We start from the raw sequence: 57,671 nt of genomic DNA on the forward strand, positions 1-57,671 counted from the left end.
TATAAAAGTAAATACCCATGAAAGAGCTTTTCCATACTCCATTGGGTCTCCAACAGAGTTTAGTAACGTTTGCAAACTGATAAGAAATAGAATAATGGCTGAGACATATAAAAATTTTCTGAAGTAATGAATGGAAAGTTGAGGAGGGTGGGAATCCCTGACCCTTTTTAAAAAAAGCTGTAGTAAAACATACCTTGATACAATGATATACTCATTCCACCCTAGTGAGATAATACTTATTCCTCCTTGTAAAATGAGTGTTGTAACAAGCGGGTATGGTGAAATAAAGATGCTCAAATCCCAATTTCCACTTGGCCATATATTAAGCGCCACGACGGAAATGGAGATGAGGATCCCAGATATTGTAGAAATTATCATAACATTATAGCCTCAACGAACAGAGGGTTCAGGTCATTGAATAAAGGTTCTTCTATAGTTTTACAAGTGCTTGTTGCACCCTAAACATGGCAGTCCTAATTAAAAACAAATCAACGGTTAGGGCGACGTATATGCTGCTCAAACTGTACGTTACGACTTCACCTATAGATTCACGGTTTTCCTGAAAAAAATATACAAGAGGCAACACCTGAACAAAACACGAAAATATTGCAGATCCATACAGCATGGATCTGTAATGATTCACCTCATGGGCGTTGCGTAATGCCTCACTTGCATCAAATCCCACAAACTGCTTACACAACCCAACAGTTATTTTATAATAATAATGCAACCCTCCAGAATTTAAGCATAAACCAAAGTGAAGAGCGAACATTACAAACAATACAATAGGAAAAAAATATGGCTCCATGGATAAAATACCATCTGGCCACATACAAAAAGCGACAACAGGAACAATAATAATCGTGCCCATTAATGATGATGCCTTCATTTGTTTCGTATCCTGAGGATCAATGGATTTATCAGTAGTGTCTCTAAAGAACTTAGCATCGAAGAAATACTATTACCAACCTGCTAAGACAGTGCTGCCTACTTCTGTGATAGGGCTGTATTTTCTGGAAAGAAGGTCTCAGTCAATGAGAACACCAGATCACGGCACGGACGGCTACCCAGTTATCACTGGCAAATGTCTGAACTTGGCGAATCCACTATAGACTGTTTTCAATGGCTTTTTTTGCTCCATTAATTAGCAGCAAGTTCGGACCCGGTCCGAACTTGGCAGAGACAGAGAGCAGATAGAGGGAGATAGATCGAGCTCTTCCCTCAGACGATCCGAACTTACCTCTACCTTCGCAACCCACCACTGGATACCTTAACGACAGAGTTGGGCAGCAAGAAGGAGATCAAAGCATGAGAATGTCACTACCAGAGACCGCAAGACCATCGTAGTACGCATTTCCTACCGCCCCCGTCATTGGGCGGGCATGAAGCGCATCGTCACCTCTGATTAGGTAGATATCACCCACGCCCCCACCCACCACACCGATGAGGTGCTGGTCAAAGCCCTGGTCCGTGCCCATCGCTGGCTGAATATGCTGGAGAACGGTGAGGTAAACGCCATCAAGGCCTTGGCGGCTCAGGAGGAGCTGGATGACTCCTACGTCAACCGCTTGCTCCGGCTGACACTGTTGAGCCCCAAACTGGTAGAGAAAATTCTCCATGGCCAGCAACCGGAGGAGATGACGCTAGGCGCACTGACCAAAGCTTTTCCTGTATCTTGGCAAGAACAGAGATGATCACTTTTACAACTAACCAAACCAACCCCCAACACAAAACAACCAAAAAGAAACTATAAATCGCTTTTATTATTTTTAAAAACATTTAAATCTAGATATTGAACCTTTATATTATTATACTTATATATTGAAAAATACTCAAAGCAGCATGCAAACAGGGTCAGCATGCTGCTTGTACGATCGTCCACCCGCGCGGCAACGCGGATGACTTCACCAGATTAAGCCTGAGCGTAATCAGGAATGCCCTAAAGGGCAAGGGAAAAGTCGTGGCGATCTCTTGAACTCTTGACCCTATGATCCAAGAGGAAAACGGCAATGAGCTATCACAAAAAGCGGGATGATTTTATCGTCTACCCTAAAGAGGACTTTCCCAATGTTCCCGATGCCGCCACTATGATGTATGGCACAGATGAAGAGGTTGATCGTGCATGGCATGAACTGAATCCTGGAGTGGCCAAACGCAGAAGACCGCAGCAGAGCTTGCTTGCAGGACAACCATTTACACCGCATGCTGCGCCTGTACCAAGAAGAAATACTCAAAAGAGCACTGTAGACCAGCGCCAACAGGCTGGAAGAGCTGTGCCAGGACCTCTACAAAAATCGCAACACACGTCAGAACAGACACCCTACCAAAGGAAGGCCGCTCCACCACCTCGAAAGATGGTGCCCAATAGCTATGTGGATCTGGCAAGACAGATGCGAGACGGTACTTTTGCAGGCCAAGATGCCGCACCGCAATCCATTTCTACAGCTAACCATAGGGATACACGGGCAAGTCGGCTAACAATGCCGATCAAACAAACACAAACTAAAAAGCCATCGTCTGCACGGGAGTTGCTAGCATCTGCAAATGCATATCAAAAAAAACAACGACGTATGGCTCCTTTATTAACAAATGAGAGGGACCGTATCAATGCAATCCTAGACAACCAGCCGGCAATTTTACCGATTCGGGATAACCCCGCCGCTTCTGACACAACACCATGGTACAGTTCACACGGCACTGGAAAAAGAGCCGTACGCCTTTATGGACATATAATTGAAGATGAAGCGTTAAGACAGGGCGTTGATCCAAACCTTGTAAAGGCTATCGTGTACAGTGAAAATTCGCGGGGGCACTACTTTGGTGCATCTCTTTTCGCTCAATCTATAGGGGCTGCTGACACACACCTTCCCATGAATATCAACCCTGCTACCTGGGAAAGGCTTGGCATAACAAAGGAAACTGCTGATGACCCTCAGAGCAATATTCGCACAGGAGTTACGTTAATTAAGAGAATCATAGATCGCTTGAGAGATCCAAAGCCTGAGTATGTCGGCTCAATCTGGAATTATACGGGTCGCGAACAGGTCAATGACTTTGGCGCTAGCGTCGGCAAAGCTTACCGTGACCAAATCTGGGATCGATAGGGAGACCTCAGAGTTTTACAACAGGTGAAAACAGATATGCCAGAGCCTTGGCTAACTCCTTATTATGGATAGCGGTCACCCAAGGCTCTGGTATATTCTCAAGTTGAGTAGGAGCACAAAATTGACTTACAAAAAAACAAGAAGTCCATTTACCATTAAATCAATGATAGCGAAAGCTTTTTTAGCTCTGTTTCTTAGCAGTATTATGTTATTTAGCATAATGATCGACAGCAACGGCACACATCCTGGGGGGATTTGCGATTACGCAGAACATGACCATGGTTTTTTTTCTTTAAACCCAAATGAAGGTGGGAAGACTAAATACTCATGCAACCCAAATGTTCTTCTTTTTTTTATTTATCTTGTTTTGCCATGTTTTCCTATATTTATAACATTATTAACATTGCAAATAATGGCAAGAAAAATCATAACCTCCATTGTGCAACGCAAAAGCCAAAATTAAAATAGTTAACTTAGTACAATTCAGTGACACCCTCAAAGAGATAGAGTATTGATCAACTCGCTGACTTTGCTATGAATTATTGAGAACCACCAGAATAGCCTCTTTATGATTAATGGAACCATGACCGTGGCTCTAAGTATCGTTTCTGCTTCAAGCCCATCGTGCAATCCAAAATTTCGTGGCAAAGGTCCGAACTTTACAAATCCGTTAGAGCCTGTTTTATTGAGCTTTTCCTAAGCCAATGTCACGCTTCAAGTTCGGACCCGGTCCGAACTTGGCAGAGACAGAGAGCAGATAGGGGGAAATAGACCGAGTTTTCCCCACGGACGATCCGAACTTACCTCTACCTTCGCAACCCACCATACAACCCGCTATACCTTGGAATAATTGGCAAAATCAGGGTACAAAAAAACCTGGAGGGTTCGATTCCCGAAACGAACCGTCTCTGGAGACTGGGCATGCAATAACATGATGTTTTCAAAGGAACTCGAACACCCTTATTTCACACTATTCTTGCGTATTATTTAGGATATTTGGGGACTCACACCGGCATATGGTGGCTTGGGAAGCTTACAAGAGGTCCGAACTTAAAGGAAGGAGTCCAGGGCTGGAGACTGGAAGTCCGAACTTGAGAGAGAAGATACCTGAAATCTGCTGGGGGAAATACCGCAAAATTGTCTGATCTGATTTCCGGCCATTTTGAGCGGGGTGCCAATTTATAGGAACTGGGTATATCATTGCACCATCATCTTTTTTTAAAAAAACCCGTTTCGGTCGTTTTGGTGCAAATGAACCCACTTTCTCTCCTTCTTTGGGGGTTGCTCGCGCAGTTTTTCAGCCCTCGTCATAATGCGCAGATCCGGCTGCTCAAAGCCCAGGTCAGAATACTCCAAGAGCGACTTCCCAGCCAGCGCGTCATCGCTTCGCCAGAGGAAAAATCCGAACTCTTGCGACTGGGGGCTGACTTTGATCACCAGATCAATGACCTGATCATGATCGTCAAACCCAATACCTATCGACGCTGGCTCAACCAATCTTCTTCAGGAAAGCCCTTTAAGCAAGTTGGCAGGCCACGACTGACTCAGGAGTTGAGAGACACCGTGATCCGCATGGCCAAGGAGAATCTCCAATGGGGGTATCGACGAATCGTAGGTGAACTCAAGAAGCTCGGCCTCTATGCTGGAGCCAACTCGGTCAAACGCATCCTCAACGAAGCAGACATCCATCCAGAACCAGAGAAGAGCAAACCGACGCCACCTCTCCCCTGGGACACCTTCATCAAGGCCCATCTTGAAACCACTCTGGCATGCGACTTTTTCACGAAGGACGTGCATACGTTGTTCGGCAAGAAAACTGCCTACGTGCTGGTCTTCATCCATCTGGGCAGTCGACGGGTTTTCACCAGCTCAGTCACATACGCACCTGATAGCGCCTGGGTCACACAGCAGGCCCGAAATACTCTCTTATGGTGCGATGAACAGGGCATCAAGCCTGCCTATTTGATTCGAGATGGCGATACCAAGTTCTCCGGTCCTTTCCTGGAAGTTTGGCGTAGCGATTTCGTTCGAGTGATCCAAATCCCGCATTGCGCACCACAGGCCAATGCCTTTGCAGAGTCCTTCATTGGCACGCTAAAACGCGAGTGCCTCAACTTCTTCATCTGCTTCAGTCGGTCTCAGCTCAACTACATTCTGCATTCTTGGGTCGACCATTATAATCACGAAAGACCACACCGTGGAGTTGGCCGTGACAATACCGTTCTGGACATCAATTTTAAGGCTGCCCGCGATGGTCCCATTAAATGCAAAGAAAGGCTTGGTGGGATCATCAAATCCTACTACCGGGAGGCAGCATAAAACCCATTACTACCGCTCGCCAAAAGTGTATCATATGCTTGTATTGTAGGCTAAAAGTGGTGTGCATATATTTTGGTAACCCTCAAGCGGTCACTTTGTGTTCGACCCATTCGGCTAAGGGGTCAAAGCGACGGTTCAGGGTACACATGAGAGCAGCTGCCTCGCCTTCCTGACGCCCTTCATGTCGTATTTAGCTTCCCACTCTTTTGTCCACTCCTGCACGATCTAGGCAAGCATGACATCCACCTACTGCAAATCATTGAGCTCCGGGATCACCCGCCAAATAAACCCATGCAATGGGCTTGAGACATTCTTCTTGCCCATCTATTTCACTACGACGCACGACAGACTTTACAAATGATTCCCTTTCAGAGGCTTAATGCTAAATCGTCTAGGATGTTCAACAATACTTTTTTCCGGATCGGCTTGGTGAGGTGGCGATCGCACCCCGCCATTTCAATCCGGTCCGATTCTTCAGCCAACGCGTGGGCTGTTAGCGCATAGATGGGGATGTGATGACCATCTCCCCTCTGACTCTCCCGTTCCCGAATGGCGCTTGTCGCCTGATACCCATCAATAACAGGCATCTGAATATCCATCAGGATCAGGTCAAATGTGCCATGTTCATATAACTCAATAGCCTGCTTGCCATCCTCAGCCACCGTTAATTGGTGTGATGTTGATTTTAAAAAAGCTTTGATCAGCTTTCGGTTATCTTCCGAGTCATCGGCCAGAAGAATAGATAGGGCCTTGGCGCTGTTGCCCCCTTCATGTCGCAAAGCAGACCTAGGCGACGGTTTAAGCTGGGACGCGTCAACCTCGGAAAGCGGCAGGGAGAAGGAGAATACGCTGCCCTCATCGGCGCTGCTCTCCAGGGTGATCTCTCCACCCATGCGGTCCACAAGCAGTCGGCAAATCGCAAGCCCCAGCCCGGAGCCGCCATACCGCCTGGTGATGGACGCATCCCCCTGCACAAATGGCTCAAACAGCTTCTCCTGAACTGACACTTCAATGCCCGGGCCAGAATCGGCAACCTGAAACTGCAGATGTCCCTGGAGGTCCAACGCCAACCCCAGGCGCACAAAGCCCCTCTGGGTAAATTTCACCCCATTGCCCAACAGGTTCAAAAGAATCTGGCGAATACGGTTTGGGTCACCGCGATACCATTCAGCCACAGACCTCTGTGTGGTTAGCGACAGCCCCAACCCCTTCTTTTCAGCTGAATGCCGCACTAGCTCAACACATTCTTGGGCCAGTTGAGTCGGGCTAAAACAGGTAGATTCCAAGCTGAGCTTGCCCGATTCAATCTTAGTTAAATCTAGGATATCGCCAACCAGCGCGAGCAAGCTCTCTCCTGCATGCATCAGCGTGGTCATATGCTCTCGTTGCTCGACATCCATGTTGGATTCCGCCAACAGTTCTCCCATACCGAGAATCGCATTTAATGGGGTTCGAATCTCGTGACTCATGGTTGCGAGAAATTCACTTTTAGCGCGGCTAGCTTGTTCGGCATCATATTGCAGCTGTTTAAGATGTGTGATGTCTGTCAATAAACAGTGAGTTTGCAGGAATTCGCCATTGGAGTCGTGACCGATCCGACCCTCAAAAGAGACTTGAACCTTCGCTCCCGATTTGTGCAGCATGTCAAACTCGACCCCATTAACGGCCCCCCGCTCTTTGAATTTACTGAATCGCTGCTTAAACAGGGATCGGAAAGGGGGGGCTAAAAAGTCGCCAAACCATTGATTGATTACCTCATGGTCCGCATATCCCAAAGTTTGTAGCCAAGCCTTGTTGACCGCAAGAATAATTCCACAAGAGTCGAGGGACTGGTAAGCAAAGGGGGCATTTTCAAAGAGCTTGCGGAATCTTATCTCGCTCTCACGCAGGCTCCGCTCCGCCTCAACCCGAGCGGTAATATCCCGATCCGAGCCGCGGTAACCCAGCAAGACCCCGGATTCGTCAAAGAAAGGCTGCCCATTGGACTCCATAATGATAGTATGACCATCCTTGTGCTGGTTTATATTGACAAGTCCAGTAAAGGGTTCCCTCATCGCAACGAATGCCTTGAATTCCGTTCTAACTTTATCAGCTTCATCAGACGGCATGAGATCAAAGCCGTCCATTCCGCCCACCAGCTCTTCCGGGGAATACCCCAGCAGGGCCTCTACCTGGGGACTGGCGTACGTGAAGCGTGCCTGGGCATCCATTTCCCAAATCCAATCTGTGCTGGATTCAACAATGGTGCGGATCTTATCTTCTAACTGTTTTCGCTTGATAATTTCGTAATTGAGCTCATCCCTTGAAGCCATGGTCTCTGCTAAACTTTCCGCCATATCGTTAAAAGAGCGAGCCAAATCATCAAATTCATTTACCCCATGCGCATCGATACGATACGCCAGCTCCCCTCTAGATAGGGTTTCTGTTCCCCGCTTCAACTTCAGAATGGATCCAAGCATTTGGTTATGCAAAAAACGGCGGACCCCAAGTAGTAACGCCGATGTCAGAGTAGCAAAAGAAATAAAAGCTAAAATAACTAAATAATTTAATTCTTTTATGGTTATTGTATGAACACTCTGCTTAAGTCTTATTGCGCTTGATGTCAGCACCTGAGATTTAATCAGTATATTATTGATCAATACGCTGTGAATGTTTATATCGGATTGTGACCCGTCACTACCAGCCTTAACCGAATACTGCTCAAAATAGAGCACATAGGATTGTTTCAGCTCAAGCAAGCGCTGCTCTAGATCTGCCAGGAGCGGGCGCGCCTCTTCGGGGAGTTGGCTGTGAGCGCGCTGCAGCAGTTCCTCCATCCTCAGAATCAATGCTTCCCCTTGACCCTTGATTCTCGGCTTGGAGAGGGCGTTAGAAATATCCATATTCAGCGTATTCAATTCAAACGCATTGACGGTCAGATCTGTAATCAAATCTTCAAGGGTCACTGTGGACAAAATCTGGCGGTACCCAAACAAACCAGTCAGCGCAATTGCGATCAACAAGGCCACATGAAAAACCGTAAACAACTGAATATGTCTTTCTATTTTCATCAGTGGCCCCCAAAAACCGTAACGCGATCAGGGGCAACGCTGACAAGCGGTTGGTGGGCGATATACTCCAGAAAATTGGGGATAGGTTGAGCCTTTTCTACCTTAAGCCCATTGCCGATCCAATGTGCCTGCTGCTCCAGAATGGAAATCAGGGATTGATCTAGCTTTAACGTAAAATCATAGGTGGCAGACAGTGAATGTAACAATTCCGGAGTGGATTTCATGTACCGCGCCGCGATCACATTCGCTTGATCACGGTGCTCTTTCACATATTCTGCTGCACGAAGCATAGCTTTCATCATGGCTTCCACCTGATCAGGGTTGCGCTGTAGATGCCTAGCATGCACCGATAAAATGAAGTGCGGTGCATAGAGCCCCTTCAGATCCGTAGAAAAAGCCCCCTCATTCAGCTCTTTGATCAAAGCGTATTTAACGGGATTCCATACCGAGGCCGCATCAATCTCTCCCGCGACAAGCGCCGATTTCATCTCCGTGGGTTTTAGATGAACTCGCGTGACAGATGAGCTGGACAGGCCGTGCATAAGGAGACATAGATCAAGATAGTACGCACCATTTGATCCTTGGGTGACCCCTATGCGCTTACCAACAAGATCCGCGCTGCGTGTGATCCCTCTATCCCGTCTCGCCACGATTCCGACATGGTGGTTTGCAGTAATCATCGATGCCAGGATGCGAAATTCGGCCCCTTTAAGAATATGACGTATGAGAGGGGTTTCAGATGAGGATGCGTAATCCACTTCCCCTGCTTGGAGGGCCTGCATGGCGGAAAGACCGTGGGGGTGGTGCTCTAGCCGAACCGTGAGCCCTTCGGCGGCAAAATAGCCTCTTTCCTGGGCAATAAAAATGGTGTAGCTAGCGAATGAGAGTGGGGAAACCGCAATTGTGACAAGTTTGGCGTCTGTCTGATCAATTGTTGAAGTCGGAAGCAACCAACCCCCTAAGCCAATGAAGGCGACCAATAAAGCCCAAACCCCGATTTTATTGAGCTTGATGACCATGATGCGCCTCTAATTTATTTAATCGAGATTCAGGCCGCGCACAACTTAACTTTACAATTTGTGCATATATTCTCGTTTCCTCCTATATTATATACTACCAAACTAGGGTGTGCCTCCCAAAAACTGAGGTGGGTACACTTTCTTATGAGGCACCCCTGTCAACCAAATTCCGGAAGGCTGTTTTCCATATTTCCATAGCCCACAGGAACCCCACAAATCACGCTGCTCGGCAAGAAAACCGCTTACGTCCTGGTCTTCATCCATCTGGGTAGTCGGCGCGTGTTCACCAGTTCTGCCACTTATGCACCGGATAGTGCTTGGGTAACTCAGCAGGCCCGAAATACTCTCTCATGGTGCGATGAACAGAGCATCAAGCCTGCCTATTTGATTCGAGATGCCGACACCAAGTTCTCTGGCCCCTTTTTAGAGGTGTGGAAAAGCGAAGGCATTCGAGTCATTCAAATCCCGCATAAGGCCCCTCAGGCCAATGCCTTTGCAGAGTCCTTTATCGGTACACTGAAACGTGAATGTCTTAATTTTTTCACCTGCTTCAGTCGGCCACATCTCAATTACATTCTGCATTCTTGGGTCGACCATTATAATCACGAAAGACCACACCGTGGAGTTGGCCGTAACAATACCGTTCTGGACATCAACTTTAAGGCTGCCCGCGATGGCCCTATCAAATGCAAAGAGAGTCTTGGTGGTGTCATCAAATCTTACTATCGAGAGGCGGCATAAAGCCCATCATTACCGCTCACTAAAAAGTGTATCATATGCTTGTATTGTAAGCTGAAAGCAGTGTGCACACATTTTGTCCCCCTCAAACGGAATCTACCGGAATCAGAAATTCTGAGAATTTTGACGAGAAACTTTGATCCTCCATCGAGCAGCAAAAGGGAGGAGAAATTGTTCTACTGAGAATAAGCATAAGCAGGATGTTATCACCCGCCTCAAAGGTGTATCTTTATTAACTTACACATGCTCCAAGCACTACCTTGACCAGGATTCAATAAAATGAGTGAAGCCGAAGGCTCCCAACCGGAATCAACGATCAACAATGCGCTGATCAAGCATCTTGCCCATGAGTTGCGCACCCCATTGAATGGAATTCTCGGCCATTTACAGCTTGCTCAATCCCACACAAAACTACCGGCTGATCTTAAGTCACATTTAGAAGGCATTGGAAAAAGCTGTCAAAATTTGGATTGGTTACTAACCAGCATTCTGGATTATAGCCAAATATCCCAACACGATTGGCAACTGGAGCAAGCCCCTCTTCCTATCGCCCGCTTGAAACAGCGTCTGCAACATCAATTGGAGCAGCGCTTTGGGAGTGTGCAGGAGAGGTTAACCCTCTCTTTCGATTCCACACTTCCAGAATACATTCATTGCGATGCGAACCGCTTGCAGCATCTGCTCTATATCATGTGCAAAACACTTCTTAAACATCCAGAGATACAACACGTAACGCTGACCTGCCGTAATGCATCTCCCACCCCACAGACACTACAATGGATGCTAGATTCACACCCAACGTTGAACACCTATGACATCACTTTCTCAGAAATGGAAAAGAGATACTGCAACCATCTTTTAAAGCAGATGGGACGCCATGAAGGGATCGATACCTGGCCCTCAACACCATGGGAGTGGAGCATGACGCTTCCTACCCCCTCTACCGATCCTGAGTCATCCGTAAAACCCATTGAAGATGTTTTGATTATTGAGCAGGCAGATGGAAAGGATGCTGTGGAATTGGCTTGCGCTTTTCAAGCTCTGGAGATACCTAGTCATATAGATAGAAGGCCGCCTGAGTCGTCAAAAGTGAAGCAACAGCTTTTATGCCTGCCTTCCAACAACACCCACCTGTATGAAGCCGTAACAGACAAAATCTTTTTAACCTATGGGCCTGCAAAGCCAGAAGTTAGCTTCAGAGACACCTATTTAGGCCACCTGTTTACACCGATCCGATTAGGCACCCTCCGTCAGCTCTTAGCTTCTAAAACGATACCTATCGAAATAGAAAAACTTGCGCCCCCTGCCCCCTCTACCAAACTAGATCTACAAACCATCCAATTGTCAGAGCAAGACTTCCGTATGCTCACAGAATGGGTTCAACTAGGCATGATGAACAAACTGATTCAATGGGCAGAAAAACATATGCAAACCCATCCTCAGCACATCGCTTTTTATCACGCTCTACAACAGTTGGCTATGGGTGTAGACCGACCAGGATTAGAGACGCTTTTGCAAGCGCTACCCTCTACTGACACTTCGGACTAAACCATCCATACGCTGGGTATGATCTAACAATTCCTGGGCCAAATCCCGCATTTTTCTACGTTGGTGTCTTGCCTCTGTACGAAGAGCCTCCTCCGCCTCTTTTAAAGAGATCCGGTGCCGCTCCATCAATAGGCCAATGGCCACGTTGACCACACTTCCCGTATCCAGCGCCTTTTCAAGACGCTGATTTTTCTCTTCTAGTGCATATTTTAGAGCGCTTACTTGCAGATGCACCATAACCCGCGCAAGCAGTTCCTCCTCCTGCACTGGTTTTGAGAGATAATCCATGGCACCACTGACGAAGGCCTTTAATTTATCCTCCACATCACTCAGGGCGGTCAGAAACAGAACAGGAATATGCGCCGTTTCAGCAGACTCTCTGAGTTGATGCATGGTCTCATAGCCATCCATGCCAGGCATCATCACATCTAAGATGATGAGATCCGGCCCCCCTTTGATGGCGAGCTCCACCCCCTCTTTACCATTTTTGGCCATCATAATATCCAGCCCATGCTTTTCCAAAAAAGCGGAGATCACGGAAAGATTATTGGGTTCATCATCAATAATCAGAATGCGCTGCCCTGCCGGGTCAAATTTCATGGAGCCACCTTAAACCGTTGTTCATTTCTTGAATCTGCCTCCCTCAGAGAGTAGCCTTAACCACAGAAAAAACAGAACTAAAAATGTATCTGTCATTTTATGTTTCATTCAAGTTCATTCTTTGCTAATATTCTTTCTGTGCTCGACCCTTCCCAAGCGTCATTCAAGGCACATTTCTTTGCATAAAGCCCTTACCAAAGCGTCTTTATGCCTCTTAAACATGAAGCCATGTTACAGCATGGATATCATGTCATCCGTCGGTTTTCAAACCGCACTCGGCCTTACACATCGCCAAAAAAACAGATCTTGCCTGCTCTATGCGCACATGCATTGTAGCGTTTGGCTTGGTATTAACGGACTGGCGAATCAAATCTTATGAAATGGTGTGTTTCCACGTTCATGGCAAAACAGATGAGCATCCGCTGGATGTTACTCATCCTATTGCTGTGCCCATGGCCCCATTCATCTTCCGCCTATGCTGATAGCCAAGCGCGTCTGGCTTACGCCATCAAAGGCGCCCTGCTGACAAAGATTCCCAAGTTCGTCAAATGGCCCACAGAGGTCATGGATAACGATCAACTAACCATCTGTACGGTCGGCAAAAATCCGTTCAAGGCCTCATTAAAGCTGTTGCGAAAGAAAAAGGCTTTTGGCAAACCCATACGTTTTCAATCGGTCAATGCGCGGAACCTGGAACGGTGCCAGCTGCTCTTTTTCAGCCGTGAAGGGTTAGAAAAATATCAATCTATTCTGCAAAAGAGCCAACGCAAGGCAATTCTAACCGTCAGTGATCATGATGGATTTCTTGAAATGGGTGGGATTTTACACATGGCACTGAAAGGTAAAAAAATCAAACTGGCCATTAATCGCTCCGCTGTGGATCGGTCTGGGTTAAAACTTCGCGCCCAACTCTACCAACTGGCCCGTGTGGTCACCGATTCATTGGGAGAATAATCATGAAAATCAAAACATTCTCTCAGCTTAGCTTGTCGCAAAAGCTTCACCATCTGGTGCTCAAGACCACCACACTGGCATTGATTTTTTCCTCGGTAATCTTTGTTGCGGCCTCCATCTATACCCATAAAGAGCAGCTTCAGGAGCGTACCTCAGTTTTAATGCGGGTTATTGCCACCAACTCCAGTGCTGCACTTACGTTTGATGATACGGACACAGCCAGAATGGTGCTGAGCGCACTTCAAGCAGAAGCGCGTATTCTTGCTGCAGAACTTTACAATAAATCCGGACAACTTATTGCCAACTACACCCAGGATGGATATCAAATAGATTCCAACTCTGAAATGGCTGCACATATTACAGATACTCAACACAGCCATGCAGGTCAGACACTCTTTGAAACCCACTTCTCACTCAAACAGATGAATATGCATGGCCCCATCTTCTTTGATGGTGAGCTCATCGGCTTTCTCTCCCTAACAGCCAACTTAATTCCACTCTATTACTTTTTGCTCTCTTTTCTCGCTGTTACCTTAGCAGTCATGCTGGCAACCATTGCCCTAGCAGTTCTTCTTTCGCGAAACCACCAACAACAGCTGATTGCGCCCATTCTCTCTCTGTCCAAAGGAATTGAGATTGTTTCCGACACCAAGGATTTTTCCATTCGGGTTGAGCAGCAGAGCCAAGATGAAATCGGTGATCTGGTGGAAGGTTTTAACTTTATGATGGGCCAGATAAATCTGAGGGATGTGGAGCTAAGAACGCATCGCAAGGAGCTGGAGAATACCGTTGCAGATCGTACACGGGAACTGACGCAACTCAACTTGGAGTTGAAGGATGTAGCCCATGAAGCACTGTTAAGTAAACAGATTGCCGAAGAGGCCAACCAGGCTAAAAGCGACTTCTTGGCCAAAATGAGCCATGAGATTCGCACCCCGATCAATGGCATATTGGGCATGACTGAGTTGATGCTTACCCAGAAAGCATCCCTATCGGATACCCATACCCACTATGCGGATACCATTTTACGCTCTGGCCGTCTGCTGCTAACCATCATCAACGATATTCTTGATTTTTCAAAAATTGAAGCGGGCAAGCTTACTGTAGAACGTCGCCCATTTGACCTGGGACGTTTGCTGATCGAAATGTCTGACCTTTTTAAAGAGCGCCTACAAAGCAGTGACTTGCACTTTGAACTCAACATAGATCAGGGGCTCCCAAAGCATTTTAATGGTGACCCCAACCGCCTTAACCAGATTCTTATCAACTTGGTGGGCAACGCCATAAAATTTACCGAACAGGGCAGTATCATTGTTCGTGTGGCCACAGTAAGACCCCACAAAAGCCACCCATTGATCCGTTTTGAAGTCCAGGATACGGGCATCGGTATTCCGGTGAAGGTCAAAGAGACCATCTTCTCGGCCTTCAACCAAGCAGATGACTCCATAACACGGCGCTTTGGCGGTACCGGGCTGGGGTTAACCATATGTAGCGGCTTGGTAGAACGCATGCAGGGCCATATCGGTGTGGAGAGTGAAGAGGGCCAAGGTTCCAGATTCTGGTTTACCCTACCGCTGGAAATGGCAACCGAATCCCAAGCTCAAGAGATCACCACAGCGACCAGGGATGAAGAGACCTCCAGCTACCCTCAATACCCTGCGCGCATCCTTCTGGTCGAGGACAATCTGGTCAACCAGGAGGTTGCCTCCGGCTCCCTGGCTCTGTTTGGTTGTGAAGTGACCAAAGCCAACCATGGTCAGGAAGCGGTTGATTGCATCCACCAACAGCGTTTTGATCTGGTCTTTATGGATTGCGGCATGCCGGTTATGGATGGCTTTGAAGCCACGCGCCAAATCCGTCGCTATGAACAGCAAGAGAGCTTGGCTCCGACCCCGATCATCGCCTTAACGGCCCATGCCATTAGCGGCACCCGTGAAGCGTGTCAGGATGCGGGCATGGATGACTATCTGACCAAGCCATTTAATCTCCAGGAGATTGGTGAGGCGCTACGCAATTGGCTCCCCACCAATATGATCGCTACACACAAGGCCAATGTTGAACCCATCCAAACAGTTACAGCAGAGATAGAGAACCCCAACTGCTTATTGGATGCCGAGGTCATCGGTCGTCTACTGATGATTGGTAAGCAGAGCAAGCAAGATATCCTTGGCAAGATGGTCCAACACTACCTAAGCCAACTGCCCACGCAGATGGCGACCATCCAGGAACATGCCCAGGGCAGCGCTTTGGAACAGGTATGGGTCACAGCCCACAGCCTGAAATCTGCCAGTGCCAATTTGGGACTGACCTATCTGGCTGACCTCTTTAAGCAGTTGGAACATCAAGCCAAACAAGAAGAGCCCGTGGATGCTTTGATTGCAGAGATCCATAGCGAGCTACCAAAATGCAAAGATGCGTTGAGCCAGTTACTGGAAAACAGCGTCCATTGAATATGTGCCGTCAGACGTCACCTGCGGCACCTTGAAGGAGAAGAGCCATGAACAAAGCCATGCAGAGCTATACGCCGCGTCTATTGATCGTAGACGATGCCTTTGCCGAACGGCTGCCCATGCGTGCTGTTTTGGAGCAGGAGGGGTTCGACATTGACGAAGCAGAGAGTGGTCATGAAGCTTTGGAGATGCTCAATAAAGGTCGCTATGACGGCATCATTCTGGATGTCGTCATGCCCACCATGAATGGCTTTGAGACCTGCCGTGAGATACGCAAGCTCGCTTCTGGACGCCTAATTCCAGTGCTTATGGTGACTGGTTTGGATGACCACGCCTCCATCACCGAAGCTTATAATGCCGGTGCCACCGATTTTTTAACCAAACCTGTCAACTGGGATCTGGTGGGGCACCGGGTCCGCTACCTGCTGCGTTCCAGTCGTCTTGCCCAAGATCTGGATTTGAGTCAGCAGGAGTTGGTGGAAAAGCAGGAGCTGTTGGATGCCTTTATCAACAACTCCCCCGCCGCCATTAGCATCAAAGGACTGGATCGAAAGTATAAAATGGCCAATCCGGAATTTATCCGGCATTGCGTCTACAAAGATAAAAATATCTTTGGATCCACCGACCATGACCTGTTTCATAAAGGCTTTTCAAATCAAGTCATGGAACATGATGATCTCGTACTTAAAGAAAAATCGCCCAAAAGATTTGAAGAGCACTGTATGGAAGATGGCTGTAACAGAGTGCACTTTTCTGTACGTTTCCCCATCATGAATGCCCAAGGGGAGGCCACAGGGGTCGGCTGCATCTCCACCGATATAACCGAGTCCAAAAAGACCCAGGAGAGCCTGCTTCTAGCCCGTCGGGTCATTGAGAGTACCAACGAATCCATTATGATTACCGACCCAAACGGTGTGATTCTGGATGTTAACAGTGCCTTCGAAGAGATGACAGAGTTTGGCCGTGAAGAGGCCATCGGCAATAAACCCTCCCTCTTAAAATCTGGCCGACATGCTGTCGATTTCTATAAAGAGATGTGGGAGACACTGCTGCTGACTGGGCAATGGGAAGGTGAAGTGTGGGACCGGCGCAAAAGTGGTGATGTTTTCCCCAAACGGCTTGCCATCTCTGCGGTGAAAAATTCCGACGGCATGACCCAATACTATGTTGGCATATCCACCGACATCACCACACAAAAAGCCACAGAAGAGAAACTGCAGCAGTTGGCTTTCTTTGACCCATTGACCAATTTGCCCAACCGCACACTTTTTCGCGATCGTCTGACCCATGAGATCGACCAAGCTGCGCGTCGTAAAGATCAGTTTGCCGTTCTGTTTATTGATCTGGACCGGTTCAAGCACGTCAATGACTCTTTGGGCCATGATGTGGGAGATGAACTGTTAATCCAGGTTTCCAAACGTATCGAAGCCTGCCTGCGGCGTAGCGATACCGTTGCCCGGCTAGGGGGGGATGAATTTACTGTTATCCTCTCCACAGAGAGTAACCCCCATATCTATGCCCAGATCGCAGAAAAAATTATCTCAGAGCTGCGTCAACCGTTCCATATCCGTGACCGGCAACTCTACATCGGTGCCAGTATTGGTATTGTCAGCTATCCCGCTGAAGGACTGACCTATGAACAGCTGACCAAGAATGCCGATACCGCTATGTATCGCGCCAAAGCAGCGGGGGGCAGCAGCTACCGTTTCTTCTCCTCAGAGATGGATGAGGAAAACATGTCCCGGCTCTCCTTGGAAGAGGAGTTGCACATGGCCATGGAGCGGGATGAGTTGGCGCTACACTACCAACCCAAAGTAGACCTCGTATCCAATAGCGTTGTTGGGGTGGAGGCTCTGATCCGCTGGTACCACCCCTCCAAAGGCACAGTATCGCCGGTCCAGTTTATTCCCCTAGCCGAAGAGAATGGGTTGATCATCCCCATTGGCCAATGGGTGTTGGAAACCGCCTGCCAGCAAGCTAGAACTTGGCTGGATCAAGGCATTGATTCGGTACGGGTTGCCGTCAACCTTTCGGGCCGCCAGTTTCAAAATCCAAATCTACTGGATGAAATCCAAGTCACCTTGGATCGGTTTAACCTACCCAGAGGCAGCATTGAACTGGAGATCACCGAAAGTGTGGCCATGGATGATGTGGAGAAGACAGTGGCCATCGTGGAACGTATGCGGGCCATGGGCTTGCACATCTCTGTGGATGACTTTGGAACCGGTTACTCCTCTTTGAGCTACCTGAAAAAGCTACCCCTGGATTGCCTGAAGGTGGATCAATCCTTTGTACGGGATCTGATGAGTGACTCTGACGATGCTGCCATTGTGGACTCCATCATCTCTCTGGCGCGCTCCATGAACCTGAGTGTGGTGGCCGAAGGTGTGGAGACCTTGGATCAACTCTCCTTCCTCAAAGAGAAGGATTGCGATGAAGTGCAGGGCTATTTCTTCTCCAAGCCCCTGCCTGCAGAGGCGATGACACAGCTGATTCTAAACCCTGCCCTCACCCTACAGGCCGCAGGGTAAGCGCTATGTTTGGAGAACAGAGAGATCCTATGGCCACCCATATTAAAGCCTTGCAAACACCCTCGATTTGGGGGCGCTTGTTCCGGTTGGCTGCTGTTGTGGTTCTATTGATTTTCTGGTCAACACCCAGCTGTGCCCCGCTCTATGCCCAGACAAAAACAGAATCTTCAGCCACTCAGATCTCATTGCAATTGAACTGGAAACATCAATTTGAATTTGCAGGCTTCTACGCCGCCATCGCCAAGGGCTTTTATGCCAAGCATGGCTTGGCGGTCACCCTTAAAGATTTTGATCCCAATATCGACCTGATTCAGACCGCCTTGAGCGGGCAAGCCGACCTGGTGCTGGGCAACAGCGAAGTGATCCGTGCCCGCTTGCAAGGCAAGCCCCTTACCGTGATGGCGAACTATTTTAAACGCCAGCCCCTGGTTCTTCTGACCCAACCCGATATTCAAAGTCTGGCGCAACTTAAAGGTAAGCGCCTGATGATCCTGGACAAGGATCTTAAGACCCCCATGATTCGTCGTGCCCTTGCCCAGGCTGGTTTGGTTCCTGGGGAGAATCTTTCCATCCATCCCCATACCTTTGATACCAAGCCCTTTGTGGATGGTAACGTGCAGGCCATGTCGGCCTTTATTTCCAACGAGCCCTATTATCTTAAAAAGCAGAAGATTCCTTTTAATATTTTAAGGTTGGACAATCATTCACAGGGCCTTGGTGACCTCTATCTATTCACTTCCGAAGCTTTTGCAACACAGCACCCTGAACAGATCAAAGCATTTCAGCAGGCCAGTATCGAGGGGTGGAACTATGCCCTGAACAATCCAGAAGAGATAATCAACTTAATCTTGCAGCTCTATTCACAACGCAAAAGCCGCGAAGCCCTACGTTATGAGGCCCAGCAAACCAAACAGCTCATGCTGCCCAATGCCTTTCCCCTGGGGGTCATTCTAAACGAACGCATTCAGCATGCAGCGAAGCTACTGAAGGCCCATGATCCCGACTTGGATCTCAATCAGTTGGATTCTTTTATTTTTAACAAAAAAGAACGGCTTAACAGACTGAATTTAAGCCAAAAAGAGCAAGCGTGGATCAACAAAAACAGGCAGAGCATCCGTATGGGTGTCGCCCATAACTGGACCCCCTACTCTTTTATGGATGGTCAACAACGTCTGCACGGTTTTGATAGCGGCTATATTCAACTGCTCAATGAGACACTTCGCTCCACAGGCTTACAGGTGGAACTGGTTGCTGGCCCGTGGCAAGAGATCTTAAAGAGAGCGAAAAACCGTGAACTGGATGGTGTCATGAACTCTGCCCCGCGAGAGGAGCGCAGAGCATTTTTTCAGTTTACCCAACCCTACTTTCAGGTTTTACAAGGCGCTGTGGTCAGAGCCGATAGCCCTCTAAAACTACAAAAAATATCCGATCTCAAAGCGCTACGTATTGGTGCCATCGAGAATATTCTTGCCACCAAAAAGCATCTTGACGCGGTGGGGGATCTAAATGTGATCTACGCCAAGGATGCCACCACCGTCACCAACATGTTGTTGGAAAACAAAGTGGATGTCATCTACGGCTCCATTCAGGCCTTCTTCCATGTGTTAAAAGATAGCGCGTCACTGGTTCGGGTTGGTTTTCTACCCCATTCCAGCCGCTCTCCTTCTGTTATTTCCGTGCGCAAGGATTGGCCAGAACTGGTCACCATTCTCGACAAAGCCATCGCCAAGGTTCCTGTTGAAAAATATAACGCCACCTATCGTCATTGGTTTCAGCTGCTTCCCCCCTCCAAAAGTGCCCGCACCTTATTAAGCGATGAGGAGCAGCAGTGGATTGAAAAGAATCCCATCGTGCGGGTGGCGTTTGATTCCGATTGGCCCCCGGTTGAAACCCTAGATGACAAGGGGCAGCATGTGGGGCTCTCTCGTGATCTTCTGGACGCCATAGGGGCCAAGCTAGGGATCAAATTTCAGAGTATCCAGCAAAACAACTGGGCCCAGAGCGTTCAAAAGGTCCGACAAGGGACCTTGGATATGTTTTCCGCCATCGCGCCAACGCCCCAGCGCCAAGCATGGTTGGATTTCACCCCGGTCTATCTCTCACTACCTATTGTGATTGTAACCCGGCGGGATACCCCTTTCATCCATGGGCTGGAGCCCCTTAATGGACAAAAGGTTTCGGTGGTGGATGACTATGCATCGGACGACTTTTTATCCGCCCACCATACCAAGATCCAGCGCATGGAGGCGAAAAACCTCACCCAAGCCCTGAATATGGTACGCCGCGGTGAGGTCAAGGCCTTTGTAGGCAGCCTGGGTGCGGCCCGGGCGGTGATGACCCGTGAACAGATGGACGATCTGGTGGTCTCCGGACCAACCCCTTATGAGTATCAAATCTCATTGGGAACCCCTAAAACCAACCCCATGCTGCACAGCATATTAAGCAAAGGTTTGGCCTCCCTGGATGATGCCACGCTGCACACCATGAAAAACCGTTGGCTTAGTCTGGTGGTAGAAAAACGGGTGGATTATCAGCTGATTCTTTTGATCGTTTGTATCGCACTGCTAGTATTAATGGTCATTATATACTGGAACAGGCGGCTGACCTCTCTAAACCATCGTCTCCAGGCATCTACTGAGGCGATGCAACGCGCCAAACAGATAGCTGAAGAGGCCAATCAGGCCAAGACCGATTTCATTGCCAATATGAGCCATGAACTACGTACCCCCTTGAATGCCATTTTAGGGTTTTCGGAAATCCTGCAACGCATGCCGCAGGCCCCAGCCACCACCGCCGAGCCGGTTCAGATCATCTACCGCAGCAGCCAACATCTGCTCAACCTAATCAATGGGGTTCTGGAGATGGCCAAGGTTGAGCATGGACGCCTGGTCAAAGAGGAGGTGGATTTTGACTTTGTGCTATTTATGGAGGACATCACCGCACTGATACGTGGCCAATGCACCCTCAAGGAGCTGAACTTTGAGGAGCAGTATGATGTGAATCTACCCCGCTATCTGCATACCGATGCGCCAAAATTGCGCCAAGTCTTGATCAATGTTCTGGCCAATGCCGTGAAATATACCGACCATGGCACGGTTCGCTTAAACGTTCAGACTCACCCCACGCAGAGTGATCATATCCATGGATTTCAATTTGATATCCATGATAGTGGTATTGGTATGGAGCAAGATGAAGCCTCAACAATCTTCGAGCCTTATCAGAGAGTCGGAGATACCACCCGCACCAAGGGAACCGGCTTGGGGCTGGCCATCAGTCGTCAAATCATGAATCTTCTGGATGGCCAGATCACAGCAGAAAGCAGTCCGGGCCAAGGCAGTCACTTCTCCATTTCATTACAGATGGCCACCGCCCTTGAGCCTCTCTCATTATCCCAGAAGCCCCACCGAACCATTGTGGGGATCACCCAAGCAGATCGTGACCAACGGATCCTCATTGCTGAAGATGATCGTTTGAACCAGAAGCTCTTGCTGCATCACTTGGAAAGCATCGGCTTTACGGTACGCGTTGTCTCCAACGGTGCTGCCGCGGTAGAGATGGTCACTCAGTGGCAGCCCCACTTTATCTGGATGGATTGGCATATGCCGGTGATGAACGGTCTGCAGGCAACCCGTGCCATTCGTGCCATGGAGTTGCCTCATGATCCTATTATCGTCTGTCTCACCGCCAGTGCGTTTAAAGAGGAGCGCACAGCGATTCTGGAGGCGGGCTGCGACCACTTTCTCATCAAGCCCTATCGTGCCCACCAGATCTACGACATGCTACGCAACACCCTGAATGTCACCTATCTCTACGAAACCGCTGAGATTGAGCAGGTGATGGAAGGACCGATGAGTATTCTGATGGTGGAGGATAGCTGGATCAGTCAACAGCTGGCCCTGGATCTTCTACAACAGCTCTCCATGAAGCCCATCATGGTTACAACAGCCCAAGCAGCACGTGAGTGGACAGAAAAACAGCCTTTTGACTTGATTCTTATGGATTTGGATCTACCGGATGGGGATGGCATCGAGGTGAGCCAACAGATCTTAAAGCGGGATGAGAATGCACAGATCTTGGCAGTGAGCAGCCGTGATCAAGCACACGGTGAGCCCCCCTGTCTGCAAGCGGGCATGTTCGGCTATATACAGAAGCCTCTGACACGGGAAAAACTACGCCCCTATATACAGAATCACCTTCCCCACATCATCAAGGCCAGCCAACATAATAAGGAAAGCGCTGCGGTATATGCCCTACCAGAAGTGGTCGAAGGTTTGGATTCATCGTATGGCCTGGCCCAGATGGAAGGAAATCGAGAACTCTATGCCAAATTGCTGCATCGCTTTGTTGGAGAACATCTGCAGAGTCCCATGGTCGATAAGGTATCTAAAACCGTTGCAGAGCAAAAACGCTATGTGCACACCCTGAAAGGGGCGGCCAGCTCCATTGGTGCCTTAGAGATTGCTGCGCTGGCGGGTACCTTAGAGATAAAGATTTTGGAAGACCAGCCCCAGGAGACCTTGGGGCCACTGTTTCAATCTTTAGCACAACAGATCAAGCTCCTAAGCCAAGAACTCTCCCCCTGGTATGAAGAGATTGCACAACAGCTCACCCAGCTGGATCAACAGGTCGGTGGGGGCGATGAACCGGCCCTAAACGATATCCTCACTGCTATGCAGAACTACTTGAAAGAGGCCGATCTAAGTGTGAACAGCTATTTCCAGCACCACAAGCCGCAACTGGAAAAAGATGTGGATCCAACCCTGATTAAGACATTGCAAACCCAGCTACACAGCTTTGATTTTCAGGATGCCAGCCTCACCCTGGAAACCATCATGCAACAGCCGTCAACCTCTTCAAATTGAGCAGAGACATGGAAAACGTAAAAGAGAAAATATTAATTGTGGATGACGACCCCTTCAACGTTCAACTGTTGCAGGAGCTGTTGCACAACACCTATGAGCTTAGCGTGGCAAAAACTGGTGAACAGGCGGTGCAACTCTGCCGTCAGGAGAATCAACCCAATCTAATCCTCCTGGATATTGAGTTACCAGATATGGATGGCTACGCCACCTGCCAAGCCCTGAAGGGCCAAGAATCAACCGCTCACATCCCTGTTATATTCATCACCGTAAAAGGTTTGGAAACCGATGAGACCAAGGGCTTTGAGGTGGGGGCGGTGGACTACATTACTAAGCCCTTCAGCCCAACAGTGATCAAGGCGCGCATCCATACCCATCTTTCGGTACAGCGTAGCCTGCAACAGGCCCAGGAACTGCTCTCCCTGCGCAATGAGGTTAAACACCTTACCCAAGGGCTACTAAAAGATACTCTACAACAGCCCGACGCCTTTGCCGCCATCATCACCCAACACCCAGCCATGTTTGCCCTATTCCGTTATATGGAAGCCCTGGCAAAAACCAATGAACCGATTCTGATTCAGGGGGAGACTGGGACCGGTAAAGAGTTGATTGCCGACGCCCTTCACCAGCTCAATGGCCGAACCGGCAAACAGGTATCGGTCAATGTGGCGGGACTGGATGATTTCACCTTTTCCGACACCCTATTTGGGCATCGACGGGGTGCCTTTACCGGGGCCGACAGTAATCGGGATGGCTTTATCGCCCAGGCCGAAGGGGGAACCCTGTTTCTGGATGAAATTGGCGATCTCTCCAACACCTCACAGATCAAACTGTTAAGAGTCATCCAGGAGCGGCGTTACTACCCCTTGGGCATGGATGAGTCCAAACCCATGGATGTATTTTTTATCTGTGCCACCCATCAAAACCTGGAAGAGAAAGTGAAAGAGGGCAGCTTTCGGCAAGATCTCTATTTTCGCCTCAACAGCCACCGCATCGCCCTGCCCGCGCTAAAAGATCGACTCGATGATCTCCCCTATTTGGTGGAGTATTTTATTCAAGAGTCTGCCCAGATTCTGGGTAAGGAGCCCCCCAACGCCTCCAAACGTATGATGCTGGAACTGGATTGTAAAACCTACCCAGGCAATGTACGTGAACTGCGCGGTATTATTTTTGATGCCATGGTTCAACACCAATCTAATCAAGAGTTGGAACTGCCCGGCACTCAGGATGCGGCCCCTATGAACCTGACGCTTGAGACGCCAAACAGTGCCCCTAAAGATATAGAGAGCTGCCTGGATCAGATGGATGGTTTCCCCACCTTGGATCAGATGGAGCGCAAACTTGTGACCTTGGCCCTGGCCAAAGCAAACGGCAACCAGAAGCTGGCAGCCTCCTTGTTGGGGCTCTCCCGACAAGCTCTCAACCGCCGTTTGAACCGCCGATTAACAGATTTGAATGCCTCCCCTGATTTAAAGCCCTCAGAATAAGGATACTCACTTTACAAACAATATCTTACATTGTGTGCGACATTTTTTGACAGCACCCTGTTTTCTGCATAGCAAAAAAATCTCTATTAATACATAGAGATTCACCTATTTCCTGCATTACGCTTATCCATTTTGCTCATTTTGTCGCTCCATATTGATTCTTTACGACACCGTCTATTCTTTACTTTACTTACACTTACAACAATGACGCCCCCTATAAACCCTATGGCATGCTTATTGGTCTATAACCAGTGCATGTAAGATTTTTTCTTAAAATGTCGCACCCTGTTGTGGGTGCCATGTCGATGGGACAGAAAAGTGAGCCACACCATGGAAAAGCAACGCATCTTAATCGTTGATGACTCCCCCATGAATCTGGAAGCACTCTCGGCCATTCTGGTCCCAGACTACACGGTTCAGGTGGCCAAAAGTGGCAACCGCGCTTGGGAAATTCTTGATGAGAGCCCCCTGCCCGACCTGATCATACTGGATGTATTGATGCAGGGTATGGATGGTTATGAGCTATGCAGACTCATCAAGGCAGATGAACGTTTTCAACAGATCCCTGTCATCTTTATCACCGTTAAGCGGGATCAGGAAGATGAGTTGCAAGGACTCTCTTTGGGGGCTATCGACTACATAAGCAAGCCCTTCAGGCCCTCTATCGTGCGTGCACGTATTGAAAACCATCTAGCCCTGGTAAAAACCCGGCAGGATCTGGAGGCAAAATCCCACGCCTTGGAAGAGGCTATCAGCGCACGGGATGCCCTGGAAAATGTCTGGCGCCATGATCTGAAAAACTCACTGGGTATTATCATACATGCCCCTGAAGAGATTCGGGATATGGGGAAAATGACACCAAGCCAGGAAAAGATGCTCACCCTTATGGAGGTTTCCGGTTATCGGATCTTAGAAATGGTCAACCGCTCCTTGGACATCGCCAAAATGGAACAGGGTAGTTACACCCCAAAAATGGCATGGCTGGATATTCAGACGGTCTTGGCACAGGTCAATACCGAACAGAAATATCTCATGGAGCACAAACGAGCCTCCATCTCCAGCCAACTGCAGGCCCCCTCTCATGGTGGCAATGCTTCCTATCGCGTGTGGGCCGATGAGTTGTTGCTGCACACCCTCTTTTCCAACTTGGTGCGCAATGCGCTGGAAGCCACACCCCATGGTTATAACGTCACCCTATCCATTCAAGAACTGGACGGATTCACTCAGATCAAGCTGCATAACCATGGTGCCGTACCCGAAGATATGCGGGCACGTTTTTTCCAAAAATATGCCACCGCGGGAAAAATGAAGGGAACAGGTCTGGGAACCTACTCCGCTTGGCTCTCCATGCAGACCATGGGGGGCTCGATCTCATTGGAACCCCATAAAGGGGACTTTACCTGTATCACCATGAACTTCCCCACCCCAGCCTTTGCCGACGCATCCGAAACCGAGCCAGAGGAAGAGATTATCCCAGAGGATACCTGCGCTCACATGCCCATGGAGAGTCTCAAACAGCGTGATCCCTTTTTGGCCGAACTTGATCTGCTTGCCTTTCCAGCCCAACCAAAGCCCTACACTACCACCGCAGGATGAATGCGATGAACGTCAAAAGAAAAAATCCTTTTTTGATCATGCTGTTCTTCTTCATGACATGTAGCATACATCCCGTGTCAGCTGATCTGACCAAAGCCCCTCAGGAAGATGCTGAACTAGAAGAGATGCTGGATCTCTCCTTAGAAGAGATGCTGGAGGTAGAGGTCACCTCCGCTTCTTTGAAAACTCAGCGGTTAATGGATGTGCCATCAGCTGTTCACGTTATCTCGTCAGAAGATATTTTACGATCGGGTGCCACCAGCATTCCCGAGATGCTGCGTATGGTTCCTGGGCTTCACGTTGGCCAAATTGATGCCAACAAGTGGGCGGTCTCATCCCGTGGTTTTGCGGGACGTTTTTCCCGTCAGCTGCTGGTATTGATCAATGGCCGTAGCATCTATAACAACAGCTTTGCCGGTGTCTATTGGGATGCTCAAGACCTTATTGCAGAGGATATTGAACGCATTGAGATTATTCGCGGTCCTGGCTCAACCATTTGGGGTTCCAATGCCATGAATGGGGTGATCAACATCATCACCAAATCTGCGGCGCATACCAAAGGGGGACTGGCCAAAGTTGGCATGGGCAGCGAACGTCCAAAGAATGGCGCCTTCCGCTACGGCGGAGCCTTAAACGATGCCTTTGACTACCGACTCTATGCCAAAGGGTTTGAGCTTGATAGCAGCCATGACACCGACACGCAAGACGATGCCTATGACCACATGCAGAGCGGTCGCATGGGCTTTCGTCTGGATGGCCAGCTAAACCCTCGTGACCAACTGATGGCCGAAGGGGAGATCAGCCGCAGCACCAACCATACAAGCTATTTGGCCACAGGGGCACTCAATGATTTAATCTCGCAAACTTATCCAAAAGATGAAGAGAAGGTAACAGGGGCCCATCTTTTAGCGCGTTGGGTCAGAGCCATCGATGAACATGAGAGCTTAACCATCCAGGCCTATTATGATCGCTACCATAGAAACAGCCAAGTAGCCCTGAAAGAAACCTCAGACGTATTTGACTTTGAACTCCACCATCTTTTCCGCTGGGGGCAGCACCATCAAATTATTTGGGGAGGGAGTACACGTTGGATTCAGCATGAGATGGAAAACACAAACTATATGATCTTTACGCCTGAAAAGCGCAATATGGCAACCATAAGCCTCTTTGTCCAAGATGAAATTCAGTTTCATAAAGATTGGTTCCTGACCCTGGGTAGTAAACTTGAATACAACAGTTTCACCCAGTTGGAGGTTCAGCCCAACGCCCGACTACTCTGGCGTATGGCACCGGAACATTCTCTATGGGCCTCTGTCTCACGCGCACTGCATACGCCCTCACGTTTGGAATATGATAGCAATGTCTATGGAGATTTTGCGGCATCTGGTACGGTTCTTAACTACAGTAGAAAGGGTAAAATGAATCCTGAAGAGGTCTATGCCATGGAGTTAGGGTACCGTGGCAAAGTTCATGAAGAGGCCTTTTTGGAAGCCAATCTCTTTTACAATGTCTATAACGGTTTAATAGGGCTTGGAGATTATACCGATACCATTGTCGCGCCGGGATATCTTCAAAGGTCCTATGCATTGGGTAATGTGACCGATGGCAACTCTTACGGGATGGAATTCTCTATGGAGTGGCAGGCCCAGGCGTGGTGGAAACTGATTGCAGGAGCCTCCTATGTTCTTTTTGACCTCAATCATCACAGCTCAGAAATAGAACGCAACTCACTCCGTGAAGAGCAAACACCCCAGAAACAGTTTACACTTCGCTCGCAAATGAACCTGCCACATGATTTGACCTTGGACACATGGTTTCGCTATGTGGACGAAATACCTTTAAGCACTCTAACCACCCAACATAGTACCGTTGATATTCGTCTGGCTTGGCAGCCACGACAACATCTTGAATTGTCTCTTACAGGGAAAAATCTACTCGACCCCCGACATGTCGAGGCAATTGACGAATTTACCGGCATGACTGCCCATGAAGTTGAGCGCTCCATCTATGCACAGGTGAAATGGATGTTTTAAGCTTCTTACCGGTAATCAATGACAGGGAAAAGCCTTTGCAGGCTGTTATTTTTCCTGCAAAGAAATCACATGGGCAAAAAACAGAACATGAAAATAGCAACGATACTCTTGGCACTTTTAGGCATGCTGTTTATGAGTGGCTGTGGGACGGGGACCGGTCGCGCTTACGTTAAGCACCAACAGATCAACAATAAGCTTTTGGTGGCTGTACTCCCTTTTGAAAATCTGAGCAACAACCCAAACGGAGGCCTGATTGTCTCTCAATTTCTGGCAACCGAACTCTACCATCGACAACTGTTCCAGCAGATGGAGGAGACCGAACTACGTCGTCTATTAACCCAAAACAAGGTGGATGTCGATCGCCTTTCTGATGTCACCCTGGCCCGAAAGGTTGGACTGATGCTTGGGGTGGATGCCGTTATTTTAGGGAGTGTTGCGGAACTCTCCTATCAGCATGGTCTGCGTGAAGAGCCCGCCGTTGGCTTTAATGTACAACTGCTAAGGATTGAAGATGGCGTCACCCTATGGCGGGGCAGTCAATCGTTGACAGGAAGTAGTTGGCTGCAACGACAAAGCTTAAGCCATCTTACCCAAAAAGCCGTCATTCACATCGTGGAACAGGTTGACCGCTGGTACCACGCAACAGTAGCCCTAAGCGACACATCCGCACAGGTTGAGACAAAACAATAAATCAACACTTTCTAGATATTTCATAACCTTAGACTCTCTTACCAGCAAATCTCCCATAAAAATCTATTAAGATATCGCACATTTGCAGGAAAACAAGAACGCATATATTACTATATTTCAAGAATTTACCATGAAAGCACGACTATCTTTTATGGCATATTTATTGGAATATACTAAACAAGTGTTCGATTATGTTAGACAGTACCGCTTTTGACCTGAAAGCTAAGCTCTGCTTTGAACGAGAAACATCTCTCTTAACAAGTAACCCTTTGTTAAAAGGCGTGTAGAAGATGAAAGCCCGACAAACAGGTAGGGGGAAAATGGTGCCTTTTTTGGCAACGCTCAGATCATGATCAATGTGAGGATAAGGATTACGGTGGGCCATTGAGTTTAAAATAATTCTCTGTAGTTCCCAAAAATTTCATTCATCTTGAAATCACAGTATTTTTCTTCCCACTGTATTGTGCTTCTTGGACGGAAAATTGAGCTCTTTGACAATAGAGAAAACTGACCGGGTGCAGAGCTCCCCAACAGGTACGAGCTGAGCCCCGGTGTGTGGTCACCCATTCAGTTAAACGGTATCATGCTCACCAACAGCCATGATCTCTACTCGCTCACCCCGTGGACGTATAGAAAGCACTCTGGCCAACAGACTCCACTGAGTTGTGGTGCCAAAAGCGATGTGTGTACGCTCAACATCAGCCCCAATAGCCAGTGAAAAATCCAGATCAGAAACAATGACCTGATTGGACTTCATTCCATGCAGGGCAGACCATGGGCCGCTGACAAAACCATCCTGATTTCTGATGGCAACCACATGATCTTCCCCCTCTGCCCACTCCATAGGCTCTGTCAGAGTGAGTCGGTTTTCATCTACGGACACCACTTCAGCGGATTGTCCCCACTCCGGCACATCGTGGGTAATGGCAATGAGATCCCCATAGGTTGGAATGAGACCTTCCATCTCCGTTTGGAAGGTGATGATACGCCGCCTGTACCGGTTGGCTGCTGACATGTAGCCCCCTTCCCTCTGGGCATGGGCTTGGTCTGTGCAGCCAAATAGGGCCACCTTCGCTGGATTAGAAGATTGGCTATCATCCAGAGAGACAGTGACCTCATCGGGTTTCCAGGTTTCGGCGTTGAAGAACTCCACGGTGACCGCATCTGCAGTCTCTTCGCTGGGCATGAGGTATTGGATGCTTAAGGAATTCTTTACGATGTTGCGTGGAGAGAAGAGTGCTACGGGTAGGGTTTGAGGCTGGTCACGGATGATACGGACGGTTCCACCTTGAAGGATGGGCACTGAACGTCCACACCGAGCAATACGGGTGATGGCCTCCCATACGGTAAGTTTTTGATCAAATACCGCATCGAAATTATCCCCTGATGGGTGCACTGAGGCGATCCCGCAGGTACTCGATGTCCCGCTTCACCGTGGCACGTGAGACCTCCATCTCCTCCACCAATTCATGAATGGAGACAACTCTCCCCGCAGAGAGGAGCCCGGTAATGCGATAAAAGCGTTCGGTACGATCCATAGGTACTCAACCCATGGAGGGTTCGATTCCCGAAACGAACCTTCTCCAGAGAATTTCGGGCTCAAAGTGGAGAAAAAGTTCGACGCGAGAATCGCCAGCATATGTCGCTTCTTGGAATAATCATTGATTGGAAAGTAGGCTGGAATTGTTGGTGTTCAAGAGGTTAATGGCTCTGAACCGATGCTTGAAAAGCGGGGAAAAGATAAAAAATTGGAAGGGAACGAACAGAGCTCGAAACGGAAACCCGTTTCCTACGATTTTGAGCGGGGTGCCAAAATATAGGAATTGGCTATATCATTACATGGTCTTCTTTTTTTGAAAAAATCCGATTTGGTCGTTTCCATGCAAATAAACGCACTATCACTCCTCCTCTGGGGAATCATCTCCCAGTTTTTCAGCCCTCGCCATAATGCTCAGATCCGGCTGCTCAAAGCCCAAGTCAGGATACTCCAAGAACGCCTTCCCAGCCAGCGTATCATTGCTTCGCCGAAGGAGAAATCCGAGCTATTGCGACTGGGGGCTGACTTTGATCACCAGATCAATGACCTGATCATGATCGTCAAACCCAACACCTATCGACGCTGGCTTAACCAATCCTCGTCAGGGAAGCCCTTTAAACAAGTTGGCAGACCACGACTGACTCAGGAATTGAGAGACACCGTGATCCGCATGGCCAAGGAGAATCTCCAATGGGGGTATCGACGAATCGTTGGTGAACTCAAAAAACTTGGCCTCTACGCTGGAGCCAACTCGGTCAAACGCATCCTAAATGAAGCAGGAATCCACCCCACACCAGAAAAGAGCAAACCCATGCCTCCCCTGCCCTGGGACACGTTCATCAAGGCACATCTTGAAACCACGATGGCATGCGATTTTTTCAGCAAGGATATCTACACACTGCTCGGCAAGAAAACCGCCTACGTGCTGGTCTTCATCCATCTGGGCAGTCGACGGGTTTTCACCAGCTCAGCCACATACGCACCAGATAGCACCTGGGTCACACAGCAGGCCCGAAATACTCTCTTATGGTGCGATGAACAGGGCATCAAGCCCGCCTATTTGATTCGAGATGGCGACACCAAGTTCTCCGGCCCCTTTTTAGAGGTGTGGAAAAGCGAAGGCATTCGAGTCATTCAGATCCCGCATAAGGCCCCACAGGCTAATGCCTTTGCAGAGTCCTTCATTGGTACGCTGAAACGTGAATGTCTTAATTTTTTCATCTGCTTCAGTCGGCCACAGCTCAATTACATTCTGCATTCTTGGGTCGACCATTATAATCACGAAAGACCACACCGTGGAGTTGGCCGTGACAATTCCGTTCTGGACATCAACTTTAAGGCTGCCCGCGATGGCCCTATCAAATGCAAAGAAAGGCTTGGTGGGATCATTAAATGCTACTATCGGGAGGCAGCATAAAGCCCATTCCTACCGCTCACCAAAAGTGTATCATACGTTTGTATTGTAAGCTAAAAGCAGTGTGTACACATTTTGGCACCCCTCAAGAGATTGGTTGCCCCACCCCCGTTGGGATGGTTCATCTGTAACACAGCGTTCCAACTCATAATACCCTCTCTTTGAATCAGTCAAAGATGACAAGAAGTAGATAAATCGAATGCAGGGACAAACGCAAAAGAGCCATGAGACCTTACTCGTCAAATAGGCATACTGAGAGACGGTCAATCTATACCCCTGACAATCTTCCATTGACCACTATTATCTGATTCAAGAGTAACTGCACGCAAACCCCAGCAACTAGCACCAGGATTGATTGATAATGTACGGTCAATATTTGCGGTCATCGTCCCGCTGACCCAAGGTGCTTCATGTATGTGTCCATGCAGGGTAAGCGCTGGTTGATGACGAGTAATCCACTGCGTTAAAGCCTCGCTGCCAACAAAAGCACCATTTCCCATCAGATCCAGACCACACCCCCAAGGCGGTGTATGTGCGACAAGAACCAATCTGCTTTTATCAGTGTGTCGAGTCAATTCCTCAAGCTCTTCAGCGATTGTTGGGCGGTTGAGAAATTCGCTCCACGAACCTTGAACTATGCTATCACTAATTTTATTACTGAAAGCAGTCCATTCTGGATATATCTGGGGTTCCCAGCCAGTGTAATCAATCCGATCATAATCACTCATAAAAAAAGGGGTGACTGGGACCCAAGGGAATCCCATAATGACCCAATTCCCCAGACATACATCCTGGTGTAGCAATGACCCAATCAATCCTTTATCCTGTAAATTCAAAATACTGGATTCGAAAGTTGAAGCCCAGTCATCGTTACCAGGAATGGCCCATACAGGACAACCCCTGCTGTCGCGCCATCGTTGCAATATCTCTGCAAAGTAATTCAAATAGAATTCACGTTGCTCTGCAGGACTTGCATCAATGTCCTGTCCTGGCATCGGGGCCAAATCTCCCCCCAGGATGATTAAATCTGGTTTATCTTCTTTGGCGCGCTGGAATAGAGCTTCCAAAGCATCCTGCGCACCGTGGAAATCTGTAGCATACAGTAGTCGATTCATTGCGTTTCAAGCCGTATTTCCATTGCAAGGTCACCAGCTTATGTTTTTATTGATCATGCTCCCTGTGCCAAACGCGCGGCTTAGCAATCTGCTTGGAAATATGCTCAACATGCTCCTCAAACAATTCGGTTTCCAAAGGTAGGTGTTTGACATCCCTCAAAACGGACACAACCCCTTCGACGGCACCATCCAAACGTAGGGGAACAACAAAATTTTGCAAGCCAGATTCCTTCTGGATGCTAAGCCCTAACTCGATCTCTCTAGCAACCCAATCTGAATTTGCTGCTGCCTCAGAGCAAAGGACCAGCATCACTCCTGAGGTGGCTACCCCCTGGAGCAGAGTTTGTGTAAGAGCGGCTCCACCTTCTAATTTGGATTCATCGCGCCAAACAGCATAGCTGTACCTTTTCAAGGCAGTTTCTAATCGTTCTGCCATCTCAACATCGTGACTCGAGTAGGAGATGAACACTTGATCATTGACCACAGGCCCGACACGCTCACCCCATTGACCGACGAACGCTTCGATCTGTTTTATCCAATGTGAAACTTCGTCAATTCCAGGTAAGTTTGCATCAGCAGAATTAGCTTTCAAAGCGGCTATGGTCAGTCTAGCTGTTTGTTTATCTGAGAGCCCAACAATGACCTCATCCGATAGCTTTCCCTGATATAGCTCCTGTAAAACATTATGATTGTACGCAGCATCTATGACAGTGTAGATAATCGAGGCTAAAGCAATAAAGTTGCCGTTACCTTCATCGTCACGCATGCCGGAAAGAGAGAGGACTTTATTCTCTAATTGCCGACGCAGATGAGTGCGTAATCGTGAAACCTCTTCTTCCGTTACAGCGTCATCAAGACCAATGAACACAGCTGCACCGGGCTTTCGATGCATGGCCGCAAATTCTAACTCTCTGACCACTAATGATCGATTCCAGACATCCCGGATCCCAGCTCTGGAGGTACCATAAATGTAGAGCATCGCATCGCACTGTTTTATCAGTTCGCTACTTGGGGCTAGAACCTCACCATGCTTTTGCAGCACTTCAAACCCACGGTCGGAAAAAACTTTCTCGATCATACCTCGTACAAAGAGGCATGAATTTGTGAATGGCCCTGATAGAAATATTTTTTTTCTCGCTGTCTTATCCATGGCTATAATTTTCTCCAGCATTTAACAGTTCAGCTTCAATCTCGTTGTACCAGTCAGCACGCTCACCTCGTTGACCCCGTGCATGCTGGATTAGATTCAGATTACGCAGCGTTGTCTTTGGCTCCCAAGACTCCCGAACATTCACTAAGGCTGAGGACAATGCCTCCCGTGCCATAGCTTCATCTTTTTTGAGAACTGCTATCTCCAATAATGTAGCATAATCCCAATAATCAGCATCTCGGTCGGAGAGGCGTCGTCGAACCGCATACTCAACAATGGGTTGAAGTTCTAGACGGCGAGGATCGGGAGGGTCGCTTATTTCCATGAGGGTTAGTGCGTTAATTCCCGGATACGCATCCCGCCAATCACTCTCGAAACCCTGAAGATAAGCGTCAACCGCTTTGAGAAGCCAACCTTTTGCCAATGCATCTTGCCCTGCCTCCATGGCTGTTTCCCAGCGGTCTTTATAGATCCTCCCAAGCAGACCCAGTGTCTCACTGCTGGGACCATTGGCTTTGATCACGGCGTTTAGAACCTCTTCAGCTTCCTCTCGGCGCCCGGCCCTATTGAGAGCAAAACCCAATTGCTCCCGGATCATCACCATTCCTGAAAGCGGCTTGGACATTCGCTCTGCCAGCGAAATCATGTTTCCCCAGGACTCAGTTGCCCGGTAGGAGAGGAACAGATCAACAACCACACCAGCCTCGACATCCTTGATGGGGCCCAGTTGTTCTTCAATGCCATGTAATGCCCCTGCGCCTTGAGCACGAGCACGGGCCAATTCTCGTTTCAAACGAGCGCTGTATGCCATGTGCTCACGGAATTCATCCGTTTTTAAGCGTTTGATATCTGGAGGTGGAATATCGCGTACTAACTGATAGACTGGGCTGTCCGTTGTGCACTCACGGCATTCAGTCAGACGCTTCCTCAGCCCTAGAAGATCCTTGTCAGAATTATCAGGGCACCCGTTCCTGGATAGTCCATAGGGGAAAGAGCGCAAGGGAGAGACATCAAATGGCAGCCTGAATCCATCCGCGTGCATAAGGACGGTGCTGAATGGGCGAATGGCATGCCGAACGCCTAATTCGTAGAAGACGTTGGCATTGGCTGTAGTCAGATCAGCAACCGCATAATCACAGAATATCAGCCGCTCAAACATAGCTTTGTGGATAAACCCGCCATCGATCTCCTCATCTGCCCTCAATGGCTCAAGGCCAGCGTCTTCAATGGCAGGCTTAATCAATTGTTGGTAGACCCCATCAAAATCTATTGAGCGTCCATCTGCGCTCTCTTTTCTTCCAAAGGGCATCAAAACAAAACAGAGTGGTTTATTACTCATGAGCTATTCCCAGCAAACAGATTATAAAACTGTAACGTGAGCCGTTGCTGTTCCAATCTATCCGGCATTTGCTTTATGTATTCCATAGCCTGCTCGGACATGGACCCGACATCTCTCTCTGGTGGGTTCAGTTCAATGGCTCTTGCATACCATTTGAGTGCCTGTTCAACATTTCCAAGAATCAAACACGCTTCCCCCATTGTCGCCCTTCCCCAGTGATCAGCAGGAGCCTCTCCACAATGGCTCATGACCTCTTCGGCAAGCGTGCAGGCCTTTTCTTTATTATTTTGAAAGACCAGAGACAGGAAGGCCAGGTTGATCCCATGGTATGCAGCTTGCTCATAGTCAGCTTTGTTCACTGAGCGATCATAAGCAATTTGATAATTTTTAATGGCACCCTCAGCATCACTCTTCTGTCGTTTGGTTAACCATCTCCGTTTGAGGCGTCCTGCAAGAACACCGACAACATCCGTTCCCCGACTACGCCGTTGTTTGAGAAGATGAAGGGCGTTTCCCTGCTGACCAAGTTCTTCCAGTGCCAGTATCATGTCCACAAAGGCCTCATCATCAAGCCCTTTCTGGTCAGGAAGATATCTGTTGACAAGTTGCCTGTGCGCATTGATTGAGATGGCACGATGGACCGAATCCACAGGCTTGGTTGGCCCACTTCCAGAATTGATTCCGTCTACCACATGACGGATGGCCAGATCCTGTGTTGATGTGCAATTCAGCATGGTGACATGGTTACCTGGAGCATTCACACAGACATCACGAGGAAACGGGCCATGTGCAGTTTCGGTTGGCACGAATTCATCCCGTTCGCCAGCAACGACCGTCAGATGGTATGGTTTATGATGTTGATCCAGTGCATCCCAATCAAGGCGCAACCGATTGATGAAGGAGCCGCTGGCAGCCATATCTCGAAGTTGGCGCTTCCACAATCTGGCGAGCCCGGCTTTGACCAATCCATTGCTTGGTGTGCCAAAAAGAAACAGATGGCTGACCCTCAACGCAAGACTGAGATCATCCACTATCGCCTTTTGTGCCACGAGGCCGCCCATGCTGTGACTCACGAGGGCCAATGAATTATATCCGGCGAGAGGCTCCCGACAGATTTGGGATCGGAGGAGGCCTGCCAACTTCTCTATGGATGCATCTGCCGCCCACATCCATGGAATGTCCAACCCCCTCTTGGAAGAGTAGCCGAATGTCCACATATCCCAGCCCGGCAGTTCGTTGGCAACAAAGGGATGGAAATTCTTCCATGTCAGGGACCTGCCTCCTGTGAAGCCGTGAATAAAAACAATGGCTGCCTGGGCCTGATTGCTGCGCAGGCAAGTCAATCCAGATGGATTTGTATCATTCCTCACGTTTAGACTCTCTTGGAAATTGTGGTGATGCCTAGAATGCTTAGCACAAAAGAAAACGAAGGAAGGCTCCAGCTCCTAACCATATTTTCAACCCCACTTCATGTTTGCCAGGAACAACATCCGAAGGTTTGAGCCACACATAATCCCCATTATGTGGATTTATTTGTTGCTATCCAACCGCTCCCATTTCATCCATGAGCTGACGCCATCACTTTTTCCGCCAAAGAAAATGGCAGCATTGACGGATCCCCTGCATAGATCCAATCAAGAGAGATTCGAAACCTAGCCTGTAAACGCACCATTACCATCGGACCAGGCATCCTCTTTCCTTTTTCACATTTATTCCATGTTGTTATATGGGCGTCTAGCGAATCACATACAGACTTCTGGCTGCATCCAACCGCTTCTCTGGCTGCACGCAGGCGATCCCCAACGGCAGCAATCTGACTTCTATTTCGAATGATAGGCATTGCTCAACCGAGCGCTTTCCCCCTTGTTGATGGATCTCACATCCAAAAAAATTCTATTTAGTATTACACGCTATGTGGATAAATGCTACACTGGTTAATGAGGATTCAGCTAGCAACAACTTAAGTCTTGTTCAGGCGATCCCGATGAAATATCGGTATGGCAAATCAATCCACCATGGACAATCACGGAATCGTTATGGCCGATATCTGTATCTTTTACGCGAAAGAGGACAGGGGTTTTGTGGAGAAACTGGACACAATCTTGTCCAGACATTGGACAGTTTGGTGGGATAGAAAAAATCAGGAAGCCAACTGGCGACAAGCTGTAGATCGAGAGCTGCAAGATGCTAAATGCGTCATTCCCATCTGGAGTGTAGCGACTCAACACCATGAGACGGTTCCTGATGAAGCCAAGCTTGCACGCCAGCTTGATGTGCCTCTTATTCCAATCAGAACTGTCGATTGCTTACCACCTCTAGGCTTTGGCAGCACGAGTTACGAGGACGTGTTCAACTGGGGTGGCGAAGAGGAACACTCTGGCATCCAAACTTTAATAAGGTTGATATCAAAAGTTACAGCAGTATCTAACAAACAAACACGCGCAGCCTCTCCCCTTGATGTTGATAATAAACGTATTTCTTTTCCTACTTTCTTTTTTTCGGTGTCTTCCCATGAAACACCTCTACAGCCTGACAAAGCTTTGGAGGTGCTGCGACTGTATAAAGCGAAAACGATACTTGTCTCCGCCTATGACTTGCAGGCGAAGCGCCGATTAGCAATGAAAAATACAATTGAGCAGTGCCAGGAAAATGGCTCGATAGTCCTACTGGATTCCGGAAATTATGAGGCTCACCGCACCAATGATAGAGACTGGTCTCCAGACCATCTGCATCGCGTGTTTGAAGACACACCTCACGATTTTGCTTTCTGTTTCGATAATGTTTCACCTCCTGAATCTGAAGAGGCCATCGTCGAAGATGTGCTTAATGCCGTACGGCGCGATCAAAACGCAACTGACAAGCCGGTGTTTCCTATTGTCCACGTTCCAAAAGATAAAAACGGAAATCATCGAGCGGACTTATTTCTGAAAGTACTTCCAAAGCTCGTGAGGGCACTACGAACCCCTCCAGCCATTGTGGCACTTCCAGAACGAGAGCTAGGGGATGGGATACTTAACAGGGCCAAAATGGTGCATGCCATTCGTCGAGAGCTCGATACCTTTGGAATATCAACTCGACTTCACATGTTAGGAACGGGCAACCCGCTTTCGCTAGCTATTCTGACTGCGGCTGGAGCAGATAGTTTTGATGGGCTTGAATGGTGCCGTGTCGTAGCTGATCACGAGACGGGTCGATTGTTTCATTTTCAGCAAGCTGATCTTTTCCGCTTCCAATCCCAAATGGCAAAGTCCGAAATCACTCGATTAGCCATGACAGAAGATGGAATCAATTTTGAAGCGAAAGCACTGTTTCACAATCTTGCTTTTTTTGATGAGTGGGTTGGTCGCGTGCTAGACCGAAAGGAGAAAGCAAGACTGCCAACACTACTTGCAAACTCTCTACCTCGTGGCGCGATAGAGGAGTTGGAAAACCAACTACCGGAGGTGTTCGCATGAGCCCTCATCCACAGTCCCTTCGGAACGCTGTATCGGCCATATGTCCAGATATTTATGAGCGAGTTAATACACGCAAAGCCGGAAAAACAATCCAGGAGCAACAGCTGTGGTGGGATCTCTCTTCTTGTGTGCTGAGTAGCCAAGTTCCTTACACCTTGGCAACTGCAGCAGCTGACCGAATTGGGGATTCCGGAATCCTGTCGACATATAGTAATAAGGATACTGAACAGGTCAGATGCGTTCTCAGCGAGTTGCTACATTCACCTCTGAAGGTTGGAAATAAAACTCGCAAATACAGGTTTCCAGATCTGCGCGCCAAACAACTTGCTGATGCCTGGACAGTAATTCAGGAGGAAGGCGGCTCGCTGAAACGCATTATTGACACAAAATCGGCAGATCCATGGGCGCTACGGAAGTGGCTGGTGTCACGAATTCCTGGCCTCGGGCCCAAACAGGCCAGTATGTTTCTGCGTAATGTGGGGGCGAGTTACGATTTGGCCGTTTTGGACAGGCACGTGCTCAATTACATGTCTGCAATTGGCCTTGCCAACAAAGCCTTGCATTCTATCGGGAGCCTGTCGGCCTACCGAAAACAAGAACATGTGCTCGAAAAGCATGCCGAAGAATTCGGATATCCTGTAGGCATGGTGGATTGGGCAATCTGGATCGTCATGCGGGCAGTTGGTAACACCAAATCCAAGGAGATGGCATGGGCATAGTGACTCTGGTCTCCGGTGGTCTGGACTCTACCTTAATGGCCAAACTGATTCAGGAAACTGACGTCCGTCAATACCCCCTATTCATAGATTACGGCCAGCGGGCCAAGGAAAGGGAATATACGGCATGCGTGAAGGCCATGAATGCTCTGGGACTCCCTGAACCAAAAACTGCCGGATTGGGTGGCTTTGGCACTCTTATCCGCAGTGGCCTTACCGATGCGGATAAACATGTGGCGGAGGACGCCTTTACCCCCGGCAGGAATTTGCTCTTTCTACTTGTAGGTGCCGCCTGGGCATATCAGAACGACGCTGAAACAGTGGCTATCGGCCTACTTAACGAGGATACGAGTTTATTCCCTGATCAGACTGCAATATTCCTCAGTCGAGCCCAAGACATGATATCCTTTGCAATGGGCCGAAACATTCGGATATTGGCCCCCTTGTCTGATTTTCACAAAGCTGATGTGGTCAATCTAGCTAGAACGAAGGATATTGAGGGGACCTATTCCTGTCATGCTGGTGGTGCCACACCTTGTGGCGCTTGCATCGCATGCCAGGAATTTCCAGAAAAGGAGGTGTGACATGGGAGGTGGTGGTGGAGGCGGTCGAGATACGTTGGGTGATATCAGTGGACTGGAGAAAAAGGCTAAGGAGCTAATCAAACAATCTGAAGAACGAAAGAATGTTTTTATCAGTTTCGCCTATGAAGACTTCCAAGATGTACAGGCTTTACGCGCGCAATCAGCAAACGACAACAATGATATAGCGTTCAATGACTATTCGGTAAAAGAGCCTTTTGACAGCGAGCGCGCAGACTACATCAAGCAAAAATTGGCCGAACGCATCAACCAATCATCCACGACTGTGGTCTACCTATCTCCTGAGACATCGAGAAGCCAGTGGGTTAAATGGGAAGTTGAGAAGAGTCTTGCGCTGGGTAAAAAAGTGATCGCCATGCACAAAGGTGATGCCCCACCATCAAACCAGCCTTCATGGGTAAATGATCACGGAGTCAAAGTGGTGTCATGGTCCAAATTATCGGATGAAATGTCCAAGGGGTGAATCAATAGCATTTAATACCACAAGCTATGTGATGGATGAAAAAGATCGAGAGGCTCTGACACAACGCTACACTGAGCTGGAAACAGATCTTGAAAAAGCTGAAGAAAGCGTTCAAGACAGCAAAGGATTAACCGCAATCCCTGAAAACGGACAGGCCGTTGTACAGAAAATGATCTCATTGATCTATGAATGCTCTGTCAATCGTGTTGCTGCGAAATCACTGGTCGATAAAGTCCTTGCACGCTTGGGAGAATAAGTTCACTCAACTGTGAACTGCTTCAAACTCACCAACAGCCATGATCTCTACACGCTCACCACGTGGACGAAGAGATAGGACTCTGGCCTGAAAGCTCCACTGAGTTGTGGTTCCAAAGGCAATGTTGGGGCGCTCTGCCCCAGAACCAAGACCCAGTGAAAAACCCATTTCTGGAACGATGATTTGATTGGACTTCATTCCACGTTGGGCAAGCCAAGGGCCATTCACCGAGCCATCCTGATTTCTGATTGCAATGACATGATCTACCCCCTCTGCCCACTCCAAAGGCTCTGTCAGGGTAAGTCGGTTTTCATCCACGGACACCACCTCAGCTGACTGCCCCCACTCTGGCACATCGTGGGTAATGGCGATGAGATCGCCATAGGTTGGGATGAGCCCTTCCATCTCCGTTTGAAAGGTGATGATACGCCTTCGATACCGGTTGGCTGCGGCCATGTAGCCCCCTTCCCTCTGGGCATGGGCTTGGTCTGTGCATCCGAACAGGGCTACTTTGGCGGGATTGGTGGTTTGGCTGTCATCTAGAGAGACGGTGACCTCATCGGGTTTCCAGGTTTCGGCGTTGAAGAACTCCACGGTGACCGCATCAGCGGTTTCTTCACTGGGCATGAGGTATTGGATGCTGAGACTGTTTTTAACGATGTTGCGTGGGGAAAAGAGTGCAACGGGTAGAGTTTGGGGCTGGTCACGGATGATACGGACAGTTCCACCTTGAAGGATAGGTGCCGCCCGACCACACCGAGCAATACGGGTTATGGCCTCCCAGACGGTGAGTTTCTGATCAAATACCGCGTCGAATTGATCTCCCCTACTCTGCCAGATTTGATCCAGGGTATGGAGGCCTGTCAAATCGATGCGGTCGTCCGTTAGTTTGGCTCCGTATTCGGCTTTAAGGGCATCGGTGATGGCCCAGGCAATGGATCGGGAGGGTTGTGGATCGGACCATCCTGACTCAGGGTTCCAGGCTGGCAGTTTACGCGTGACCACACAATTGACCATACGTGAGGAGCGTTGGGAGAGGTTGTCTGTAGCACGCATCTTCATGGCCAACATGGTGAGGACCCCAAAATCTGGCTGACCGTCCAGATAGGCCCTCAATGCAGACCACCGCAATTCATGGCCTGCTCTGGGATCGGTATCCTTCTCGTTGGTCCTGCGTAGCCGCACCTCATACCGACCAGCATCGACACTGTGTTTGTAGGACAGGCGCTGGGGTGTATTGGTGGCCTCGGTGACGGTGATAAGGTCCAGAGTCATCCAACCACCAACAGGTGTGCCTTCATCATCTACCTGCCGGGCTTGGGCCTCCCATTCCACGGTGCGCTCATCCAGCCCGCCCCCGCTGTTGGCGTAGTAGAGGCCACTTTGCATGGCCAGATCGATTCCAATGGCCGAAGCTTGGGTACCGGGTGGGTTTGCGGCAAAGGGTGGAGGGTTCGATTCCCGAAACGAACCTTCTCCAGAGAATTTTGGGCTCAAAGTGGAGAAAAAGTTCGACGCGAGAATCGCCAGCTTTTGTCGCTTCTTTGAATAATCATTGATTGGAAAGCAGGCTGGAATTCTTGGTGTTCAAGAGGTTAATGGCTCTGAACCGATGCTTGAAAAGCGGGGAAAAGATGAAAAATTGGAAGGGAACGAACAGAGCTCGAAACGGAAACCCGTTTCCTACGATTTTGAGCGGGGTGCCAAAATGTAGGAATTGGCTATATCATTACACGGTCTTCTTTTTTTGAAAAAGTCCGATTTGGTCGTTTCCATGCAAATAAACGCACTATCACTCCTCCTCTGGGGAATCATCTCCCAGTTTTTCAGCCCTCGTCATAATGCGCAGATCCGGCTGCTCAAAGCCCAAGTCAGAATACTCCAAGAGCGACTTCCCAGCCAGCGTGTCATCGCTTCGCCAGAGGAGAAATCCGAACTCTTGCGACTGGGGGCTGACTTTGATCACCAGATCAATAACCTAATCATGATCGTCAAGCCCAATACCTACCGACGCTGGCTCAATCAATCCTCTTCAGGGAAGCCCTTCAAACAGGTCGGCAGACCACGACTAACTCAGGAGTTGAGAGACACCGTGATCCGCATGGCCAAGGAGAATTTGCAATGGAGGTATCGGCGGATCGTTGGTGAACTCAAGAAGCTCGGCCTCTATGCTGGAGCCAACTCGGTCAAACGTACCCTCAACGAAGCAGGCATCCATCCAGAACCAGAGAAGAGCAAACCGACACCACCTCTGCCCTGGGAAATCTTTATCAAGGCCCACCTTGAAACCACCCTGGCATGCGACTTTTTCACGAAGGACGTGCATACGCTGTTCGGCAAAAAAACCGCCTACGTGCTGGTCTTTATCCATCTGGCTAGTCGCCGCGTGTTCCCCAGCTCTGCGACCTATGCACCGGATAACGCTTGGGTAACTCAGCAGGCCCGAAATACTCTCTTATGGTGCGATGAACAGGGCATCAAGCCTGCCTATTTGATTCGGGATGGCGATACCAAGTTCTCCGGTCCTTTCCTGGAAGTCTGGCGTAGCGATTTCGTTCGAGTGATCCAAATCCCGCATTGCGCACCACAGGCCAATGCCTTTGCAGAGTCCTTCATTGGCACGCTAAAACGCGAGTGTTTCAACTTCTTCATCTGCTTCAGCCGGTCTCAGCTCAACTACATTCTGCATTCTTGGGTCGACCATTATAATCACGAAAGACCACACCGTGGAGTTGGCCGTGACAACACCGTACTGGACGTCAATTTCAGTGCAGCCCGTGATGGTCCCATTCAATGCAAAGAGAGGCTTGGTGGGATCATCAAATCTTACTATCGAGAGGCGGCATAAAGCCCGTTACTACCGCTCACCAAAAAGTGTATCATATGCTTGTATTGTAAGCTAAAAGCAGTTTGTACACATTTTGGTACCCCTCACGTTATCAAGACCATCCTCAGTTAGCTGCTTGGATTGCTTCTGCAACTAGGTGTTGCAGTTGCGGCAAACCAAAACTTGGCATGGGCTTGCCGTTTACAAAAAATTCCGGTGTTGCTTTAACGCCCAATGCCTGAAGTGCAGCCACATCTTCTGCGATCGCCGCATTGACCCGGGCGCCGTTCATATCATTGCCCAGTTTTTCAAGGTCCAACCCAGGCACATCACCCAAAAGGGCTAAAGCGCGCATGGGCTGGGATTGATGATGCACGACCCATCGGTTTTGGGTGCTGAAGAGTTGTTCCAGAGCCGGCCAGAATTTTCCTTGAAGATGAGCGGCTTCCAACATTTTCACAACTTGATCAGAACCGGCATGCAGTGGAGCATAACGCACCATGACGCGGACTTGGCCCCGATAGTGCCCCATGATCTCTTTGACCAGAGGATAGAATTGAGCACAGGTTTCACATGCCGGATCCAGAAACTCGACAATGGTTACCTCGGCGTCACCCGGCCCTTTGACGGGGGCGCTGGCACGCTCCATTACAGAGAAATTATTGGTCGCAGTATCCCGTTTCTTTGCGGTAGTTTTCTGACCGACAACCATTGCAGCAATGGCAAAACCAACTGCCACGAGGATTATGGAGCTGATAAACAGCGTTTTCTTTTGCATCGTGTTCACTTCTTTCCATGAGCCATCCCCAAAAGCACGAGCAGGACGGTAAAGGTAAAAAGGGAAAGCATTGGGATGTTGATAAACCCTAATATTTTCATGTGTGTTTCAGAGCAGGGGATACCAGCCTTGCAAGGTTGGATACTCTCTGGAATCCCCCCCATGACAAGAAGAAATTGATAGAAGGCGATCCCCCAACCGATGAAGACCAACGGGCTGGCATACCGTACAACCCCACGATCATGAGGAAAGAGTCCCAAAGCCAGTATGGGCACCAATGGGTAGAGGAGAATCCGTTGATACCAGCATAGCTCACAGACGGGCACATCAAGAATTTCACTGAAAAAAAGGCTGCCCATCATAGCCAGTGTCGCAACCAGCCATGCGGCAAAAAGCCATAACCAGCCGGTAGTTATTGTTTTGTCCACTTGGTTTTTTTTATCCATTTCCATACAAGATCCACTCAAATCCTTACCCCCAAATAGATGCCGGGAAACGTGGGAAGATCTGTAACCCTGTGGCAATTCTGCCGAATTAGCCATTATTGATCCATGGTTTGGTGGGCATAAGGGATTGTATTTCTCACAGTCGGTTTCATATGGTTTGGTCGACCGAGCTTACGATTGTGGTTGTCCGCCATGATGGGCGTGTCCCATAGACCGATGCGCTCAACGAGCCGCTCAGATTTTGCTTTCTATTTCGGTAGTGGATGCAAAATGACTGTCCCTCGTCAAAACCTCGACCACTTTGAAGAAGTTAACATTTCGTGCCGACACATGGTAGTCTCGTCATCATGCTCAGAACAACAAAAAGGTGGGTACGAATTCTCCGAAAGGCACTCAGAGAGCGCATCGATCTCGTTCTCACTAACATCCTGCTGCGCCATCAGATTATTGTTCTCAAACGGTCTGGAAAACGTCCAGAATTCAGACCATTTGATAGACTCATTTGGATCTTCAGTGCTTCAGTTTGGAGCCAATGGCTTGGAGCACTTGAAATCATCCAACCCGACACGGTCAAACAGTGGAAGCGCCAGGGCTGGCAGACCGTCATGGCAGACGTTGAAAAAAATCCAGGTGGTCGACCACCAATCTCTAAAGAGATTCAGCAGCTCATCAGGCGCATGGCAATGGAAAATCCACTTTGGGAAGCACCAAGAATCCACGGCGAACTTCTCATTTTGAGCTTCCAGATCTCTGAATCATCTGTTTCCCGATACTTGCAACGGATACCTCCTGGTTTGCGGGCTATGAAGTGGCGCACCACCTTTGCCAATCAACTGGTGTGGTTGCTCAATTCTACTGCTGACAGTAATGCCTGTCGCCTTCTCTACCCAGCAGTCACACTACCTTAGCGCCCTTTAAGGAAGTGAGCAATCCTCATTACCTCGATGATCTTACACGCCAACCTGCTTCCATCGTCTCCGAAGAGATCACTTGGCCCGACTGTATCCATGTCCGTGGATCACCACCTCTTCGGACGCTTCCTTCAAAACCCGTCAGTCCACTACAACCCCATCAACATCTGAGAAAGAATAGGCCATTGCCTCTTGCCACCCATTTTTCCTATTCTTGCTGCCTTCCTCCCCTTACCCCATCATGTCGAACATCCATCTCACCGTACTCACTCGCCCAGCAACCTATTTGACACAACCTTTTATGCTGGAGAAGAAGAAAAGATGGCATTCAGTGAATTAACCTTCATTTCATTACACCTATTTCATTTCTTGGATCTTACCCTTTGAAAACCATGCAAAGAGTGCGGGTAGAACAAATAGTGTTAAGAGCGTGGATGTGATTAACCCACCTACAATAACACTCGCCAAGGGCTTTTGAATTTCTGCACCAACTCCAGTAGATAGCAGCATAGGGATTAACCCCAAAGCAGAAGTTATTGCAGTCATCAAGACAGGCCTTAATCGTGAAACTGCTCCATCAAACACAGCATCAGCTACTGCCAACCCATCTGTGATTCTCTGGTTGATGCTTTCCACCATGACGACACCATTGAGTACGGCAACTCCAAATAAGGTGATAAAACCGACAGAGCTTGGAACAGATAAATACTGTTCTGAGATCCAAAGTGAAAATACGCCACCAATGACAGCTAGGGGCACATTTACTAGAATCAGTAGAGCCTGACCAACCGAAGAAAAGGCAAAATAGAGCAGTAATGCAATAAGCCCTAGAGAAACTGGAACAACCAAGGACAGACGCTTTTGCGCCCGTTGTTGATTTTCAAATTGGCCACCGATATCTACAGAATAACCTGTTGGAAGGTCAATATTCTGAGATATGGTCTGACGAATATCTTCAACAACACTGCCCATGTCGCGTCCATACACATTGGCTTGCACAACGACACGACGCTGTACATCATCACGTCTGACTTGTGGTGGTCCTGATGCAATGCTCACATTGGCTACATCACCAAGGCGCACCCATGCACCGGACGGTGCCTGCAAACGTAAATCTGCGATTGTTTCCCGATCTTGTCGAAAGCGCTGGTCCAGTCGAACATAGATGTCATAGCGTTCATTACCATTGATGATTTGTCCAGCGCTGACGCCACCAAGCCCCTCACGCACAAGTTCCATAACATCACCTACAGGAAGCCCGTAGCGGGATAAAGCCTGACGGTTTGGCTTAATAATGAGCTGAGACTCACCAGTGATTTGTTCCATAGCCACATCACGCGCCCCTTTAACCTCCTTTACAACAGCCTCAATCTTTTGACCCATTGTTGCCAAGACATCTAGATCAGGACCAAAAAGTTTAATGGCCAATTGAGCTTTAACACCGGAGAGCAACTCATCAACTCGAGTAGCAATTGGCTGCGAAAAGTTGAACAGTAAACCTGGATGTTGATCTAATTTATGCTCCATGAGCTCCTGGAGTTCATATCGATTCCCAGCACTCGTCCATTCCAAGACAGGTTTGAGGCCAATGTAGATCTCAATGTTATTAACGGGTTCAGGATCCCCGCCAATTTCAGCACGACCAATGCGTGATAATGCATAGGTCACTTCTGGAAATTCCATCAATATTTTTTCCAATTTTGGGGCGACAGTGAGAGCTGTCTGCAAACTGGATGATGGCGCTAATGTCACGCGGAGGTTAATTGTCCCCTCTTCCAACTCTGGTACAAATTCGGTCCCTAAACGTGGAAGAACGACAGCTGTTGCCACCACTAGTGCCAGGGCAATCCCAACAACAATGATGCGATACCTCATCGCCCACGCCAGCAGCTTTCGATAGAGAAAGTCCAGAGGCATCAGTATGATACTCCTACGCTCGCGTACACCTTTACGGAATAGATATGTTGCCAAAGCGGGGACCATGATCAATGCGACAAACACAGCAGAAACCATGGCCAGCATGATGCTGATGGCCATGGGTTGGAACAGTTTAGCTTCGACCCCTTCAAAGCTAAAGAGGGGCATAAAAACAACGAGGATGATGGCTGTTGCAAAGAAGGTAGGACGCGCTACCTCTTTACCTGCCTCTTGTAAACGTAGGGCAATACCGTGATCATCATGGGAAATATCCAGTGGATCCAAATCTTTATCACTTGTCTGCCGCTGCCTCTGTAGATCATGTATGGCATCTGGATGGGTTAGATGCTTAAACATATTTTCAACCATAACCACGGAGCCATCCACCAACATTCCAATTGCGACCGCAATACCTCCCAGTGACATAAGATTAGCTGATAAGCCAAACCATGCCATGATCATCAAAGCGATACCTATTGAGATGGGGATAGATATTAGTACAAGAAAGGTGGCGCGCAGATTCATCAAAAATAGAGCCAGAATGAGCACGATAAAGATAAATGCTAGAAGCAAAGCATCCACAACAGTTTGTACTGCTTGTGTAATTAGATCAGCTTGATCGTAGAAGGCTTCGAAACGAACTCCGTCGGGTAATGCCTGATTAATTCGATCGGTGCGATTATTGATCCCATCAATCGTGGCTTTAGTATTCGCACCCAGTCGCTTAAGTACAATGCCCGATACAACTTCCCCCAGGTTCTCCACGGTACCATCGGTGCGCTTTCTTGTCATGGTCACAGCGCCTTGGCGAATTTCACTCCCCAAGGCAACGCGGGCAACATCCCCTACGGTAATCGTTGTACCATTAACGGTTTTAAGTGGAACTTGCCTGATTTGCTCAAGCCCTTCCTGACCATGATCTAGCCAACCGGTCCCACGAATAACCAGTTGTTCCTGCCCTCGGTTCATATACCAACCACCTACATTGGTATTATTGCGATCTAATGCTGTAATGACATCATCCTGAACAAGTCCGTGAGCCAACATTTGAGATGGATTAAGATTGACCTGATATTGTCGTACATCACCACCAAAAGAGAGTACATCCGTTACCCCTTCTGCCGGAATCAATAAAAGTTTGACGACCCAATCATTGAGGCTTCTCAAGGCCATTGCGTCGTAACCTGAACCAGGTTCGGCGACAAGAAGATATTGGAAAACCTGCCCAAGCCCGGAAGTATTTGGCCCCATTTCAGGTGTACCGACACCTTCTGGAATGAGCTCTTTTGCGGCTTGGAGGCGCTCAAACACTAACTGCCGGGCAAAGTAGATGTCCGTTCTCTCCTTAAATACAACAGTGACCCCTGAAAGACCTGTCTTCGAGATGGAACGTACCTCTTCCACATCAGGAAGGGCATACATCACTGCTTCAATCGGGTATGTGATTAATTGCTCAACTTCCTCAGCAGCTAACCCAGGGGCCTCTGTATTTACAGAGACTTGAACGTTGGTAACATCAGGAAACGCATCCAAGTTTAACTTTGGAATAACGAAATATGCTGACACAATGAGTGTTATAAGCGCAATCACCACCAATAAACGGTTGATGACCGCCCAATCGATCATTCGATTTAGCATGGGGTCCTCTCCTATTAGTGGTTATGCGGATCGAACCCGCCCTTTGCAATTTGCGAGGCGACAAAAAAAGCACCCTTTGTGACAACGCGTGCACCAGATTTTAGACCTGAGATTTCACGTAGCTGACCAAAAGAGCGCTTTAGTTCAACCTCCACGGGCTCAAATTCCCCAGGATGATCTTCTGCAAACAGCACCCAGTCACCATCAGCACTTCTCATCAGGGCTGTTTCAGGCACGACCAATACAGGTTTTTCTGTACTGAAGAGGAAAAAAACCTCTGCAAATTGGCCAGGATGAAGTCTATGTTCTGGGTTTTTCACCAATAGGCGAACAGTTCGAGTCCGCGTAACGGGATCAATGGCATGGGCTTCCTGGATAACAGAGGCCGATACGTGTAGCTCACCAACTTCTACTTCTGCTTGGGATCCAGCACCTAATGTAAGCGTCATATTGGCTGGTAACTTTGCTTCGATCCAAAGTTGAGCCTCATCTGCCAACATAATTAATGGATCACCAGCCTCAATACGTTGCCCTTGTTGAAATTCATCGGAGAGAACGGCGCCATCAATTTTTGCTCTAAGCGTGTATTCTCCGAGGTTTCTAAAACGTTGTGCTGTCAGGGCTTTTAGATCTGCTTTGGATAGGCCATAAGCTAAAAGTGTTGCCTGGGCTGCTTCAAAGTCGGCCTTTGCTCTTATATAGCGCTGTTCGCCTAAAGTTTTACGTCCCAATTTTTGTACACGTTTCCACTCTGGCCAGGCAGCACGATACTCAGCCTGAACCTGAGCAAGGCTCTCACTAAACAAAGTCACTAACTTTTGGCCACTTTTAACATGATCACCCAAGGCAACATGGCGGCGTAACACGACAGAGGCTACCCGTGGTGACACCCGATAACTGGTATAGCCGTTAGAAAGAATTTCTCCTGGAGCATATATTCTATAATTAACCATTTTCTCGGCCAGCGGTTCGACCTGAATTCCTGCTAATCTCATTTGAGCTGAACTCAATGTGGCAGAAGAGGGTTCTGCATGGCCGTGTTCATCCTTTTCACCCTCATGAGGTTTACCCCCACCATCAACCGCATGTCCGTGGTCATCAAGGGCCCCATCACGATGTCCCTGTTCCGGGCCATGGTCATCATGAGCTTCATCACGATGTCCCTGTTCCGGGCCATGGTCATCATGAGCTTCATCACGATGTCCCTGTTCCGAGCCATGGTCATCATGGGCTTCACCGCGATGTCCCTGTTCAGGGCCATGGTCATCATGGGCTTCATCACGATGCCCCTGTACCGGGCCATGGTCATCATGGGCTTCTTCACGATGTCCCTGTTCAGGGCCATGGTCATCATGGGCTTCATCACGATGCCCCTGTTCCGGGCCATGGTTATCATGGGCTTCACCGCGATGTCCCTGTTCAGGGCCATGGTCATCATGGGCTTCATCACGATGCCCCTGTACCGGGCCATGGTCATCATGGGCTTCACCGCGATGTCCCTGTTCCGGGCCATGGTCATCATGAGCTTCATCACGATGTCCCTGTTCCGAGCCATGGTCATCATGGGCATCATGAGCATCATCGCGATGGCTCTGTTCCGGACCATGGTCATTTCGAGCCACAAGTACAGGGACCCCACCCTCTTGATTAAGTATGGGGTCTGCTAGGGGTTCGGCTTGGCCTGTAGAAGCTCCTAATAGACTGAACATTAACAAAGGAGCCATCAAAATTTTGTGTGTACGCATCGTTTTTGCTCTCAACAAAGTTAATGGCCTTGATGGGCTTCATGATTGTGGGAACGATCTGTATGTTGCCCATGAGGACTCCCTTGATCGTCATGACCCCTTTTATGATGTCCTTGATGTTTACTGTGATCATCTTGACGACTATTTTGATGTGCTCCGTGATCTTCATGAACCTTAGATTGGTGGGAGCCATGATCAACTTTACGCTGCTGCCGGCCCTCACGAGGTTCAGCCTGTGCAATAATCATTTCTACCTCAGACTGTACAACTATCATGCTTGGGAGAGGCGTTGCATACCCAGCTTCTGGACCCAATAAACCCATACTAACGATGGAGATAAATAGCATTTTATTTGCACACATTATTCAGTTCCCTCTACAAGAGCCATTTTAATCGGTAAACGTCCTGTTTTGGAAAGGGCATCTATAAGACTGAGCATCACTTGTTTCTCTAAAGTAATGCCCGCTAATAGACTTTCAGAACGTTGACTTAATGCCTGCAGATAATCAGTGGTCGACAGTTCGCCATTGCGCCACTGTTGTTCAAGCATTTGTGAACTACTCTCAAGTCGGCCTTGAACCACTTTTTGCCACCGCTCATATTGATTTTTATAGCGTTGCCATGAAGCCAGAGCTGCTTGAAAATCAAACTCCAACTTACGAGATACTGCCTTAAAGCGAGCTTCAGCTTCTAAAGCTGCTTGTTGTGAGGTGCGAATCTCAAAGTTAGGGTCTGTGCGAATATTAAGAGGGATGGTAAGGGCTACCCCCACAACACTTTCATTTTCACCTTCAGACAAGATGTTTCGCCCTAGAGTGATTCCAAAAGTTGGTTCAGCCATCATTGAGCGCCGTGTGATCTCAACCTCATTTTTAAGTGACTGCCAACGTGCTTTGGCAACAGCAACCATTGGGTGCTGCATAGTGTCCTGCTCTGAGATGGAACCAGACATAGTCTCCAAAAAATCGTCCGGAATACCATCAAGCTCAGGGGCCCATTCTGTCAGCAATTCCTGCACTTTGCTCTCTGCCTGCAACAAAGTGGCTTCAACCTCTGCAAGCTCGGTTAAACGTTGAGATAATGATAAAAAGGTCAACTCTGCATCAGCAGCGCCTAGATCACCCGCTTGCTGACGTTTCTCAACTTGATCAAGAAGCAGATCCAATTGTTTTTTTTGTTTCTTTGCAACAATTGCGGCTTTGTTGGCCATCTGCCATTCTGCTAGCGCGCTCAACACAGCCGTCGTCATCTCCATGAATTGCTGCCGATATCGTGCTTCGGCCTCTCTGCTCATATCGCGCGCTTGATGTTGCTTTGCACCTCGGATATCCCACCAATCGACAGTTTGCTCTACACCTAACTGGTAGCTATCTTCCAGCTTTTTGGTCTCAAAACCAGTTGACAGCACTGGGTTATAGAGAGGCTGAGACATCGCTTTTGCTGCAGCTTTTGTCCCTAACAGCTGCTCATGGGCTGCGAGCATTTCAGGGTGTTTTTGTATTTGGGAGACAAGCCAAGCATCCCAACTTAATGCTTCAGCATGTGTAACAATTGGGAGTAAAAGCGCATATATCCCAAACACGGCCTTAAGAAGCCATTTGAATGGTCTCATTATGATTTTCCCTTAGTGATGAACACCCCGCTACAAGCAGCGGGGTATCTGAACAGGATCTATACACATGCGGCAAGCATGCCCCTGATGGATTCAACGCGCCACTGTTTTTCCATGTACAGGCTTTTGAGTTTGTTGCGATTCAACCCCATGAAAAGCCAGCATTATTTTTGTGCCAGCGGGGAGTTCAGGAAGGCCTGTTGAAAACCGAACACCCCCACGACGGGATAAACGCTTGGATAGGATTCCTGGAGAATAACTTGAAGTTGTTTCCATGATTAGTGCGCCATCAGGGGACCAAGCAGCAATATCCACATGCCCTCTGGGAAGGCCATGATAGTTGCGTGCATTCAAACGACCGGTCAAAAACAACCCCTTGTCAGTACGGTCTGTCCTGACATTACGGAATTGCCAACGTTGGTATTTACTCTTTACGATTTCTACCTCTGGTAGAGGTTGATCAGCCTGAGCTGGGCTTACGAAAAGGAGACTGAGAACAAGTGCGAAAGAGAAATTCTTCATGATGGTTCACCCTAAACAAATATTGGTCTGTTCGCTGTACCTTCAGGTATAGCAATAGATAATTGGTTCGTTGTAAACGTTGAACAAAACCAAGACGTAACAGAACTGGAGAACAAATTTGAATACACAGTGACAGCACACTAAAAGCACGACTGTACCGATTACCAAACAAGTTGCTCTGGTAACGAGAAATTTAGTTTGTCAAACGTTTACAACAAAGCGATCAGACTATAGGGGGGCGAAACGGGGAATTAAGTGCGACGGACTTTAACTTGGGTTGGAAGCCGTAAAAACGGAGACCAGGGAGGGTAGGAAGATAGGATGACAGTTGGCCTAACTGTGCATTGCTATGACCATGGCAGTGGCAACAGTTCATGCAATCATTGCTAGGCTGACTTGTTTTTCCCGGGGATTGTTCGGCAAGTTGTTGGTCAAGATTTGAATCAGCAAGGCTATGGGTATGATCCATCTCTTGGTGCAATGGGCTATCTTGTCCGGGCAGGTGCACATCTGCAATAGCGGCAGCTGATTGCAATGCAATCATCAACGCCATTACGATTATGAACCCACGCTTTGCCATTCAAGAAATCCTTTCCAAATGCAGAACAGATTTGGCGTTGATAACCCAATTAATTCAAATAAGCAACTTTTTTGTGTTGCACCTGATGTTTCATGCGGTCAATACCGCAACCGTGATACATGATGATGATCTCCCCCTGTCTGCATATAAAACAAATACACCGTAATGTCATTTTATGGAATTTACACCCATCTATTTAACCATCTTGGTGACTGGATGACGCAGTGATAGGGAGGCCAGGAATATTAAAGCCCCCATGGAAAGCCAAAATGGTAAAATCTCTTCTGTTCCGCCTGGGCGTGTAACCACAATTTCACTGTCTACAATATGTGTTATCCAATCAATACCAAGGCCCATAAATATAGCGCTGAAAACAATTCCAATCAAATAGGCTGTCAACGTTTTTCCACCTAGCTCACGCTTGATGATTCCCAGTGTAGCGATGTTGGTTGCAGGACCCGCAATCATAAAAGCCAGCGCCATGCCAGGTGTCAAACCACTGAAGATCATAGCTGCAGCAATCGGGGTTGATGCCGATGCACAGACATATACCGGCACACTTGCGGCAATCATGGTCAGCATGGCCAAGAAGGGGTACTCGGAGAATGCAGTCAATTTACCAGGTGGGACCCATGTCATGACCAGAGCGGTGATCAAAACCCCGATGGCCAGCCACGGAGCAAGATCATCCCAAATATCAGTCATTGCATATTTCATCCCCTGCTGTAGACGCCTCCAATGGGGTAAATCTTGAATTTTCCCCTCAGACTGAGGCGTTGAACCACAACAACTACTTGAACAGCATGAGCCACTACCCTCAGTAGGCGAGCTTTGGGTAATGGGTGAAGAAACAGCAATTTGATTGAATTTTTGACTGGATGCTCCAGAAACCATCGGATTGGGTACGGGGGCACTGTTTTCTTGAGAAACACTATTCCCCTGATCTCTGGGCTTTTCCTGAGGCTTGGTAATTCGGTCGATTAGAAGGACTGACAAACCGGAGGTAACGGCACTGAAGATGGCTGCAATGGGTCGTACAATGGTCAAGAAGGGGCCCAGCAATACCCACGAAATAGCAACCGAATCGACACCTGTTTCCGGTGTCGCCACCAAAAAAGATACCGTTGCTGGTTTTGATGCTCCCTTTCTATGAAGCCCCATGGCCATTGGTACGACGCTACACGAACAAAGGGGCAAAGGTGCTCCAATAAGTGCACCACGAGTTATCGGCCCCAGGCCACGTCCTCCCAGCCATCTGGCGACAGCCGACTCAGGTATCCATGCCTTAACCAATCCCGTAGCGATGAGCCCAATGATCAGCCAGGGGGCCACATCCAATGACAAGTCTACAAAATTATTGAAGAACAGTTCCATTGATTCCATCCACGGCTAGAGTTATTAGATTGCATCACTACCCACTTGTCTCTACCCTACAACCTACAGTAACTGTAGGTTCAAGCAGAAAAAGCCATGAAAAAAAATATTCCAAAGTTTCCGTGGACGATTGGTCAGGTAGCCAAAGCTACCGGATATAAACTCCAGACGATGCGCTATTATGAGCAAATGGGGCTAATCCCTCCTCCCAAAAGATCTGAGGGGAATCAGAGGCTCTACACGCAAGAACATGTCGATCAACTTCTATTCATAAGGCACTGCAGAGAGCTGGGATTTTCATTGGATAAGATCCAGCATATGCTAATGTTGGCTGGAGATACCGACCACTCATGCGAAGAAGTGGATCAAATCGCGAAATTGCACTTAGCCGATGTCAAAAATCGGATTAGTCGACTCCAGCGTTTGGAGAAAGAACTGGAAAGGATTATCGGCCATTGCAGTGAGAACAAAGTTGAGAAGTGTCTGATTTTAGAGGCTCTAAGAGATCATGATCAATGTGAGGATAAGGATCACGGTGGGCCATTGAGTTTAAAATAATTCTCTGTAGTTCCCAAAAATTTTACTCATCTTGAAATCACAGTATTTTTTCCTCCCACTGTATGACGCTGAATTGAGTTCTTTGACAATCGAGAAAACCGACCGGGCACAGAGCCCCCCAACAGGTACGAGCTAGTAGTCACCCCTTGAGATGAACGCTCTCATGCTCACCAACAGCCATGATCTCTACTCGCTCACCCCGGGGACGTATGGATAGCACTCTAGCCAACAAACTCCACTGAGTTGTGGTGCCAAAAGTAATATGGGGACGCTCAGCTTCAGCCCCAACAGCCAGTGAAAAATCCAGATCAGAAACAATAACCTGATTGAACTTCATTCCATGTTGGACAGACCATGGACCGCTGACAGAACCATCTTGATTTCTGATGGCAACCACATGATCTTCCCCCTCTGCCCACTCCAAAGGCTCTGTCAGAGTGAGTCGATTACCATCCACTGACACCACTTCAGCCGACTGCCCCCACTCCGGCACATCATGGGTAATGGCGATGAGATCTCCATAGGTGGGGATGAGACCTTCCATCTCCGTTTGGAAAGTGATGATACGCCTTCGATACCGGTTGGCTGCTGACATGTAGCCCCCTTCCCTCTGGGCATGGGCTTGGTCTGTGCAACCAAATAGGGCCACCTTCGCTGGATTAGAAGATTGGCTATCATCCAGTGAAACCGTCACCTCATCGGGCTTCCAGGTTTCGGCGTTGAAGAACTCCACGGTGACCGCATCAGCGGTTTCTTCACTGGGCATGAGGTACTGGATGCTGAGGCTGTTCTTTACCATATTGCGGGAAGAGAAGAGTGCAACGGGCAGGGTTTGAGGCTGGTCGCGGATAATACGGGCGGTGCCACCTTGAAGAATGGGTACTGCTCTCCCACATCGGGCAATACGGGTGATGGCCTCCCATACGGTTAGCTTTTGGTCGAAGACTGCATCGAAATGATCTCCCCTACTCTGCCAAATTTGATCCAGGGTATGGAGGCCTGTCAGATCGATGCGGTCGTCCGTTAGTTTGGCTCCGTACTCGGCTTTAAGGGCATCGGTAATGGCCCAGGCGATGGATCGGGAGGGTTGTAGATCGGACCACCCTGAAGTTGGATTCCAGGCTGCCAGCTTGCGGGTTACTACACAGTTGACCATGCGTGAGGAGCGCTGGGAGAGATTGTCGGTAGCCCGCATCCTCATGGCCAGCATGGTGACATCACCAAAATCCGGCTGGCTGTCGAGATAGGCTCTCAAGGCTGACCATCTGAGCTCATGCCCTGCCCTCGGATCGGTATCTTTCTCGTTGGTCCTGCGTAGCCGCACCTCATACCGACCAGCATCGACACTGTGTTTGTAGGAAAGGCGCAGAGGCGTATTGGTGGCCTCAGTAACCGTAATGAGGTCCAGGGTCATCCAGCCACCTACAGGTGTACCTTCATCATCTACTTGCCGAGCTTGGGCCTCCCACTCCACAGTACGTTCATCCAGCCCTCCTCCGCTGTTTGCGTAGTAGAGACCACTCTGCATGGCTAAGTCGATTCCAATGGCAGAAGCTTCGGTACCGGGTGGGTTTGCGGCAAAAGGCCCGATCCAGCCATCATCCCCCTCTTCCAATAAATTGGTAGCGATGAGCTCTTGGCCTGCCACCTCGGGAGCTGTCACCACGTCGGGATCAAACAGGGTTACTCCAGATCCTGGCGGGATGACCTCGTACTCAATCTCCTCAAACGATGAAAT

The 57,671-nt window shown here is 48.6% G+C and carries 44 protein-coding genes (1 of these 44 running past the window's edge); 23 read left to right on the forward strand and 21 right to left on the reverse strand.

Features of this window, described 5'->3' with window-relative positions:
• Together V5T57_RS08285 and V5T57_RS08290 are read right to left on the reverse strand one after the other, a co-directional pair.
• On the reverse strand, nt 1-297 hold a 297-nt coding region (locus V5T57_RS08285), incomplete at its 3' end, for a hypothetical protein (RefSeq protein WP_332890723.1).
• Nucleotides 298-430: 133 nt separating this feature from the next.
• Nucleotides 431-889 (reverse strand): hypothetical protein, encoded by a 459-nt coding sequence (locus V5T57_RS08290; protein WP_332890724.1) that lies wholly within the window; start codon nt 887-889, stop codon nt 431-433.
• Nucleotides 890-1,448: 559 nt separating this feature from the next.
• Between V5T57_RS08290 and V5T57_RS08295 the strand changes: the two genes are divergently transcribed.
• The 3 genes from V5T57_RS08295 (at nt 1,449) to V5T57_RS08305 (ending at nt 5,423) form a co-directional block, all read left to right on the forward strand.
• Nucleotides 1,449-1,694, forward strand: a complete 246-nt coding sequence (locus V5T57_RS08295) for a hypothetical protein (RefSeq protein ID WP_332890725.1) — start codon at nt 1,449-1,451, stop codon at nt 1,692-1,694.
• 315 nt (nt 1,695-2,009) lie between these two features.
• Entirely contained in the window at nt 2,010-3,104 is a 1,095-nt protein-coding gene (locus tag V5T57_RS08300) for a hypothetical protein (protein ID WP_332890726.1), read from the forward strand.
• A gap of 1,200 nt (nt 3,105-4,304) precedes the next feature.
• The gene (locus V5T57_RS08305) at nt 4,305-5,423 is read left to right on the forward strand and encodes an integrase core domain-containing protein (protein ID WP_332890727.1); all 1,119 of its coding nucleotides are present in this window, start codon (nt 4,305-4,307) and stop codon (nt 5,421-5,423) included.
• A 368-nt stretch (nt 5,424-5,791) separates the two neighbouring features.
• Here V5T57_RS08305 and V5T57_RS08310 read toward each other — a convergent pair whose 3' ends face one another.
• Both V5T57_RS08310 and V5T57_RS08315 read right to left on the reverse strand, forming a co-directional pair.
• The gene (locus V5T57_RS08310) at nt 5,792-8,473 is read right to left on the reverse strand and encodes a PAS domain S-box protein (protein WP_332890728.1); all 2,682 of its coding nucleotides are present in this window, start codon (nt 8,471-8,473) and stop codon (nt 5,792-5,794) included.
• Nucleotides 8,473-9,492: an ABC transporter substrate-binding protein gene (locus V5T57_RS08315; protein ID WP_332890729.1), complete on the reverse strand. Its 1,020-nt coding sequence runs from the start codon at nt 9,490-9,492 to the stop codon at nt 8,473-8,475. The genes V5T57_RS08310 and V5T57_RS08315 overlap by 1 nt, the downstream gene beginning before the upstream one ends.
• 279 nt (nt 9,493-9,771) lie before the next feature.
• Here V5T57_RS08315 and V5T57_RS08320 point away from each other — a divergent pair, with 279 nt between their 5' ends.
• Together V5T57_RS08320 and V5T57_RS08325 are read left to right on the forward strand one after the other, a co-directional pair.
• Nucleotides 9,772-10,233 (forward strand): integrase core domain-containing protein, encoded by a 462-nt coding sequence (locus V5T57_RS08320; RefSeq protein WP_332890730.1) that lies wholly within the window; start codon nt 9,772-9,774, stop codon nt 10,231-10,233.
• Between the two features lie 276 nt (nt 10,234-10,509).
• Nucleotides 10,510-11,778 (forward strand): sensor histidine kinase, encoded by a 1,269-nt coding sequence (locus V5T57_RS08325; RefSeq protein WP_332890731.1) that lies wholly within the window; start codon nt 10,510-10,512, stop codon nt 11,776-11,778.
• Here the strand turns inward: V5T57_RS08325 and V5T57_RS08330 are convergent.
• Nucleotides 11,752-12,378, reverse strand: coding sequence for a response regulator (locus V5T57_RS08330; protein ID WP_332890732.1), 627 nt, complete (start codon nt 12,376-12,378; stop codon nt 11,752-11,754). The two genes, V5T57_RS08325 and V5T57_RS08330, sit on opposite strands and share 27 nt — an antisense overlap.
• A 399-nt stretch (nt 12,379-12,777) precedes the next feature.
• Here V5T57_RS08330 and V5T57_RS08335 point away from each other — a divergent pair, with 399 nt between their 5' ends.
• From V5T57_RS08335 to V5T57_RS08370, 8 genes are all read left to right on the forward strand, one after another.
• A complete protein-coding gene (locus tag V5T57_RS08335) occupies nt 12,778-13,332 on the forward strand; it encodes a YfiR family protein (protein WP_332890733.1) in 555 nt (184 codons plus the stop codon).
• A gap of 2 nt (nt 13,333-13,334) precedes the next feature.
• A complete protein-coding gene (locus tag V5T57_RS08340) occupies nt 13,335-15,782 on the forward strand; it encodes an ATP-binding protein (RefSeq protein WP_332890734.1) in 2,448 nt (815 codons plus the stop codon).
• A 47-nt stretch (nt 15,783-15,829) separates the two neighbouring features.
• Complete coding sequence (locus V5T57_RS08345; protein WP_332890735.1) at nt 15,830-18,313, forward strand: EAL domain-containing protein; 2,484 nt, start codon at nt 15,830-15,832, stop codon at nt 18,311-18,313.
• Between the two features lie 29 nt (nt 18,314-18,342).
• Nucleotides 18,343-23,175: a transporter substrate-binding domain-containing protein gene (locus tag V5T57_RS08350; RefSeq protein WP_332890736.1), complete on the forward strand. Its 4,833-nt coding sequence runs from the start codon at nt 18,343-18,345 to the stop codon at nt 23,173-23,175.
• A gap of 8 nt (nt 23,176-23,183) precedes the next feature.
• Nucleotides 23,184-24,659, forward strand: a complete 1,476-nt coding sequence (locus V5T57_RS08355; RefSeq protein ID WP_332890737.1) for a sigma-54-dependent transcriptional regulator — start codon at nt 23,184-23,186, stop codon at nt 24,657-24,659.
• Between the two features lie 330 nt (nt 24,660-24,989).
• The gene (locus V5T57_RS08360) at nt 24,990-26,255 is read left to right on the forward strand and encodes an ATP-binding response regulator (RefSeq protein WP_332890738.1); all 1,266 of its coding nucleotides are present in this window, start codon (nt 24,990-24,992) and stop codon (nt 26,253-26,255) included.
• A 74-nt stretch (nt 26,256-26,329) separates the two neighbouring features.
• Nucleotides 26,330-28,288 (forward strand): TonB-dependent receptor plug domain-containing protein, encoded by a 1,959-nt coding sequence (locus tag V5T57_RS08365; RefSeq protein ID WP_332890739.1) that lies wholly within the window; start codon nt 26,330-26,332, stop codon nt 28,286-28,288.
• Nucleotides 28,289-28,357: 69 nt separating this feature from the next.
• A complete protein-coding gene (locus V5T57_RS08370) occupies nt 28,358-28,978 on the forward strand; it encodes a CsgG/HfaB family protein (RefSeq protein ID WP_332890740.1) in 621 nt (206 codons plus the stop codon).
• A 571-nt stretch (nt 28,979-29,549) separates the two neighbouring features.
• On the opposite strand, the gene V5T57_RS08375 is transcribed toward V5T57_RS08370, so the two are convergent.
• Nucleotides 29,550-30,374, reverse strand: coding sequence for a host specificity factor TipJ family phage tail protein (locus V5T57_RS08375; RefSeq protein ID WP_332890741.1), 825 nt, complete (start codon nt 30,372-30,374; stop codon nt 29,550-29,552).
• Nucleotides 30,355-30,516, reverse strand: a complete 162-nt coding sequence (locus tag V5T57_RS20905) for an HTH domain-containing protein (RefSeq protein ID WP_442918184.1) — start codon at nt 30,514-30,516, stop codon at nt 30,355-30,357. The genes V5T57_RS08375 and V5T57_RS20905 overlap by 20 nt, the downstream gene beginning before the upstream one ends.
• A 315-nt stretch (nt 30,517-30,831) precedes the next feature.
• Between V5T57_RS20905 and V5T57_RS08380 the strand changes: the two genes are divergently transcribed.
• Complete coding sequence (locus V5T57_RS08380; protein ID WP_332890742.1) at nt 30,832-31,932, forward strand: integrase core domain-containing protein; 1,101 nt, start codon at nt 30,832-30,834, stop codon at nt 31,930-31,932.
• 260 nt (nt 31,933-32,192) lie between these two features.
• On the opposite strand, the gene V5T57_RS08385 is transcribed toward V5T57_RS08380, so the two are convergent.
• From V5T57_RS08385 to V5T57_RS20910, 5 genes are all read right to left on the reverse strand, one after another.
• Nucleotides 32,193-33,044, reverse strand: a complete 852-nt coding sequence (locus tag V5T57_RS08385; protein WP_332890743.1) for a metallophosphoesterase family protein — start codon at nt 33,042-33,044, stop codon at nt 32,193-32,195.
• Nucleotides 33,045-33,090: 46 nt separating this feature from the next.
• Nucleotides 33,091-34,194, reverse strand: coding sequence for a toll/interleukin-1 receptor domain-containing protein (locus V5T57_RS08390; RefSeq protein WP_332890744.1), 1,104 nt, complete (start codon nt 34,192-34,194; stop codon nt 33,091-33,093).
• Nucleotides 34,187-35,533, reverse strand: a complete 1,347-nt coding sequence (locus V5T57_RS08395) for a TRAFs-binding domain-containing protein (RefSeq protein ID WP_332890745.1) — start codon at nt 35,531-35,533, stop codon at nt 34,187-34,189. The genes V5T57_RS08390 and V5T57_RS08395 overlap by 8 nt, the downstream gene beginning before the upstream one ends.
• Nucleotides 35,530-36,903, reverse strand: coding sequence for a tetratricopeptide repeat-containing protein (locus V5T57_RS08400; protein ID WP_332890746.1), 1,374 nt, complete (start codon nt 36,901-36,903; stop codon nt 35,530-35,532). Before V5T57_RS08400 ends, V5T57_RS08395 begins: the two co-directional genes overlap by 4 nt.
• 188 nt (nt 36,904-37,091) lie before the next feature.
• Nucleotides 37,092-37,373 carry a helix-turn-helix domain-containing protein gene (locus V5T57_RS20910; RefSeq protein WP_442918185.1) on the reverse strand — a complete coding sequence of 94 codons (282 nt, stop codon included), beginning with the start codon at nt 37,371-37,373 and terminating at the stop codon, nt 37,092-37,094.
• 157 nt (nt 37,374-37,530) lie between these two features.
• Here V5T57_RS20910 and V5T57_RS08405 point away from each other — a divergent pair, with 157 nt between their 5' ends.
• From V5T57_RS08405 to V5T57_RS08425, 5 genes are read left to right on the forward strand one after another with little or no spacing between them, the layout of a single operon-like run.
• Nucleotides 37,531-38,988 carry a toll/interleukin-1 receptor domain-containing protein gene (locus V5T57_RS08405; RefSeq protein WP_332890748.1) on the forward strand — a complete coding sequence of 486 codons (1,458 nt, stop codon included), beginning with the start codon at nt 37,531-37,533 and terminating at the stop codon, nt 38,986-38,988.
• On the forward strand, nt 38,985-39,707 hold the full coding sequence (locus V5T57_RS08410; protein WP_332890749.1) for an 8-oxoguanine DNA glycosylase: 723 nt from the start codon (nt 38,985-38,987) through the stop codon (nt 39,705-39,707). The genes V5T57_RS08405 and V5T57_RS08410 overlap by 4 nt, the downstream gene beginning before the upstream one ends.
• Complete coding sequence (locus tag V5T57_RS08415; RefSeq protein WP_332890750.1) at nt 39,698-40,288, forward strand: 7-cyano-7-deazaguanine synthase; 591 nt, start codon at nt 39,698-39,700, stop codon at nt 40,286-40,288. The genes V5T57_RS08410 and V5T57_RS08415 overlap by 10 nt, the downstream gene beginning before the upstream one ends.
• Nucleotide 40,289: 1 nt before the next feature.
• Nucleotides 40,290-40,769, forward strand: coding sequence for a TIR domain-containing protein (locus tag V5T57_RS08420; protein WP_332890751.1), 480 nt, complete (start codon nt 40,290-40,292; stop codon nt 40,767-40,769).
• Nucleotides 40,770-40,800: 31 nt separating this feature from the next.
• Nucleotides 40,801-41,025 (forward strand): hypothetical protein, encoded by a 225-nt coding sequence (locus V5T57_RS08425; protein ID WP_332890752.1) that lies wholly within the window; start codon nt 40,801-40,803, stop codon nt 41,023-41,025.
• 6 nt (nt 41,026-41,031) lie between these two features.
• On the opposite strand, the gene V5T57_RS08430 is transcribed toward V5T57_RS08425, so the two are convergent.
• Nucleotides 41,032-42,522 (reverse strand): host specificity factor TipJ family phage tail protein, encoded by a 1,491-nt coding sequence (locus V5T57_RS08430; RefSeq protein WP_332890753.1) that lies wholly within the window; start codon nt 42,520-42,522, stop codon nt 41,032-41,034.
• 250 nt (nt 42,523-42,772) lie between these two features.
• On the opposite strand from V5T57_RS08430, the gene V5T57_RS08435 reads away from it, so the two are divergent.
• Nucleotides 42,773-43,873 (forward strand): integrase core domain-containing protein, encoded by a 1,101-nt coding sequence (locus tag V5T57_RS08435; protein WP_332890754.1) that lies wholly within the window; start codon nt 42,773-42,775, stop codon nt 43,871-43,873.
• 103 nt (nt 43,874-43,976) lie between these two features.
• Here the strand turns inward: V5T57_RS08435 and V5T57_RS08440 are convergent, their stop codons facing one another.
• Together V5T57_RS08440 and V5T57_RS08445 are read right to left on the reverse strand one after the other, a co-directional pair.
• Complete coding sequence (locus V5T57_RS08440) at nt 43,977-44,630, reverse strand: DsbA family protein (protein WP_332890755.1); 654 nt, start codon at nt 44,628-44,630, stop codon at nt 43,977-43,979.
• 5 nt (nt 44,631-44,635) lie between these two features.
• Nucleotides 44,636-45,082, reverse strand: a complete 447-nt coding sequence (locus V5T57_RS08445; protein ID WP_332890756.1) for a disulfide bond formation protein B — start codon at nt 45,080-45,082, stop codon at nt 44,636-44,638.
• Nucleotides 45,083-45,396: 314 nt separating this feature from the next.
• Here V5T57_RS08445 and V5T57_RS08450 point away from each other — a divergent pair, with 314 nt between their 5' ends.
• Nucleotides 45,397-45,984: a helix-turn-helix domain-containing protein gene (locus V5T57_RS08450; RefSeq protein ID WP_332890757.1), complete on the forward strand. Its 588-nt coding sequence runs from the start codon at nt 45,397-45,399 to the stop codon at nt 45,982-45,984.
• 360 nt (nt 45,985-46,344) lie between these two features.
• On the opposite strand, the gene V5T57_RS08455 is transcribed toward V5T57_RS08450, so the two are convergent.
• A complete protein-coding gene (locus V5T57_RS08455) occupies nt 46,345-49,542 on the reverse strand; it encodes an efflux RND transporter permease subunit (protein ID WP_332890758.1) in 3,198 nt (1,065 codons plus the stop codon).
• Between the two features lie 14 nt (nt 49,543-49,556).
• Complete coding sequence (locus V5T57_RS08460) at nt 49,557-50,552, reverse strand: efflux RND transporter periplasmic adaptor subunit (protein ID WP_332890759.1); 996 nt, start codon at nt 50,550-50,552, stop codon at nt 49,557-49,559.
• Between the two features lie 21 nt (nt 50,553-50,573).
• Between V5T57_RS08460 and V5T57_RS08465 the strand changes: the two genes are divergently transcribed.
• The gene (locus V5T57_RS08465) at nt 50,574-51,209 is read left to right on the forward strand and encodes a hypothetical protein (RefSeq protein WP_332890760.1); all 636 of its coding nucleotides are present in this window, start codon (nt 50,574-50,576) and stop codon (nt 51,207-51,209) included.
• 439 nt (nt 51,210-51,648) lie between these two features.
• On the opposite strand, the gene V5T57_RS08470 is transcribed toward V5T57_RS08465, so the two are convergent.
• The 3 genes from V5T57_RS08470 to V5T57_RS08480 all read right to left on the reverse strand — a co-directional run bounded on the left by V5T57_RS08470 (nt 51,649) and on the right by V5T57_RS08480 (nt 55,375).
• A complete protein-coding gene (locus V5T57_RS08470) occupies nt 51,649-52,899 on the reverse strand; it encodes a TolC family protein (protein WP_332890761.1) in 1,251 nt (416 codons plus the stop codon).
• Nucleotides 52,900-52,992: 93 nt separating this feature from the next.
• Nucleotides 52,993-53,421 (reverse strand): hypothetical protein, encoded by a 429-nt coding sequence (locus V5T57_RS08475; protein ID WP_332890762.1) that lies wholly within the window; start codon nt 53,419-53,421, stop codon nt 52,993-52,995.
• 772 nt (nt 53,422-54,193) lie between these two features.
• The gene (locus V5T57_RS08480) at nt 54,194-55,375 is read right to left on the reverse strand and encodes an SO_0444 family Cu/Zn efflux transporter (protein WP_332890763.1); all 1,182 of its coding nucleotides are present in this window, start codon (nt 55,373-55,375) and stop codon (nt 54,194-54,196) included.
• Nucleotides 55,376-55,471: 96 nt separating this feature from the next.
• Here V5T57_RS08480 and V5T57_RS08485 point away from each other — a divergent pair, with 96 nt between their 5' ends.
• Nucleotides 55,472-55,933 carry a MerR family transcriptional regulator gene (locus V5T57_RS08485; protein ID WP_332890764.1) on the forward strand — a complete coding sequence of 154 codons (462 nt, stop codon included), beginning with the start codon at nt 55,472-55,474 and terminating at the stop codon, nt 55,931-55,933.
• A 139-nt stretch (nt 55,934-56,072) separates the two neighbouring features.
• Here the strand turns inward: V5T57_RS08485 and V5T57_RS08490 are convergent, their stop codons facing one another.
• Nucleotides 56,073-57,671: the 3' portion of a host specificity factor TipJ family phage tail protein gene (locus V5T57_RS08490; RefSeq protein WP_332890765.1), read on the reverse strand. Its footprint extends 672 nt past the window's final position; only the last 1,599 of its 2,271 coding nucleotides appear in the window; the start codon falls outside the window, past its right edge; it ends in the stop codon at nt 56,073-56,075.

Source organism: Magnetococcus sp. PR-3, from assembly GCF_036689865.1.
GTDB lineage: Bacteria > Pseudomonadota > Magnetococcia > Magnetococcales > Magnetococcaceae > Magnetococcus.

Excerpts from the sequence above, each read along its gene's own strand:
- V5T57_RS08415 (WP_332890750.1), top strand. The coding sequence starts at position 39,698 with ATGGGCATAGTGACTCTGGTCTCCGGTGGTCTGGACTCTACCTTAATG.
- V5T57_RS08405 (WP_332890748.1), top strand. The coding sequence starts at position 37,531 with ATGGCAAATCAATCCACCATGGACAATCACGGAATCGTTATGGCCGAT.
- V5T57_RS20905 (WP_442918184.1), bottom strand. The coding sequence starts at position 30,516 with ATGGATCGTACCGAACGCTTTTATCGCATTACCGGGCTCCTCTCTGCG.
- V5T57_RS08440 (WP_332890755.1), bottom strand. The coding sequence starts at position 44,630 with ATGCAAAAGAAAACGCTGTTTATCAGCTCCATAATCCTCGTGGCAGTT.
- V5T57_RS08395 (WP_332890745.1), bottom strand. The coding sequence starts at position 35,533 with ATGAGTAATAAACCACTCTGTTTTGTTTTGATGCCCTTTGGAAGAAAA.
- V5T57_RS08420 (WP_332890751.1), top strand. The coding sequence starts at position 40,290 with ATGGGAGGTGGTGGTGGAGGCGGTCGAGATACGTTGGGTGATATCAGT.
- V5T57_RS08445 (WP_332890756.1), bottom strand. The coding sequence starts at position 45,082 with ATGGAAATGGATAAAAAAAACCAAGTGGACAAAACAATAACTACCGGC.
- V5T57_RS08370 (WP_332890740.1), top strand. The coding sequence starts at position 28,358 with ATGGGCAAAAAACAGAACATGAAAATAGCAACGATACTCTTGGCACTT.
- V5T57_RS08290 (WP_332890724.1), bottom strand. The coding sequence starts at position 889 with ATGAAGGCATCATCATTAATGGGCACGATTATTATTGTTCCTGTTGTC.
- V5T57_RS08475 (WP_332890762.1), bottom strand. The coding sequence starts at position 53,421 with ATGAAGAATTTCTCTTTCGCACTTGTTCTCAGTCTCCTTTTCGTAAGC.
- V5T57_RS08485 (WP_332890764.1), top strand. The coding sequence starts at position 55,472 with ATGAAAAAAAATATTCCAAAGTTTCCGTGGACGATTGGTCAGGTAGCC.
- V5T57_RS08410 (WP_332890749.1), top strand. The coding sequence starts at position 38,985 with ATGAGCCCTCATCCACAGTCCCTTCGGAACGCTGTATCGGCCATATGT.
- V5T57_RS08310 (WP_332890728.1), bottom strand. The coding sequence starts at position 8,473 with ATGAAAATAGAAAGACATATTCAGTTGTTTACGGTTTTTCATGTGGCC.
- V5T57_RS08300 (WP_332890726.1), top strand. The coding sequence starts at position 2,010 with ATGAGCTATCACAAAAAGCGGGATGATTTTATCGTCTACCCTAAAGAG.
- V5T57_RS08465 (WP_332890760.1), top strand. The coding sequence starts at position 50,574 with ATGGCCGTGTTCATCCTTTTCACCCTCATGAGGTTTACCCCCACCATC.
- V5T57_RS08315 (WP_332890729.1), bottom strand. The coding sequence starts at position 9,492 with ATGGTCATCAAGCTCAATAAAATCGGGGTTTGGGCTTTATTGGTCGCC.
- V5T57_RS08345 (WP_332890735.1), top strand. The coding sequence starts at position 15,830 with ATGAACAAAGCCATGCAGAGCTATACGCCGCGTCTATTGATCGTAGAC.
- V5T57_RS08385 (WP_332890743.1), bottom strand. The coding sequence starts at position 33,044 with ATGAATCGACTACTGTATGCTACAGATTTCCACGGTGCGCAGGATGCT.
- V5T57_RS08325 (WP_332890731.1), top strand. The coding sequence starts at position 10,510 with ATGAGTGAAGCCGAAGGCTCCCAACCGGAATCAACGATCAACAATGCG.
- V5T57_RS08470 (WP_332890761.1), bottom strand. The coding sequence starts at position 52,899 with ATGAGACCATTCAAATGGCTTCTTAAGGCCGTGTTTGGGATATATGCG.
- V5T57_RS08480 (WP_332890763.1), bottom strand. The coding sequence starts at position 55,375 with ATGGAACTGTTCTTCAATAATTTTGTAGACTTGTCATTGGATGTGGCC.
- V5T57_RS08350 (WP_332890736.1), top strand. The coding sequence starts at position 18,343 with ATGGCCACCCATATTAAAGCCTTGCAAACACCCTCGATTTGGGGGCGC.
- V5T57_RS08360 (WP_332890738.1), top strand. The coding sequence starts at position 24,990 with ATGGAAAAGCAACGCATCTTAATCGTTGATGACTCCCCCATGAATCTG.
- V5T57_RS08390 (WP_332890744.1), bottom strand. The coding sequence starts at position 34,194 with ATGGATAAGACAGCGAGAAAAAAAATATTTCTATCAGGGCCATTCACA.
- V5T57_RS08425 (WP_332890752.1), top strand. The coding sequence starts at position 40,801 with ATGGATGAAAAAGATCGAGAGGCTCTGACACAACGCTACACTGAGCTG.
- V5T57_RS20910 (WP_442918185.1), bottom strand. The coding sequence starts at position 37,373 with ATGCCTATCATTCGAAATAGAAGTCAGATTGCTGCCGTTGGGGATCGC.
- V5T57_RS08340 (WP_332890734.1), top strand. The coding sequence starts at position 13,335 with ATGAAAATCAAAACATTCTCTCAGCTTAGCTTGTCGCAAAAGCTTCAC.
- V5T57_RS08455 (WP_332890758.1), bottom strand. The coding sequence starts at position 49,542 with ATGCTAAATCGAATGATCGATTGGGCGGTCATCAACCGTTTATTGGTG.
- V5T57_RS08335 (WP_332890733.1), top strand. The coding sequence starts at position 12,778 with ATGGCAAAACAGATGAGCATCCGCTGGATGTTACTCATCCTATTGCTG.
- V5T57_RS08355 (WP_332890737.1), top strand. The coding sequence starts at position 23,184 with ATGGAAAACGTAAAAGAGAAAATATTAATTGTGGATGACGACCCCTTC.
- V5T57_RS08330 (WP_332890732.1), bottom strand. The coding sequence starts at position 12,378 with ATGAAATTTGACCCGGCAGGGCAGCGCATTCTGATTATTGATGATGAA.